This window comes from Trinickia sp., assembly GCF_036503415.1.
GTDB lineage: Bacteria > Pseudomonadota > Gammaproteobacteria > Burkholderiales > Burkholderiaceae > Trinickia.
Map to the genome: position 1 here is coordinate 1 of NZ_DASXWY010000124.1, position 51,883 is coordinate 51,883.

Below are 51,883 nucleotides of genomic sequence, written 5' to 3' on the forward strand. Positions count from 1 at the left end.
AAGCCCTTACTCCACACTCGCCCAAGCCATCTCCCGCAACCGCGCCCGCAACCGCGCCACTGCCTGGCTATGCAGCTGGCACACACGCGATTCGCTCACTTCCATCACCGCCCCGATCTCGCGCAGGTTCATCCCGCGCTCGTAATAAAGCGACATCAAAAGCTTCTCGCGCTCCGGCAGCTTGTCGATCGCCTCGACCAGCGCAGCACGCAGACTTTCATCGAGCAGCGCCGAAAGCGGGTCCGTGTGATCGACACAGTAACGATCGAGAAACGGCTCGTCATCGGCCGAACGATCGAAGTCTTCGTAATAGATCAGCTGCGAGCCATGCAGGTCCTGCAGCATCGACTGAAAACTATCGAGCGGCATCTTCAGATGATCGGCCACCTCGGTCTCGCTGGCCGAGCGGCCCAGCCGCTGTTCGACCTGATGCACGGCCGACTCCACCTCGCGCGACGTCTTGCGCAGCGAACGCGGCAACCAGTCGTTGTTGCGCAGCTCGTCGAGCATCGCGCCACGAATCCGCTGGCTCGCGTACGTTTCGAATTGCGCGCCCTGGTCTTCCTTATAGCGGCTCGCCGCATCGAGCAAACCGATCATGCCCGCCTGAATCAAATCGTCGAGATCGACGCTCGCCGGCATCTTTGCCACGAGCTGCAAACCCAGCCTGCGCACCAGCGGCGCATATTGCTCCAAGACTTCCGTCTGGGACATTTTCCCTTGAGCGTTGTACATCGAGGGCCCCCTTCTCCTTGTCCCTAACGTTTCAAGCATGTTGACGCGCGGTCGGTGCGTCGGCGAGCGCCGACGCCGGCATGGCCGTGCGTACCTTTGTTGTCGATGCGCACGACGAAAGCGCCGGGCGCATCGGCCAGTAAAGCATCTCGGCAGCGATGTGCCGGAAATCGCGCGCGGACGGCGCGGACGGAAACGCGTCGACGACGCATCGTCCAAGCTCGAGCGAACGCTCCATGAATGCGTCCTCCGCCACGCAGCCGGCGTCCGCAATCGAAACCGTCAGATAGCGCGCGGCCACCTCGGCGAGGTTCTCGAACGCCGTATGCGCATCGGAGTGGCTCGAAACGTGATTCACGAGCACGCGGAACTGCGCAATCGCGTGTTCGTAATGCAGCCGCTTCATGCCGGCATACGCCTCGGTAATCGCCTGCGCCGCCACACGCGTGACGATCATCACGTCATTCGCCTGCGAGGCCAGCGCCGAGAGCATGCCGCGGCGGTCGAGCCGCGCATCAATGAGCACCACGTCGGCCGGTCCGGCGAGGAGCGCGCCGAGTTGCTCGGCGCTACAACCCGCGCAGTTCTCACGCGAGGCGGCGAGCACCGAAAACCCGAGCGGATGGCGCCGCGCAGCCTCTTCGATGCCGATGTCGCCGGCGAGGAACGCCCGCAGATTGCCCGCGCCGCTCACGCCGCCCAACATCGCCGATACGGACTTCGCGCCGAGACATTCGTCGATGACGAGGACATCCTTGCCGAGCCCGGCCAGCGCCGCAGCCAGATTGACGACCGTCGACGTGCAGCCCACGCCCACGGGCCCACCCGTGATGGCTACCACGCGCGAGCCGCTCTTCGCGAGCAGCCTGCGCAGCCCTTCGGCTTGATCGGTGACGTGCTTATCCAAAGCGGACCTCGTGCAGCTCAGCGTTCGTACGGCTGGAGAGCGAAGACAGCAAAGCAGGGATATCGTCGTCGTGCGGCACGAACGGCGAGCGGTCGCGCGGAATGCAGAACGCGCTCTTGATCAGAAACTTCTTCGTCGCGACGTAAAGATTCTCGGGCACCTTCTGTCCCGTCGACACGTAGTGCACCGGCAGCTTGTAGCGGATCACCGTATCGAGCACGCCACCCAGATTCGTGGCTTCGTCGAGCTTCGTCAGAATGCAGCCGGCAAGCTCAGGCTGGCCTTCGGCGCTGCGATAAGCCTGCACGACTTCGTTGAGCGTATCGCCGTGGCTCGTCGCATTGAGCAGCAACAGGCGCTGCACCGGTAGCCCGGCTCCGCACAGCATCGCGATCTGGTCCGAGACCGTGCGATCGCGCTGGCTCATGCCGATCGTATCGATCAATACGATGTGCTTGTTGCGCAGCTCGGCGAGCGCCAGTTGCAAATCGGCGCCATCTTTCACGGCATGCACCGATACGCCGAGAATCTTGCCGAAGATGCGCAGTTGCTCGTGGCCGCCGATCCGGTAGCTGTCGGTGGACAGCAGCGCGACCTTGCTCGCGCCGAAGCGCATGACGCAGCGCGCCGCCAGCTTGGCCGTCGTCGTGGTCTTGCCGACGCCCGTCGGACCCATCAGCGCGAACACGCCGCCGCGCTCCATCAGTGCCTCTTCGTTCTCGAGCACGGGCAGGTTGGCGCCGAGCACCGACTGCACCCACTCCATGCCGGCATCGGCATTCTCGAGCTCGGGCATGCGCTCGACCATCATCCGCACGAGCTGAGCGGAAAACCCGGCCGCAAAAAGCTGCTTCGTGAGCGTGCTCTGCAGGGGGTTGCGGCGTTGGCGCTCGCCCCACAGCAGACCCGCGAACTGCTCTTCCATCATCCCGCGCATCGACGAAAGCTCGCTCATCACGGTCTGATTGACCACTTCCTCGATGCGCGCGCGAACCGCGTCGACCATGGCGGCCGTGTCTTCCGCACTGCTGCTCTTGGCTCCGACGCCGTCGAACGCAGGCGCAATGCGCGGCATGGCGCGGCGCGCGGCCACTTGCGCGGCCTCATGCGCCCAGTCGGGAAGTTCCCCGGCGACCAGCTCTTCCGGCGAAAGAATCTTGCCGGGCGTGCCGAGTCCCTTCGCGGCGGCAGCAGCGGGCGTCATTGCATGCGTGCGCGCCGTATGAGCGGCTTGAGCAGGCTCGGCGCCACGCTGCTGCGAGGCGATGCGCTGCGCATGATCGATGAGCCACGGGTTCGATTCGGCCAGCGTCGGCGATGTTTCGGCGACGGCGGGCTCAGCCGGGCGCGCGGTCCGTACCGGCCGGGCCGTCGAGGGCGCGGCGTGGGCCGCGTTTGCTTCGGCGCGCGGCTCGCGCGAGGCCATGCCTGCCGGATGGCCACCGGCCGCGCTGCTGCCGCCGCCGAGGGCGGTGGTGGCAGTGTTGAGCGGCATTGCAGCAGGCGCACCGCTCGTACCCAGACCGGCTTCCGGGCTCGCCCCGAAAACAGCCGAGAACACGTCCGGCATGCCGTTCGCGTACGGATTGATCGGCGCCATGCCGGGCGCGGCAGCGACGGGCGGCATCAAGGTCTGCGATGGCGCGGGCAGCGAAGCGGCCGGCGCGCGACGCGGCGAATGACTCATGCCTTGCGCCGCATCTTCGCCGGCGTTGGGTGCGATGGCCGCGAAATCCGTATCGGCAAGCGCCACGATTTCGACGGTGCCGTCGTCGTTCGTGCGGTTGGACAGGACGACTGCGTCGGCACCGAGAGCCTCGCGCACGAGACGCAAAGCGTCGCGACTCGTTGCACCAATGAATTTACGAATGTTCAAGCTAGACCCCCGATGAGGTTGACGACTTTGATCGTGCGTGACTCGGGCACTTCAGCGTACGAGAGCACTTTCAATTGCGGCAGGCTGCGGCGCAAAAACCGCGCGAGCATCGTGCGCAGCGCGTGCTGCACGAGCAGCACAGGCGGCAGCCCGGAGTTTTGTTGACGGGCGATCGCGCGTTGCGTCTCCGTCAGAAGCGAGTGAGCGAGACCCGGCTCGAGCCCGGGGTTGGCACCGGTCGAGAGCGCTTGCGAGAGCACGCGCTCCAGATTCGCGTCGAGCCCCATCACCTGCATTTCGCCCGCGCCCGGATACCACTGCTGCGTGATTGCGCGGCCCAGCGCGAGGCGGACGACGGCGGTCAGTTCGTGCGCGTCGCCGGTCTTGCCGGTCTGCTCGCACAGCGCTTCGAGGATCGTGCGCATATCGCGGATGGGCACGGCTTCCTCGAGCAGGTTTTGCAGGACCTTTTGCAGCGTCGAAAGCGAGAGCGTCTTCGGCACGAGGTCTTCGACGAGCGAGGGTGCATCCTTGCCGATACGCGTGATGAGGGCCTGCACTTCCTGCCGGCCGAGCAGCTCGGCGGCATGTTGAACGACGAGATGATTCAGATGCGTGGCGACGACGGTGCTCGCATCGACGACGGTGTAGCCATAGACCTGCGCCTGTTCGCGCAGGTTGGTATCGATCCAGACCGCGGGCAGACCGAAGGCCGGATCCTGGGTCGGCGTGCCCGGCAGGGCGGCCGAGACCTGCCCCGGATTGATGGCGAGCCATTGGCCCGGATACGCTTCGCCGACGCCCACTTCCACACCCTTCAAGGCGATGCGATAGCCGTTGGGACGCAGCTCGAGGTTGTCGCGAATATGAATGACGGGCGGCAGGAAGCCGATTTCCTGGGCGAACTTCTTGCGGATGCTCTTGATGCGCTTGAGCAGCTCGCCGTCGGTGTTCTTGTCGACGAGCGGAATGAGGCGGTAGCCGACTTCGAGCCCGAGCGTATCGATGAGCGTCACGTCGTCCCAGCTCGCTTCGTGCGCTTCGGCGGGGGCGGTGACGGCCGGTGCCGCATCGACGAGGATGGCGCTCGCCTTCGCCTGCTCGGCACGCTTTTTCAGCATGCGGCTCAACTGGATCGCGCCGCCGCCCAGCAGCACGAACGCGAAGTGCGGCATGCCGGGAATGAGGCCGAGCACCATGATGATCACGCCCGTGATCATCAGCACGCGCGGGTTTGTGAAGAGCTGGCCCGTGAGCTGGGTGCCGATGTCCTCATCGGTGGCCACGCGCGAAACGATCACGCCGGCCGCGGTCGAAATGATCAGCGACGGGATTTGCGCGACGAGTCCGTCACCGATCGTGAGCAGCGTGTAGGTCGTGCCGGCCGATTCGAAATCCATGCCGTGCTGAACCATGCCGACGATGAGTCCGCCGAACACGTTGACGACCATGATGATGAGGCCCGCGATGGCGTCGCCGCGCACGAACTTCGAGGCACCGTCCATGGCGCCGTAGAACTCGGCTTCCTGCGACACGGCCAGGCGACGCTTGCGGGCGCCTTCCTCGTTGATGAGGCCCGCGTTCAGATCGGCGTCGATGGCCATCTGTTTGCCCGGCATCGCATCGAGCGTGAAGCGTGCCGCCACTTCGGCGATACGGCCCGCGCCCTTCGTGATCACCATGAAGTTGATGACCATGAGGATCGCGAAGACGACGATACCCACCGCGAAGTTGCCGCCGACGAGGAAGTGACCGAACGATTCGATCACGCGCCCCGCCGCGGCCGGCCCCGTGTGGCCTTCGAGCAGCACGACGCGCGTCGAGGCGACGTTCAGCGAGAGCCGCAGCAGCGTGGAGAACAGCAGCACGCTCGGGAAGGCCGCGAAATCGAGCGGCTTCATCGTGTACATGCTGACGAGCAGCACCATCACCGAGAGCGCGATGTTGAACGTGAAGAGCAGATCCAGCAGGAACGGCGGCAACGGCAGGATCATCATGCCGAGGATCATGCAGATCAGAACCGGACCTGCGAGCGCCCTCAGATTCGTGGCCGCCAGTGCCGGCGGCCGCTTGCCGAAGAAGCTTCCGACGCGCGCGTTCATGCCGAAGCTCCGTTGTCCGTGCCGAGCACATCGTCTTCTTCTTCACGCACGTCGCTATCCGAAATCGGGCTCTTGTCCATGCCAGCCGGCACGTCCAACTCCGTCGGCGCCGCGGGTACATCGCCGCCTTCGTCGCGGAAACGCCGCAGCTGATAGACCCATGCGAGCACTTCGGCGACCGCGCTGTAGAGCGGGCCCGGGATTTCGCGGTTGAGTTCGACGTTGTGATAGAGCGCGCGAGCAAGCGGCGGCGCTTCGAGAAGCGGCACGTTGTGCTCGCTGGCAAGCTCGCGAATCCGGGCGGCCACGAGGTTGACGCCCTTGGCGACGACCTTCGGTGCACGCATTTCGCCGTCGGCGTACTGCAGCGCGACCGCATAGTGGGTCGGGTTCGTGACCACGACGTCGGCCTTCGGCACGGCGCTCATCATGCGGCGGCGGGCGATGGCGCGCTGCTGCTGGCGAATGCGCCCCTTCACGTGGGGATCGCCTTCGCTTTCGCGGTGCTCTCGCTTCACTTCTTCCTTCGTCATGCGCAGTTTCTTGTGGAATTGCCAGATCTGGTACGGGACATCGAGCGCGGCAATCACGAAGATGCCGCCCACTGTCGTGGCGCAGCACACGGCGATCAGCGAAAGTCCATGGCCGACGGCGGCCGTCAGCGATTCGTTGGCGAGCGCGAGCAGCTCGTCCTTGCGATGCCAGACTGCGGTGCCGCCGATGCCACCGACCACGAGGACCTTGGCGATCGACATGCCGACCTGGATCGGACCGTTGAGCGAGAAGATGCGGCCGAAGCCGGCAATGGGATTGACGCGCTCGGGTTTGAACTGGAAAACGTTGGGGGACAGGAGCCAGCCGCCGATCACCATCGGCGCCGCGAGCGCTGCGACACCGGTCAGCGCAAGCACAGGCAGCACGGCCAGCAGCCCTTCGCGGCCCGCCGCGCCGGCGCCGATCAGCATGCGGTGCGTATCGACGACGCTCGCGTGGTTGAACGTGAACGCGCCGCGCAGCATCGTTTGCAGATGCGCGCCGATCGAACCGGAAAGGCCCCAGACACCGAAGAAGCCCGCCGCGAGCAACGCGAACGACGCGAGCTCCCGCGAACGCGCAACCTGCCCCTCTTCGCGCGCCTTCTCCAGGCGCCGCGGGGTGGCTGATTCGGTCTTCTCGAGGTCGCTATCCTCTGCCACAGGGTTTCTCCGCTCCAGGCACGGCAACATGCCGCTTCTTCATGGAGAGCGATTATTCCTGTTGGCGTCTATCGACGATCGGCGGATAAGGACGGGGAAAGGGGTGTATTTCGACTGATCGGTTGCGCGGGCTTAATAAGGGAAAACCCTTGATTGCGTGGGTTATTGATGGCCCGTTGCCGACCGCCCGGTGACAAAATGACGCCACCGGTCTATACTGCGAGTGACCATTTCTATCCGGCAACGAGGCCGCTATGCTCGCTCACACCAGTAAACGGCTCACCACGAGAATCACCGACCACGTGCAGGAAAAGCTGCAAGCGGCGGCGGACCTCGTGGGCGCCACTCTGAATCAGTTCGTCGTGCAAGCTGCACTCGAAAAGGCGGACAAGGTCATTGAAAGCGAGTCGACGATTGTCCTGACACGCCGCGAATCTTTAAGGCTGTTGGAACTGATCGAAAATCCGCCACCGCGCAACGAGAAGTTCGTGCAAGCGCAAGCCCGCTATAAGAGGATAAAGAACGGTGCTGGTTCTACCGCTAAGTAACGAGCACGACAGGAAGGGATTTGATTGCGGAAACGCCGAACTCAACAGTTGGTTCGCTCAGGTAGCCAGGCAACACAAGGAAAAAGGTATTTCTTCGACGTTTGTCGTCGTCGAGGAGGAAGCCAGCACCGAAGTGCAGGGCTTCTACGCTATCAGCCTGGCCGAGTTGGTGAATGCGGAATTGCCATCGCAGTATCGTAAGCGCTTGCCTACCAAGGTGCCCGCCTTCCGGCTTGGCCGATTGGCCACAGCTAAACCCCACGCAGGCAAAGGCATCGGAGAGTTCATGCTTTTCGATGCAATCGATCGCGTGACGCGCATTGCGACCGAGATCGGGGGGATCTGCCTGGTGGTCAATGCGAAGCCATCGGCGGTCGATTTCTATACGCGATACGGGTTCGAACAGATGGCAGATCATCCGCACAACCTGTTCCTGCCGCTCTGACGAAGATACGTCGCGTCGTCCTATGCCGGCCAACGCGACGTTCAGTCATCCGCTAGAACGCCACGTAAGGCGTCTGCGTGCCCGCACCGCTTGCAGTCTGGTCATAGCCGAAAAAGACCGTGCGGCCGTAGAAGAACGGCATGCCGAAGTCGACCACGTTGGTGAAGCCCAGATCGCCACCCAGATTGTCGAATGCGAACCAACCGTTGTTCGTCGAGTTGGTGAAGATCGTATTCGCATTGGCGATCGCCATCGTCACGGACGTCGATGCCGTCGAGCCCGACGCGTTTGAGATAGGGACAGTGCGTGTCGTCGACGTCGCCGGGCAATAGAACGTTGAATTGGGGCTCGCGCATTTCGCGAGCGTCGAGTCGTTGAAGAAGAAGCCGTTCGACCCTGAATCGAAGAACGCAAAGCCCGCCGCGCCATTGACCGTGGCATTGACGTCGCCGGCCCCATCGGTGCCATAGGTGGTTGCGCCGGTGAGCGCATTGTTCGACTGCGTATTGATACCAAACGTTATCGTGCCGGTTGCCGTCGCCTGGCCGCCCGAACTGACGGGTGCCATCGTCAGCACGACACCGTTGTTGTCGCTCGCGAATTTGACGACCGGTGTAGTCACCTGCTGTGCGAGCGGCATTGTCGTCGCCGTACAATTCGCGCCGTTCGGGCACACATAATAAGGCGGCGTGCTCGGCGTGGACGATACGCACGCCGCGCCGCAGTCATACGGTGCCACACCGATGCCGAGAATTCCGTTCGCGCCAAGCGCCGACACGTCGTTTTCTGCGACCCCGGCGCTGGAACAGGCCGTCGGCACGGTCGACGCCCCCATGTCTCCTACAATTGCGATCGGCAGACTGCCAGCCGTCTTGCTGCCAATCGTCACATCGGCTTTGCGCACCGATCCCCATGTAAAGCCGTCGGCAAAGACCGTGCATTCGGCAATCTGATTGCCGCTGGCATCCGTCTCGATCGGCAGGCTGCCGAGCACCGTAGCCGCTGCCGTATTCACGATGCGCAAACCGTACGACATCGTATCGACCTGGATATTGTCGATCGTCTGGCAGGTCGCCGTGCCCGGTGCGCAGATCGTTACGCTGACTGTCGGGATGTTGACCGCCCCGCTCGTCCCCCGTGCCACCGTGATCGCCACCTGATTCGCCGCCACCGGGGTGGTGCCGCCGCCGCTACCGCCCGAACCGCTGTTACTGCTTGACCCGCCCCCTCCGCCGCAGCCCGCAACGACCAACGCCATCAACGCGGCTGTCAACGCGCCCAGTGCGCGCACGAGTTTGCCATTTGTTTGCAAGATCGTTCTCCTCGTGGCTGTCGGTTATCGAATATCGTCGGCGCTCACGCCCGACGGCAAAGCCGCAGGCAGATAGGCCTGTCCGAAGAACGCGCCCATATGGCCGAGCGAATGGACGACGAGCCCGGACTGCTCGACGGCAACCGGCCCCCGCCCCTTGCGCTGCGAGCGCTGTGCTTCGACTGCACTCTTGTATTGCGGGAAGTACGTGCCAAGCAGCGCGGACAAATCCGGCATGAACGGTCCGCGCCAAGTGATGCCGAACACGTTGCCGTCGGTCCCGACATACTCGCGAACGACGGTGCCGGACGAGGACGTCGTCTCCTTCACGGTGTAGTTCGCCGACGCGGGCACGCTCGAGGCGTTCGTCGATGAGGCGGCTCTCGCCACCGGCGAAACGGTTTTTGCGACCGCGCCGGATGGCGTCGCCATGGGGGCGCCCCCGAGCGCAGCACGGGCCGGTGGGGCAACCCCCAGCGTGGTGGCGACAGCGAGCGCTGCCGGCACGAGGGCTCGAATCAATCGGATCGACATGGGATGATTCCTCTTTTCGAAGTATTGTTACGCGCCCCTCGGCGCATCCTGCACGTCAAATGCCTGAACGACTGCCAGTCTTCAGAACAACGCCTTTCAAAAATCTAACGCACACCAGGACGACTGGCTACTGTCATCTTGCAATGTGCAATATTCGCGCCAGACCCGATTTTGGGAAAATGCCCCGAATAGGCCGACCGGAAAGCGCCGAAGGGCGGCACCGCTTGCGCGGGCCGCCCTTCGGGAGACAACAGGATTCAGGTCAGATGCGCCCGATCAGAACGCGATGAAAGCCGGTGACGAAACACCGATGCTGCCGTCGGCGGCCGGGTCGTAATTGACGTAGACGGTACGGCCGTAGAAGAACGGCATACCGAAATCGAAAGCCCCCCCCGACAGGGCGCCACCGATGTTGTCGTAGGCATAACCACCGTCGTTGAACAAGTCCTGCGCGTTGCCAATGCTCAGCGCGACGGACGTCGTCGTACCGTTGAAGCCGGTCACGGAAGGCGTACGCGACACTGTCGAGGCAGGGCAATAGAAACCGAAACTCGGTAAGCACCGAGTCAGCGAATCGGCGTAGAACAAGCCGTTCGATCCGGTATCGAAAAACGCAGCGCTCGTGGTCGTACCGCTCAACGATGCGCTTTGCATGTTGCCGTAATGGTCTGTCGTCATCTGCTTGATACCCGAACCCGGCAGCACATTGTTCGCCTGCGTGCCGATGCCGAAGGTCAGGAAACCCGAAGCACTCGTCGACCCCGCTGCCGTTACAGCCGGCATGTTGAGGATCACGCCGTTGTTGTCGGTGGCAAAGAGCCGCACAGGATTGGTCACCTGCTGCGCCTCCGGAACCGCCAGGTCTGTGCAAGTCGTCGTGCTGCCGCTCGTCGTGCATCCATAGTAGACGTTGTTCGCGGTCGTGCTCGCGCAGGCGGAGCCGCAGTCGAATGTTGCAGTCCCTATGCCGAGTATGCCGTGCGAGGCAATTGCGGAAGACGTATCGTTGAGCGTGCCGCTCGCACACCTGTTGCTCGCGCCGCCAGCCGCCGACTGCGGCAGATCGCCGAGTACGTGGATGGGCACGCTCGAAGCGGTTTCACCACCGATCGTCAGGTCCGCCGTACGCACCGTTCCCCACGTGTTGCCGTCGGCGAAGCCCGCGCAGTTGGCCACGGTTTGGCCGCTTACCGTCTCGGCCGTCAGCGCACTCTGCATCGTGCTGTTCAGCGCATCCTTCGTGAGCCGCAAGCCCCACGATCCGGTATCGATTTGAATGTTGTCGATCGTCTGGCAGGTGCTCGTACTCGGAACGCAAACCTTCACGCTGACCATCGGGATGTTTGCGGCACGGCTTACCGCGTTCGACGCCACGACGACAGCGACCTGGTTGCTCGCAAGCGTCGAGGGCGTGGTCGACACCGGAGCGCCGGCGGCCAACGTGGTCGTGCTGGAACTGCCCGTGCTGCTCGTGCTGCCGGTGCTGCTCGTGCTACTCGTGCTACCGGTCGTGCTCGTCGTCGTGCCGCTCGATCCGCCGCCACCGCCGCAACCCGCGACGAGCGCAACGGCTGCTGCCAAACCGAACGCGCCGAGCGCTCGGGCCAATTTGCTCTGGTTACGCAACATGGTTCTCCTCGCTCTCGTTCGTTATTGGATGTCGGCGGCGCTTACGCCGGCCGGCAGCGACTGCGGCAGATAAGCCTGCCCGGAGAAGCCGCCCATATGGCCACCCGAATGCACGACGAGGTCAGGCAAGTCCACGGCAATCGGACCGCGGCCCGGATGCGCCGCGCGCAACGCGACACGTGCACTATCGAACTGGGAGAAGTAGGTACCAAGAAGAACCGGCAGATTCGGCATGATCGGCCCATTCCAGGCGATGCCGAACACCGTTCCGGCCGTCGAGACGTACTCGCGCACGATCGTGCCGGCGGCGAACGTCGTCTGTGTCACCGTGTATGGCGCGGTGACGACCGCGCCCGATGCAGCATGGATCACAGGAGCCAGCGAACTCGAGACAGCCCCCGCCGGCGGCGGCGTGGGCGTGCCGCCGAGCGCGGCCAAAGCGGGCGCGGCCACGCCCAATACCCCGCACGTCAGCGCCGCGCAAACCGCGGCGCGCATGGTTGGATTCAACATCGGAAAAACCCTCTTTTGGTTGATTTCTTATTGCGCACTTCGGCGCTTGATGCCGGCATCACCTTTTGAACAACCATCGGCGCACAAACGGTCGCGCCGAGCGCGCGGGGGGTGAGCCAGCGCTACCCCGCTACACATGCCGAGGGCGGCGCCGCACAACGCGGGGCCGCACCTCGTAACCTGAAACAAAGGAGTTGCGTCAGAAACCCAGACTGGCGAGCAGATCGTCGACGTCGGATTGATCCTGGACGACGTCGGTCTTTCCCTCCGGATTGATCTGCGGGCCGTTGAGCAGATGCTCGGGGCTGCCCGTGGAGCCGGGCTCGGCAGCCAGCGCCGCCGCGGTTTGCGCGAACTGCTCGCGCCGCTCGGGCGCGATGTTCTCGACCAGCACGCCCAGCAGTTGCTGCTCGATCAGATAGACGACATCCATGATCTTCTTGATCACCTGACCCGTCAGATCCTGGAAATCCTGCGCCATCATGATCTCGAGCAATTGCGCGTTGGTCGCGCTCGTCGAGTCCGGCACACGCGAGAGGAACGTACGCGTATCGGTCATCAGCGCGCGCACCTCGTCACGCTCGATTGGAGCTGCGAACCACTGCGCCCAGCGTGCATCGAGCGTCGCCGCATCGGCCTGCAGCTGTTCCTGCATCGGCTTCGCGATATCGATCGCCGTCAGCACCCGCTCGGCCGCCTGCTCCGTCATCGCCGCGACATACTTGAGCCGGTCGCGCGCGTCGGGCACCGCCTCGGCCGCGTGCTCGACGTGCTTGTCGAGACCGAGCTCGCGCATCGAATCGCGCAACGTGCGCGTGAGTTGTCCGATCCTCGCGAGGATGCGGTCCGCGTTGATTTCGGTGCCGGCTTCGGCACCTGCGCTCGCGGCAGCGCCCATATCGGTCGACTGGTCCACTCGATCACCCCGTCTTTTGCATCTTCTCGAGGATCTTCGTGAGCTTTTCGTCGAGCGTTGCAGCGGTAAACGGCTTCACCACGTAGCCGCTCGCGCCGGCTTGCGCCGCCGCGATGATGTTTTCCTTTTTCGACTCCGCCGTCACCATCAGCACCGGCAGGTGCGAAAGCGCGGGATCCTTGCGGATTTCCTGGAGCATGGCCAGGCCGTCGAGGTTCGGCATGTTCCAGTCGGAAATCACGAAGTCGTAGCCGCCGCCGCGCAGACGCGAGAGCCCGGCGGCACCGTCTTCGGCTTCATCGACATTCGCATAGCCGAGTTCTTTCAACAGGTTGCGGACGATCCGGCGCATCGTCGGAAAGTCGTCCACCACCAGAATTTTCATGCTTTTATCCATCTCGATCCCTTTATCCCAATTTCGCGGCGAAGACGCTGCTCTCGGCCCCGGCTACACGCGCCCCACACGATCGCCCAGGCGCGTCATCACGCGTCGGCTCATCTCCGACAACGGCGCGACTTCGTCGGCCCCACCCAGCGCAATCGCCTCGCGCGGCATCCCGAAAACGATACAGCTCGCCTCGTCCTGCGCGAGAGTGTATGCGCCCGCATTTCTCATGTCTAACAAACCCGCCGCACCGTCACGCCCCATGCCGGTCAAGATCACGCCCACGGCGTTCTTGCCCGCGTGCTGGGCCGCCGAGCGGAACAGCACATCGACCGATGGCCGATGCCGATTGACGGGTGGATCGTCCGACAGGTGGGCGATGTAGTTGGCCCCGCTGCGCGCCAGCAACAAATGTGCGTGCCCGGGCGCGATATAGGCATGGCCCGGAAGCACACGCTCCCCGTGCTCAGCCTCTTTAACGGTAATTCGGCACAAACCATTTAGGCGTTGCGCGAACGATTTTGTAAAACCGGGCGGCATATGCTGCGCGATCATCACGGCCGGCGAGTCGGGCGGCAGCGGCACGAGCAGCTCGCGAATGGCCTCGGTGCCGCCCGTGGAGGCGCCGACGATGATCAGTTTCTCGCTACTGATGAGCGGGTTGTTGAGCATCGGCGCATGGCTCGCCGCGGGCGCTGCGGCGGCGGCATGCGCGGGCTGCGCCTGCGTGGCACGCACACGGGCGCGCGACGCCGCGCGGATTTTGTCGGCGAGTTTCTCCGCATATTCGAGCATGCCGTCGCGAATGCCGACCTTCGGCTTCGTGACGAAATCCACGGCCCCGAGTTCGAGCGCGCGCAGCGTGATCTCCGAGCCGCGCTCCGTCAGCGACGAGACCATGACGACCGGCATCGGCCGCAGCCGCATCAGCTTTTCGAGGAAATCGAGCCCGTCCATGCGAGGCATTTCCACATCGAGCGTCAGCACATCCGGATTGTGCTGCTTGATGAGCTCGCGCGCGACGAGCGGATCCGGCGCCGTTGCACAGACCGACATGTCGGGCTGGCTGTTGATGATCTCGGTCATCAGACTGCGGATCAGCGCCGAATCGTCGACACACAATACTTTGATTTTCTGCACAGCGATCATGCCTCCTTCACGGTCTTGGCGCTGTCGTTCATGCTGATGCCGGCACCGAAAACCTCCGTGCGCGGGGCAGGCCGCGCACCGAACAACTCGATGCGAGGCTTGGCTGCGCCCGCCGCGGCGGGCGATGTGAACAGTTCGGCGTGTTCCTTCGTTCGCGCGCGCGCATGACGCGCCGCGCGCGCTTCCGCGACCTGCCTGGCCAGCGCCTGCTCGCGCTCGGCGACATTCGGCTCTTGCTGCAGGCGCAATTTCTTGACCATCGCCTGGCCCGTGGCCGGCATGAACGCGACCTTGCGCGGATGCTGACCCTGCAGGTCCTCGGCGACGATCCGGATGTTCTCTAGCGCCAGATAGCGGCGCACGAACTCGGCGTTGCGGTCCCCGATGTTGATCGTCGTCATCCCGGCCAGCACCGCCGCGCCGCCGAACACCTTGGCCTCGAAGCGCTCGCGCCGTCCGCCCATCTTGATCAGTTCGTTGATGAGAACTTCCATCGCGAACGCGCCGTAGCGCATGGAGTCGGACGCCGCGGCGGCCGGATTGTCGCCATCGTCGGGCAACATGAAGTGGTTCATGCCGCCGATGCCGAGCGTGCGGTCGTGAATGCAGGCCGCCACGCACGAGCCGAGCACGGTGACGAGCACCATGTCTTCGCCGGTCGTATAGAACTCGTTCGGCAACAGCTTCACACCGCGCCGCTCGAAGTGGTTGTCGAAATACAGATTGGTCGCGATGGGCAGTCCGCTCATGCTTCAGCCTCCTCGCCTGTGCGCGCGGTGGTGCGAGCAGGCGCGCGGGGACGCGTGCCGGGCGCCACATCGCGCGTGAGCTCATAGACCGTCTGGCCGCGCAGCCGGAACGACTGCGTCACGTAGGTGAAGTTCTCCGAGTGCCCCGCGAACAGCAATCCGCCCGGCTTCGTGAGCGGATCGAAACGCGAAAGCACCTGCGATTGCGTCGGCTTGTCGAAATAGATCATCACGTTGCGGCAAAAGATCGCGTCGAACTGCGTACGCAAGCCGTAGTCCGCATCCGTGAGATTGAGCTGCTGAAAGCGGATCATCGCGCGCAGCTCCGGGCGCACCTTGACGAGCCCCGCGTGCGGCCCGGTACCCTTCAGAAAAAAACGCTTCAGGCGCTCCTGCGAGAGCGCCTTGACCTGCTCGAGCGAATAGATGCCGGCCTCGCCTTTTGCGAGGACTTGCGTATCGAGATCGGTGGCGAGAATCGTCGCCTGGCGCGCGGCCGCATCGCCGAGCGCCTCGACGAGCGTCATGGCGATCGAGTACGGCTCCTCGCCCGTCGAGGCGGCAGAACACCAGATCGACACCGGTTGCTGGCGGCGCTTCACGAACTCGGCCAGGATCGGGAAGTGATGCGATTCACGAAAAAATGCCGTCAGATTCGTCGTCAACGCATTCGTGAACGCCTCCCACTCGGCCGGATCGTTTTCCGATTCGAGCAACTCGAGATATTGACGAAAGGTCTCGAGGTTGCGGGCTCGCAAGCGCCGCGCGAGCCGGCTGTACGCCATGTCGCGCTTGTGATCGGACAACGAAATGCCCGCGCGCCGGTGGATCAGCTCGCGAATGCGTGCGAAATCCGCCGACGTGAATTCGAAATCGCGATCGGCGAACGCGGTACGCTCGGCCGGACCTGTGCCGGCTGGCTCGGCCCGCTCGGGCCGTTGGGGTGCGCGCGCTGTCATGATGTTGCTCGGTTACCTGCACTACCCGTCGCGCGTTGCCGCGCGGCGGTGTTAGAACGTTTCCCAGTCGTCGTCCGACTTGCCCGACGCAGCCGTCACGGCCGGCGCCGGCTTGGCGGGCGGCGCAGGCTTGATGGCCGGCGCCGCGCTTGCCTTTTGTGCAACGCTTGCCTTCGGTGCAACGCTTGCCTTCGGCGCCGTGGTAACGGCCGGTGCGGCGGCGCGCTTCTCGCCCGTCGCGGCGATCCGGCTCGGCGCGGCAGCTTCATGTGCCACCGGCGCGGCGGCGCGAACGGCCTTCGGAGCCGACGCGGCGGGGGCCTTGGCGACCGGTTTGGCGCTCGATCGATCCATCGAGCGGGCCGCCGGCGCGCTGGCCCGTTTGCTCGCCGCAACGGCGGCCGGCTTCGCCGCGGCAGCCGACACATGAGAGCCCTGAACCTGCCAACGCCCAACCACCGTCTTCAGTTGCCGCGTCTGCTCTTCGAGCGATGCGGCCGCGGCCGCAGCCTCTTCGACGAGCGCCGCGTTTTGCTGCGTCACGTCGTCCATTTGAGCCAGCGCGCGATTGACGCCTTCGATACCGGTCGATTGCTCTTCCGACGCGGCACTGATTTCACCCATGATGTCGGTCACGCGCCGCACGGCCTGCACGATCTCGTCCATCGTCGTGCCGGCACGTCCCACGAGCGCGGAGCCGCTAGCCACCTTGTCGGCCGAATCGCCGATCAACGCCTTGATTTCCTTGGCTGCCGCCGCGCTGCGCTGCGCAAGGCTGCGCACTTCGCCCGCCACCACGGCGAAGCCGCGTCCCTGCTCGCCGGCACGGGCCGCTTCCACGGCCGCGTTCAGCGCGAGGATGTTGGTCTGGAATGCGATGCCTTCGATGACGCCGATGATGTCGACAACCTTGTTCGAGCTCGTCGCGATGTCCTGCATCGTCGTCACGACCTCGCTCACGACTTCGCCGCCGCGCATCGCGATATCCGACGCATTGACCGCGAGCTGGCTGGCCTGGCGCGCGTTCTCGGTGTTCTGGCGAACGGTGCCCGTCAACTGCTCCATGCTGGACGCCGTCTGCTGCAGCGACGACGCCTGCTCTTCGGTGCGCTGCGACAGATCGGTGTTGCCCATCGCAATTTCGCGCGCACCGACATCGATCGATTCCGTGCCGCCGTGAATCGCCTTGACCATCGTCACCATGCTGCCCTGCATCTGCCGCACGCCGTCGAAGAGCCGGCCGATTTCGTTTTTCCCTTTCGCCTCGATCGTGCGCGTGAGGTCGCCGTCGGCAATGCGGCCGAAGTGCGAAATCGCATCGTCGAGCGGCTGAACGATCAAACCACGCAGCACGAAGCGGATCGCCACCATCAGCACGACGGAGAGCACGAGCGCCCCGACGATCAGCACGTTCATCATCGAAATATTCGACGCCGACTGCACGCGCTGCTCTTCGGCGCGATCCCGCAACGCCTTCAGCATGTGATCGGCCGCATCGCCGAACGCGACGAACATCGGGCTGATCTTCGTATCGGCGAGCGCGTGGTAGCCGGCCATGTCGCCCGCACGAACGGCCGCGAATTCGGGCTCGACGCCGTCATGCAACAGCGTCGCGTAGCGTGCGGTGATCTCGGTGACGAGTGCGGCATCGACGCCTTGCTTCGGCTCGCTCTGGAAGGTCTGCCAGGCTTCGTTCGCCTTGTTGAGCAGCACTTGCGAACGATCGAGTACCTTCTTCGCCTCGTCGAGATTGTTCGACTCGGTCAGCGCGCGATAGCGGTCGAGCGAAATGCGCGTGCGCAGCAGGTACGAGCCCGCGTCGTCGAGCGCGTGAATCGCCGGCAAATCGTCGCCCGCGAGCGTATCCACGACCCGGCCGGCGCTCGATAGCGCCGTGAGCCCCAGCGCACCGACCGCGAGTGTCAGCGCGACGAACACGGCCCCCATGGCCGTGAGCGTGGTGCGAATCGACCAGTTCTGCAGCATCTTTCAAATCTCCGTTCTGGACCGCGTGCGGCACGGCGCGCCGGCATCGCGCGCCTGCGTCCGCCCCGCACCGCTCGTCCGAATTACTGCCCCGAGAAAGACTCGATCAGCGCCATTTCCTTGCTGACCATCAACTTCTCGATGTCCATCAAGATCAGCATCCGGCCATCGACGGTGCCGAGGCCCGTCAGATACTCGGCCGTCAGCGTCGCGCCGAACTCGGGCGCGGGCATGATCTGATCGGGGGTGAGCGTCAACACGTCTGACACGCCGTCCACCACCATGCCGACGACGCGATGCGCGACGTTCAGAATGATCACGACGGTCTGGTGGTCGTACTCCACGCGGCCGAGGTGAAACTTGATGCGCATGTCGACGATCGGCACGATGATGCCGCGCAGATTGACCACGCCCTTGATGAACTCGGGCGCATTCGCGATGCGCGTCACGCTGTCGTAGCCGCGGATTTCCTGCACCTTGAGGATGTCGATGCCGTACTCTTCCGCGCCGAGCGTGAAGACCAGGAACTCCTGGCCGGCCGCATCGGCTTGCTGCGCATCGCGGCGCCCACCTGCGACGAGCGCGGTGTTCGAATGAGTGGTTTGGACTTCTGCCACGTTAGCCCCCAAACGGTTGGGTATTACGAAAAGTTCAGAGCACCGTGCAGGGCACGGGACTCACGGTTCAGTGCTGCCACGTCGACGATCAGTGCGACGCTGCCGTCGCCGAGAATCGTCGCCGCCGAGATCCCGCGCACTTTGCGGTAATTGGTCTCGAGATTCTTCACGACCACCTGCTGCTGCCCGACGAGCTCGTCGATCAACATCGCAAAGCGGCGGCCTTCCGTTTGCATGATCGTGACGATGCCCTGCGTCGGTTCGGTGCGCGCACCTTCCACCGAGAACACTTCGTGCAGCGCGACGAGCGGCAAATATTCGCCGCGCACGCGCACGACACGTTCGCCGTTCGCGACGGTGTAGATGTCCTCGGCTCTCGGTTGCAGCGACTCCATGACGAAGTTCAGCGGCAGGATGAAGATTTCGCTGCCGACCTTCACGGACATCCCGTCGAGAATCGCCAGCGTCAGCGGCAGGACGATGCGCGTGGTCGTGCCCTTGCCCGCGTGCGAGGTGATCTCGACATGGCCGCCCATCGCCTGAATGTTGCGTTTGACGACGTCCATGCCGACGCCGCGGCCCGATACGTCGGTCACCTGCTCCGCCGTCGAGAAGCCCGGCATGAAGATCAGGTTCCAGACCTCTTCGTCGGTCATCGATTCGCTGACCTGCATGCCCTGCTTCATCGCTTTGGCGAGAATCTTGTCGCGGCGCAGCCCCGCGCCGTCGTCGCTCACCTCGATGACGATGTTGCCGCCGTGGTGCGCCGCCGAGAGAATCAGTTGGCCCGTGCCGTCCTTGCCCGCCGCGCGTCGCGCTTCGACGGTTTCGATGCCGTGATCGAGGCTGTTGCGCACGAGGTGCGTCAGCGGATCGATGATGCGTTCGATGAGGCTCTTGTCGAGCTCGGTGGCTTGCCCGAACGTGACGAGCTCGACTTCCTTGCCCAGCTTCGCCGCCAGGTCGCGCACGAGACGCGGGAAGCGCGAGAACACGTAGTCCATCGGCATCATGCGGATCGACATCACGGCCTCTTGCAGATCGCGCGCGTTGCGCTCGAGCTGCGCCATGCCGTTGAAGAGCCGGTCGTGCAACGCCGGATCGAACGTACTCGTCGTCTCCGCCAGCATCGCCTGCGTGATGACCAGCTCGCCGACGAGGTTGATCAGCTGATCGACCTTCTCCACGCCGACGCGGATGGAGCTGCCCTCGCCCGCCGCGGCCGCGGCGGCCGGACGCGCTTTCTTTTCTTCCGCGGCATTCGATGCGGCGGCGGCCGATGCCGCGGCGGCCGGTTCCGGCACATTCGCGGCCGGAGCCGGCGATTCGTTCTTCGGTTCCGCTGTCGGCTCGCTCGCGGGCTGCGTCTGTGCGGCGGGCGCAGACACCGCGGGCGCGCTCGCCCGCGGAACCTGCACTGCGACGTCCGCCGGCGCGGGAGTACTGGCTTGCGTACCCTCGTCCGGCGCCGTCCCACGCGCGATCGTGATCTGGCTTTCGTCGATGACGAAGCAGCACACGGCCGTGATGTCGTCGGACGGGACATCCGTTTGAAGATAGACAACGAGATCGTTGTCCGTCTTCACCCGCCCGACGATGTTACCCAGGTTACCCAACTCTTCGGTCAGCAGCCCCTGGTCCTTCTCCCCCACCCCCCGTAGCGTAATTTTCAGGTGAGGTCCTGCATCCGTTGCGGCGTCCGGCGTACCGGCCGCGCCGCCATGCGTCGCTTCGACGGCTTGCGAGACGACATGCTCGGGCGCACCGCCCGCATTCGCGTTCACGTCGGCGCTCGCCTCGACGACCGGGGCTGCCGCCGGTGCCGCCTCATCGCCGCCTTTCAAGCGCTCGAGCTTCGCGCAGATCGTTGCCGCTGCCGCCGCGTCGGGCTCCTCGCTGGCGCGGTAGGCCGCAAGCTGATCGGCGAGCACGTCCTTCGTCTCGAGGAACGTATCGATCATGTCCTTGCGCAACGTCAATTCGTTGTTGCGCGCGCGATCGAGCAGCGATTCGAGAATGTGCGTCGTTTCGGTGAGCGCCGTGAACCCGAACGTCGCCGCGCCGCCTTTGATCGAATGGGCCGCGCGGAAGATGGCCGCCAGGTCCTCGGGATCCGGCGTGCCGACGTCGAGGTTCAACAGCAACTGCTCCATCTGTGCGAGCAGCTCATCGGCCTCGTCGAAGAACGTCTGATAAAACTGTGTGATGTCGAGTGTCATGCTGAGTCACCGCAAAGAATCTGTGCCTGCTTATCCGCGAGCTACGCCTGTATCCGTTCGTGCCCTATCCGCCGCTCGCGTCACGCGTGCAGCGCCGCGATCAGCTCGGTCAACGTGTCGAGATCGAGCGGCTTGGCAATCCAGCCCGTCGCCCCCGCCGCGCGCGCCGCATCCTTGAACGCATCGCCATCCTCCGTCGTCAACACGAAGATCGGCGTCGCCTCGTAGCTTCGTTCCTGACGCAGCGCCGCGATGACATCGAGACCGCTGCGCTTGGGCATGTACTGGTCCGTCAAGACGAGATCGAACGGCTGCGCGAGCGCGCTCGCGAGGCCTTCGTCGCCATCGGATGCGACCGTGACTCGATAGCCCGCCGCTCGCAGCGTCGCGGCGAGAATCTCGCGCATCGCGGCCGAATCGTCGATCGCCAGAATGTCCTTGATCATGAATGCCTCATTGCCCTTCGTCACCGCGCCGAACCGCATCGGCGAATCGTGCGCCTGCCGCTTTCATTGCTTGCTGCCCGAGCCGGCCGCCGGCGCAATGGCCGGCCCCGGCGCAATTTTGTCCGCGAGCGGGTTCGCGCCCGCGGCGTCGTTCGACAACGTCGTCGACGTCGAATCGTCGCGCGTCATCGCCTCCTCCGATTTCCGGTTGAGCACGATGATGCTGATGCGGCGATTCTCCGGATTCAATGGATCCGCCTTGTCGAGGTTTTGCGTCGAAGCAAGGCCGAGCACGCGCAACACCTTGCCCTCGTCCATGCCGCCCGCGATCAGCTCGCGGCGCGATGCGTTCGCGCGGTCCGCCGACAACTCCCAATTGCTATAGCCCGTGCCGTTGCCGGCGTACGGCACGGCGTCGGTATGTCCCTGCACGACGATCCGATTCGGCACGTCGTTCAGCGTTTTGCCGATCGCGCGCAGGATGTCGCGCATGTACGGCTCGACGTCATCGCTCGCCGTCGCGAACATCGGCCGCTTTTGGGTATCGACGATCTCGATGCGCAAGCCCTGCAGCGTCGAATCGATACGGATCTGCTGGCGGAACTGACGCAGCACCGGATTCGCCTCGATGGCCGCCATCAGCTTGACCTGCAGGTCGTGCAAGCGGGCCTGCTCGCGTCGCTCGAGCGCGCCGGACAGCGCATCGAGCGCGTCCTCCGCGGCCCTGGACGTATGCGCCCCCTTCTGGCTCGCGCCGTCGGTCTGCCGCGTGACGCCGGCCATATCCGTCGAAATGTCGCGTCCGCCGCCCTTGAGGATGCTCGAAGCGTCGGCACTGCGATCGCCGCCGAACAGCGCCGCCTTCAGCGGCTGGCTGAAATACTCGGCAATGCCCTTCAACTGGACGGGCGTCACAGCGCTCAGGAGCCACATCAGCAGGAAGAAAGCCATCATCGCGGTCATGAAGTCCGCATAGGCGAGCTTCCACGCGCCGCCGTGGTGCCCCTTCTTTGCGGGCGCCACGCGCTTGACGACGATTGCCTTGTCCTTAGGCTTGCTCATTGCGCATTCATCCTCGCTTCATCCGGCCCGTTCACTTCGCCTTCACGCGGCGCACGTGTTCCTCGAGCTCCGTGAACGACGGACGCTCGGTCGAGAACAACACCTTGCGGCCGAATTCGACGGCAATCGCCGGCGCGTAGCCGTTCAGGCTCGCGAGAATCGTGACCTTGATGCACTGGAACATCTTGGTGGACTCGGCCACGCGCTGTTCGGCGAGGCTGGAAAGCGGACCGATCAATCCGTACGAAAGCAAAATGCCGAGGAACGTACCCACGAGGGCCTTCGCGATCATCGCGCCGAGCACCGCGGGCGGCTGGTCGGCCGAGGCCATCGTATGAACGACGCCCATCACGGCCGCGACGATGCCGAAAGCCGGCATCGCATCGCCCACACGCATGAGCGCGTGCGCGGGACCCTCGCCTTCGGCGTGGTGCGTCTCGATCTCCTCGTCCATGAGACTTTCGATCTCGAACGCGTTCATGTTGCCGCCGACCATGAGCCGCAGATAGTCCGTCAGGAACTCGACGATGTGCTTGTCGGCGAGAATCCTCGGGTATTGGGTAAAGATCGGGCTTTTTTCGGGATCGTCGATGTCGGCCTCGAGCGTCAGCGTCCCTTCCTTACGCGCCTTTGCAAGCAAAACGTAAAGCAGGGCCATCAGCTCCATGTAGACCTCTTTCGTATACTTCGAGCCTTTGAAGAGCGTCGGCAAAAGCCGGAAAGTCGCCTTGATCGTCTTCAATCCGTTGCCCAGGATGAACGCGCCCAAGCCCGCGCCGGCGATCATCAGGATCTCGACAGGCTGCACGAGCGCGCCCAGATGGCCGCCCGCCAACGCGTAGCCGCCGAAAACGGACAGCACGGTCACGAGTGTTCCAACGAAAATCAGCACTGCCGGGTCCTCATAGTGGTCAGCGGACAGACCGCCGTTAGTCAGGTTTACGGCAGGCAAACCGAAACTTTGAGGACGAGAGCAAACGGTTACGTGCCGTGCAAACCCGGAGAGGGAGGGTTGCCGCCCCGTTTGCGCCGGTGGCAGGGCGCGAACAGGCGTTTCAGCGGCGTTTCAGGGGCGCTTCGGGGGCGAGGGCGCGCCCAGTTCGATCAGCTCGATGGCCAGCGTGATTTCCTTCACTTCGAGCACGACGCTCTTGATCGCCATAACGGCTAGCCGATCGTCTCGGCCGGCTGGCCCGCCATCAGGATCGCCGCATGGGTATGGCCGAGCTCCCCCGCGCGGCCCTTGTCCGCCAGCGACGAGAGCAGTGCGTGGTCGTCGAAGCGAAAGCGGCAGAGCAGTTGGTTCGACGCCGCGAGCTTGATGGTCTGAGCAAATGAAAGGTTCGCGAGCACATCGGCAAGCTGGCCCGTGATGCCCATGCGGAACATCCCCATCGCCCGGTCCTCGCGAAGCAGACGTTGGGCAAGCAACAGATACGACAGGTTGATCTCCTTGATCTCGCTGAGCATTTCGCTGGTGGCGCTCATCATTTCCCCCGAGTCGTTCAAATGGTCTTTCGTGCGGAAACGTTTGCCCGGCGATGCACAATCCGCCCGGCGTAAACAGGTCGTTCTGGTCTTTGGCCGAATTGTGTCGAAATGTAAAAGCAGTGGAAATCGGAAGAAGCCCGGCTAGTGCCGTCGGAAATGTCTATTAAGCGTGTCGGAATTCTTCCTACAGAGCGCATCGACTGCGTTCTTGCGGCTTGGTGCGAAGGTCGGGGGAGGGATGCGTGGTCGAAAACCGCGGCGGAAATGGGCGGATGTCTTTAGGCCGATGGCGCAGGGATTATAGGAAGAATAGCTATCGAGCCGCAACAAATGCCGGTAGCAGAAACGGAATGCGCTGACTTTACCGAATATTTACCGAATCCGCATTTTGACGGAGCCTCTTGCTGTTTCGGGCTGTAACAAGGCTTAAAGGTTTGAAAATACGCTAATAAGGGGCGCGGCGTCTCCCGATAATGGCTACCAAGGCACTCATGCGGCGCGGCAACACTGTCGCGCCGACTTTTTGACGAAGGAGGTTGACGCATGCGTATCGCCCAAATCGCCCCGCTTTACGAGGCCGTCCCGCCGAAGTTCTATGGTGGTACCGAGCGCGTCGTGTCGTATCTGACGGAAGCCCTCGTCGAACTCGGCCATGATGTGACGTTGTTCGCAAGCGGGGACTCGGTCACGTCCGCCACGCTCGAAGCGGCTTGGCCACGGGCGCTGCGGCTCGACCCGTCGATCCGCGATCCGTTCGCGCCGCATGTGTTGCTGCTCGAGCAGGTGCGCCGCGTGGCGACCGATTTCGACGTGCTGCACTTTCACCTCGACTATCTGCCGTTCTCGCTCTTCGCGGACGCCGAAACGCCGTCGGTCACGACGTTGCACGGGCGACTCGATCTGCCCGAGCTGCAACCGGTCTTCAATACGTTCACCGATTCACCCGTCATTTCGATCTCGGAGTCGCAGCGCATTCCGCTGCCGCAGGCGCGGTGGCTCGGCAACGTCTATCACGGCCTGCCCGAAAAGCTGTTGACGCCTCAGCCCCATTGCGAACCGGAGTATCTGGCGTTCCTCGGGCGGATCTGCCCTGAAAAGCGCGTCGATACAGCTATCCGGATCGCGGCCATGAGCGGCCTGCCGCTGAAGATCGCTGCAAAAGTCGACAAGGCCGACCAGGACTATTTCAAGAGCGAGATCGAACCGCTGCTAAGCCACGCGAATGTGGAATTCATCGGCGAGATCGATGAAACGCGCAAGCCCGAGTTCCTGTCGCGCGCGAAGGCGCTGCTGTTCCCGATCGATTGGTGCGAGCCGTTCGGCCTCGTGATGATCGAAGCGATGGCGTGCGGCACGCCCGTGATCGCATTCAATCGCGGCTCGGTGCCCGAAGTCATCGACCATGCAGTCACGGGTTATATCGTCGAAGACGTTCAAGGCGCAGTCGCGGCGCTGCAGCGGCTCGACGAACTGTCGCGCGAGGAAATCCGTGCTCAATTCGAAAGACGGTTCACCGCTCAGGCCATGGCGCGCGAATATGTCGAGCGCTATACCGCATTGATCGAGCAGCGCGCGCGTCGTCCAATACTGCGCAGCGTGGTGGCAGGATAAACGGCGGACGATGGTAAGGCAGGCGTCGGGCGAATGCGCGCAGCTTCACAGCGAATTCGAATGCCCCGGGGCCTGCCATCGATGCGCTCTTGTAAGAACCTGTAATGGAAGTTCTGAACGACCATTGCGGCAACCCGGTGGGACTTCGACGCACCGGGTATTTTTATCGTCTGCAGCAGCGCATTCAACGCATGTCGCCGGAATCGGACGCACACCGCATAAACGCCGAGTGGCGTTGTATCGCGTCCGCCATAACGGCAGCGTTTCGAATCGTTTATTGATCGAGAACGAAGCGGTCGCGATTTTTGCCGGCGATCCATTTCGGCGGTTTGCCACGCCCGCTCCAGGTGGCGCCGGACTTCGGGTCGCGGTACTTCGGCGGCAAGGGAGTCTTCTTCGGCGGACGGCCGCGGCGCGCACCTTGCGGGAAGCCGAGGTCGGTCGCCGATAACCCGAACTCCGCAATCTTTTGCCGAATGTCCGCGATTACAGTGGCGAGTTCAGCACGCCTCGCCTCGTCCGCCTGTGCCTGCAGCTTCGCAATCTGCGCCTTCAGTTCCGCGTATTGGGACATCGTGGTCTCCCTTAAAAATTCATTTGTTCCGAGGTTAGACGGAAGTCACTGAGCTGGCAATGCTCCATTCACCTGGGTATACCAGGTAATCGTATGATAATTCTTAAATCCGGTTACACCGTCGGTAAAGCCACATTGGCGGTCAAATAGTCGCGCATAGCGCACGTCAAACAGTCAATTCCCCACCAATCGGAAAAAGTTTGCACAAATGGCGTGCGACGCCCGCTTCGAAGTTGTTGCCGATACGCGGGACGTGAGGAAGGCGGGCCATGAGAGCGGGGTTTGCATTATTCATCATGAACGGGTAACCGGCCGTCTCCAGCAAATCGATGTCATTCATGTTGTCGCCGAATGCGACGCACGCTGACGCCTGTGCGCCGAGACGCTCGAGCGCATGCAGCAGCCCGCGGCCTTTCGAAACGGAAGGCGCCATGACTTCGAGGCAATCCGGCAGGGAATACGTCACATATAGCGATGCACCGAATTCACGCTCGAGGTTGGCCGCCACTTCCGCGAGATCGCTGGGCTCGCCAATGTAGAGCACTTTGGCGATTTCGCTGCCGTCATGTTCGCGGACATCGATGATTTCATATCGGAAGCCGGAATCCTGATGTAAAGCGAGCAAATGCGGGGCATCGCGGTCGATGAGCCATGCCTCGTCGGCGAACAGATTGACGATGACGCGGCCGTGCTTACCCACGATATCGGGCAGCACGAGCCTGCGCACGATATCGCCGGGGAGATTCCGGGCATGAATGACAGTATCGTCCGGTGCATGCACGCGTGCACCGTTCGACGTCACTAGAAAAGGTTTGATGCCGAGCACTTCGCGAATGCCCGCAACGTCGCAATAATGCCGGCCCGTGGCAATCACGAAATGCACGCCGCTTTCGGACAACCGACGCACCGTGGCGATCGTAAACGGATCGAGCTGATGCTCGCTATTGAGCAATGTGCCGTCGAGATCGGTGGCGATGACTTGGTACATGATGGGATGAGAGCGGCAGACAGAGCCAACGGCCGTCATTCTAGCGCTGCTCGGCCTGCCGTGCGGCGCGCTGCGCAAGCTGTACGGCGCCATGCGCGGAATCGGCGGCCGGCGGCGCGAGTCTCGCGCGGTGCGCTGCCGGTACATAGTCGGCCAGCGAAGCGCCGAGGCCGCCGCAGAGCGCGACGGGCAAACGCCCGACGGCATCGAGTGCGTCGATGAGCTGCGCGATGTCCGCGCCGGCCTGCCGCAGCAATCTCGCGGCAATGGGATGCGATCGATGCGCGAGGACCGTGGGCGCGAGCGCCGCATAAGCGGGTTGAGTGGCCCCGCAACACCAGATGACGAGGCTCGCCCGGTCGGTTGCTCCCGTCCGAGCGAGCAATTCCTCCGAAAACGCATCGGGCACGACGCGGCCGTCGAGCGCCTGCTGGGCATGGGCGATCGCGCGCAGGCCGAGCCAGGCACCGCTCGCTTCATCGCCCGACGGAAAACCGTAGCCTCCCGCAGTCCGGCAATGGCCGTTCTCGTCGAGAGCAGCCGCGATACTGCCCGTGCCCAGCGCCACGATGACGCCCGGCGAGCCGCCGTGCGCGCCCAGCAGTGTCGTGTACGCATCGCTTTGCACCGCCAGCGCCGCCAACCCGGGCGCCTTCGCCACGAACGCGGCGAGCCATTCGGGGTTATTGGCCCCGGCGAGCCCGCACCCGAGCGCGCACTCGCGCCAGTCGAGCGTAAGCGCGACACTAGCGAAGGCTTGCGCCACGGCAGCCTCGATGGCCTGCCAGGCCGGCTCGATACCCAGCCCGAGACCCGACGCCGCGCCCGCGCCCTGCGCGAGCTCGACGCCCTGCGCATCGGCCACCACGACACGCGTGCCGGTACCGCCGCCATCGATGCCGACGCAATACCGCACTGTTTTCGATCGATCCGTCATATTTGCCTTTTGCTCAGTCGCGCGTAACGATTCGTTCGAGAGAGTATCCGCAACCGGGCGCCACGCCAATTGGCCGGATGGCCGAGTGTTCAACGCTCGGAGAGCCGTTCACGATTGTCGTCGTTCCGCTATGCTTCGTACGCGAACGAAAGCGTGTGCGTCGCGCGTCATCTTCGAGGGCAAGAAATCAATGGATCAGCGCTGCAACTGGGTCAAAACGCCGGCAGACGAGCACTATCACGACACCGAATGGGGCGTGCCGTCGCGCGACGATCGCCATCTCTTCGAAATGCTCGTGCTGGAGGGCGCGCAAGCCGGACTCTCGTGGTCGACGATTCTCAACAAGCGTGACGGATATCGTCGCGCGTTTGCCGATTTCGATGCCGAAGCCGTCGCGCGCTTCACGCCGCAAAAGATCGAAGCGTTGCTGACGGACACAAGCATTGTGCGCAATCGCGCCAAGATCGAAGCCGCCGTGGTCAATGCGCAAGCCGTGCTGAAGATCCGCGAAGAGCACGGCTCGCTCGCGAACTTCGTCTGGTCGTTCGTGAACGGGGAGCCCGTACAGAACGACTGGGCCACCTACAAAGAACATGCGCCGGCCTCGACTCCCGCGTCCGATGCGCTGAGCCGCGCCTTGAAGGGCTACGGATGCAAATTCGTCGGCTCGACCATCTGCTACGCGTTCATGCAGGCGGTTGGCATGGTCAACGATCATCAATCGAATTGCGCGTGGCGCGAGCGATGTGCGGCGCTCGCCAAGCCCAAGCGAGCGAAGGCACGGCGGGCATGACGCGGTTCGCACGCCAGCAGGGACTACCCCGAATTGGCTCCAGTTCGCGTCGATGCGGCCGTTATCCGTATTGAACAGACCCACGCACCGCCTGAACGAAGCGGGCCCTCGAACGATGAAAAACCTGCATTTCCTGACGCACCAGGACCTTTTCGATCGCGCTGTCGATCATCTTTTCGATCAAGGCCATGCCGCATTGTTACCGCGTGGCGGCGGCGCTTACCGCGGCTATCGCGGCGGCTGCCCAGTCGGCAGTCTGATCGCGCCGCGCGATTACCTGACGGCGATGGAGGGGGTGCCGGTGCGGTATATCGGCTTTCCGCCGAACCGGGTGCCGGCCTATATGGATGCCGGCGTTGCCGCACTCAAGCGCGCGCTGCTGCGCTCACGCGTCAACGTCTTCGATCCCGGCACCGTCGATCTGCTGAGCTGCCTACAAAACGTTCACGATGCGTTCGGCACATGGGAATGGCGCGAACGGCTCGGATCGATTGCCCGCCAATTCCGGTTATCGACCGCGCGGCTCGAAAAATACGCCGCTTGAGGAAGGCGGCGCGGCGCCCACGGCAACGCCGCGAAGGCGGCTCCTGAACACCAAACGCAAACGGCGGCGTGCTTCGAAAGCACCGCCGCCGTTCGGCGCGACCTGTCCGGCCGTGCCCTACGCGTCAAGCTCCTGCCCACTCCAACTCGCCGCACGCCCTGGCGGCAGCGAGGCCCGATCTAATCCGGTACTCAGTGGAGCTTCTTCGGCAACATCTGGCTGCGCAGGCGCTTGTGCAAGCGCTTCACTGCGGCAGCCTTCTTGCGCTTGCGAACCGCCGTCGGCTTTTCGTAGCACTGACGCTCGCGCAGCTCGGCAATCAGGCCATTCTTTTCGATCGCGCGACGAAAGCGTCGGATCGCTACTTCGAACGGCTCGTTTTCCTTCAGAACAATGGTGGTCATGTCACTTCCAAGGTTACGGTCAAATGCGTGGCGGCAGGGGCTCACGCGCGGCTCGCCCCTCATTGGAGGCCAGCGGCGATGTTATTTGGACCGGCGATGATAACAGGTAAACGTCCAGCTGCCTAGTTTTTGCGACGGCCGCGCTCGCTGTTTCACTCCGTCGGGCGCACGCAACCGGCGCTGAGCACGCCCGAAAACCTCGGCACGGAGTCGCAAAACCACGCCTTCGCCGGCTGCCTGCGCAAACGTTGCACGAGCCGTCGAGCCCCGCCGCACGGGGCTCCGAGACAAACCGCGCCGCATTCGTCGGTGAATTTCCCAATCGCTCCCTAAAGTTTCGCTCGCGCCTCGCCGACAACCAGGACAGGCGGGCAGCGCCATTCGCGAAAGCGCGACGCCGAACCCCGTACGGCCTAGTTCCTGGACGTTTTCCACACGAGGAAAGAAATGCTCAACATCAACACCAACATCCTGTCGCTCTCGACGCAATCGAACCTGTCGGGTTCGCAAAGCGCGCTGTCGACGGCTATCAACCGCCTGTCCTCGGGCAAGCGGATCAACACCGCTGCCGATGACGCCGCGGGTCTTGCCATCGCCACGACGCAAACCGCAACGATCAACGCGCTGAACCAAGGCGTGATGAACGCGAACAACGGTATCTCGATGGTGCAAACCGCTTCGGGCGCCATCTCGTCGACCGTTGCCAACCTGCAGCGTATCCGCCAGCTCGCAGTCGAATCGGGCGACGGCTCGCTCGGCACGGCCGCCCAAGCGAACCTGCAAACCGAAGTCTCCACGCGTTTGACTGAAATCAACCGCGTCGAAACGCAAACGACGTTCAACGGCCAAAGCGTGCTCGGCGGCCTGGGCAGCGTGAACTTCCAAGTCGGCGCCAGCGCCAACCAGACGATCACGGCGAACTTCGGCACGACGACCTGGAACACCACGGGTCTCGGCGTGTCGGCTGTCGACATCTCGTCGACCTCGGGCGCGCAAAACGCGATCACGGCAATCGACGCTGCTCTGGCGCAAGTGAACAACTTCCAAGCAACGCTCGGTGCAACGCAGAACACGTTCCAGGCTGCAGTCTCGAACTCGCAAACGACGTCGACGAACATGTCGGCCGCCCGTTCGCAAATCGAAGACGCCGACTTCGCGCAAGAAACGGCCAACCTGTCGAAGGCGCAAGTGCTGCAGCAAGCCGGTATCTCGGTGCTCGCACAAGCGAACTCGCTGCCGCAGCAAGTGCTCAAGCTCCTCCAGTAAGACTCGCATCTCGCATGACGGACGGCACGTCGTCTGTCATGCAGCCGGTCTGCGGTACGCGAAAGATATATTGCGCACCGCAGACCGGCCGGCAACATCGCAGTACAAGCGAAGCGTACGCGGGAGGCATGCCTCCCGTTGCGCATTGCTGATCGACCGGAATAACGACCGCAACGAGCGGCACAGCGACGCGGACTGTCACGGCAGCGCCGCACGGAGCCTGGAATGACGACAGCATCTTCGACGACCTCTTCGACCAACAGTCTGCTACAGCAGGCCGCACAGTCCATTCTGAGCGGCGCGACGAAATCGACACTCGACGTCAACTCGCTCGTCTCCGCGCTCGTCACCGCCAAGACAGCGGGCCAAGCCGCTGCGATCAGCACTGCGCAAAGCACCGACAACACGACGCTGTCGGCGCTGGGCACGATGAAGTCCTCGCTCTCCGCACTGCAATCGGCGCTCGCCGGCCTGTCCGACGGCACCGCATTCACTGCCCTCACCGCGACGATGAGCGGCACGGGTATTACAGCGAGCACGGCGACGGGCGCCGTCGCGGGCAGCTATTCGATCAACGTGCAGCAGCTTGCACAGGCCAATCAGATTTCGTCGGCGGCCTATGCGAGCAATGCGACGCTCGGCACCGGTACGGTGACGGTCGGCGTGGGCGCGAAGTCGATGTCGATCACGCTCGATTCGACGAACAATACGCTGTCCGGTCTCGCTTCGGCGATCAACAGCGCCTCCACCAATCCGGGCGTGACCGCTTCGGTCGTCACCGCAGCCGACGGCCAGCACCTCGTACTGACGTCGACGACTACGGGCGCGGCCAATACGGTAACGATCAGCGGCGGCGCCGGCGTGGACGCCGGCCTCCAAACGGCAAGCTTCACGCAGGTCACGGCCGCGCAGGACGCGAAGCTGACCATCAGCGGCAGCACCGTCACGAGCGCGACCAATACCGTGACGGGTGCGCTCACGGGCGTCACGCTGCAGCTCGCGTCCACCGCGGTCGGTACCACGCAGACGCTCAGCGTGGCGACGAACAACAACACGATCCAGCAGACCATCACGAACTTCGCGGCGGCGTATAACTCGTGGATCACGAACGAACAGTCGCTGTCTTCGTTCAACACGAGCACGTCGACGGCGGGGCCGCTGCTGGGTGACGCCATGCTCAATTCGGTCGTCAACGGCCTGGCCTCGATCGTCAGCAACGGTGTCACGTCCAACGGTACGACCTACAGCCTTGCGCAGATTGGCCTCGATCTACAGGACAACGGGACGATCGTCGTCAACAGCGCCACGCTGTCGTCGGCGCTCGCCTCGAGCCCCGCTTCCGTCCAGGCGCTCTTTAACGGAACCAACGGCATCGGCCAGCAGCTCAATTCGTTCGTCAACGCGTACACCGAGTCGACTACCGGCCAGATCGATCAACGCACCGCGACGATCACTTCCGATCTGACCAGCCTGACCGATCAGCAAACGGCGCTGACCGACTATCAAAACACGCTGGCCGCGCAGTACAACGCGCAGTTCACCGCGCTCAACACGCTGATGACGCAGATGGCGAACAACACGTCGTACCTTAACCAGCTGTTCGGCGGCAACGGCAGTGCCGGCACGCTGAACAAGTCGTCCTGATGCAGTCCCATCCGAGCAGGAGTGAGCAAGCATGTCGAATGAAACCTTGACGCGCGCCTATGAGTTGACGCGCACGCTCGTCGCCGCGCTCGATGCCGGTGACTATTGCGGCGCCGCGGACCTTGCCGACGAACGCTCGCCGCTTCTGATGTCGCTGGGGCGCGAGCAGTCGGACACGGGGCTCGCCATGATCCGCGAGATCCTGGCGATGAACGCGGCCATCATGGACAAGGCGGCCGCCGCCCGCAATGCGATCTCGTCGCGGTACAACGATGCGCAACGGCGCGTCGCGGCCGCGGGTCAATACCTCGCCACCGAACAGTTGCGCTGATGCGCGTTGGCCGCCTGCAGCGCGGCAATATCGAACGAAGAAGAACAACCGCGTGAAACTGGCGCGGTGCGTCACTCTCGAAGCCGCGGCAACGCGGCTTTTTTATTTCTCCATCGCCTCAGTCCGGTATACGGCAATTCGCTGAAGAAGCGTTACAGGGTTTCGCTCTGCGATCGCAAGCCCTATCCGAGCCACCGCTTCCTCGCTCCGCGACGGACGGTCGGCCCTCATCCGATTTGAGCAAGGAGTCGTTATGCCGAATATTCGCCAATATGGCGATATTCACTGCACAGCGAATATCGCCGAAGGGCGTAGTGATGATAGTGGTCCATCGTCGATCCCCCCCAAATTCAACTGCAGCCCGCCAGCGGGGCCGGCATCCGGTTTTGGTTTTGGCTTCACCGTCTCGTGCGCGTTTCATCAGGACGAATTGAAGCTGAATCTCCGCTCATTTCCGCCAATCGAGCGAAACCACGTGCCGCTTAAAATATCGTCTGGGTCCCGCAAGCGTGAAGGCTGCGCGGCTCGCTAGCGGCAAACCCTGAACCGGAACCGAGGCCATGATCGAATCGCCGTCTACTGCACGCGGCGCCCGGTCTGTCGAAATCCGACAGATCTACTATTCCGAGCAAACGCGGCTGCAGCTCGACCCGGGCTTCATTGCCCTCGACAACTGCGGGCACCGCCCCGACTGGCGCGAGTATTGGCCCATGCGGACCTACCTGCTCGGGCATTCGCTCGACGAAGGCACGCTTTACGGCTTTTTCTCGCCGAAGTTCCGGCAGAAGACGACGCTCGACTCCGCCACTGTCAGCGCATTCATCGCAGCCGCGCCCGCCGACGTCGACGTCATTGGCTTTTCACCGTTCTTCGACCAGGGTGCCGCTCATCTGAACGTCTTCGAGCAGGCCGCGACGAACCACCCCGGTATCTGGCCGATCTTCGAGGCTGCCATGAAGGTCGTCGCGCCCGGAATCGATCCGCACACGTTGCCGATGGACTCGCGCCACAGCATCTTCTGCAATTATTTCGTCGCGAAGCCGGCGTTCTGGCGCATGTGGCTCGGTGTCACCGAGCCTCTGTTCGCCATCGCCGAAGCAGGCACGAGCGAGCTTGCGCAACTATTGAATGCGCCGATCGCCTACGGCCCGGGCGCCGCGCCGTCGAAAGTGTTCATCATCGAGCGCATCGTCGCACTCGTGCTCGCCGCCGATCCGCGCTGGCGGGTCCACCACTTCGACCCGCTGCGCCTGCCGATGTCTCCCTCGATCGTGCGAGGCTATCCAGCCGATCTGCTCGTGCTCGATGCCCTCAAGACCGCGGCCATCGAAACGCGCCGCACGCATTACCTCGACGTGTTCCATCAGATCCGTGCGACGCTCTTGCAAAACGCGCGCAAAGCCGCGGGCATGCAAGCATAAGCAGGCTCGTCCGGCCGCCCGCCCTCCCCGCTCGTCCGCAGTCCACTAAGACAGTTGCGTCACCGCGCTTGCAGGTGCGCTTGCCACATCGCGGCGAACGCGCTTTCCAGCGAACGAGCAAAGCGTTTTGCATCGCAAAGCGACGAGCCCAGCATCCGCTCGCGCAATCCCGCGGCAAGCGCGCTCAACGATGCGCGCTCGCGCATGAACGCAACGGCCTTTTCGACATATTGCGCGTCGTCCGACGCAATCCAATCGCCCAGCTCGACGCTCTGCAGGACGCTTTCGCAGAGATGGCCGAGGAAGCGATCGGCGCGGCGGCACAGCACGGGGACGCCCATCCAGAGGCTTTCGGCGGTCGTCGTGCCGCCCGGATAGGGGAAAGGACTCAGCGTGATGTCGACGCGGCCATAGGCCGCGAGATAGTGCGCGCGCGGCGAAGCGCCTTCCATGACCAGTCGCGAGCGCTCGATGCCGAGCGCGGATAAGCGCGCGGACAACCGTTCGCGCTGCACTTCGTCGCCAAGCTGCTGCGCCTTCACGAAAAGCCTGGCCTCGGGTACCGAGCGAAGAATCCGCGCCCACACCGAGAGCACTTGATCGTTCAATTTGACGAGGTCGCCGAAATAACCGAAGGTCGGCGCGCGCTCGGTAGCCGGCGCGCTCGCTTGTCGCTCCGCGTGCAAGGCCGCGTCGGCTTCGGCCGTCGCATCGGGCGGCGTAAAGCATAGATATCCGTGCGGCAACCGCCATGCGCGTTCGACGAAGTGATCGGCCTCGTCGGGCGGCAGCACCCATCGATCGCCGAGAACATAATCGATGGCGTCCAGCCCGGTCGACGCGAAGTAGGCGATCCAGCTCATTTGCACCGGCGCCGGTTTCCACGCGAAAACCGGCAGCCGGTTGCAGTCGGTATGGCCCGACAAATCGACGAGCACATGAATGCCGTCATCGCGAATCGTTCGGGCAGCCGATTCGTCATCGAGATCCACGATGCTGCGCCATGCCGCGAAACGCGGCTTGATCCGCGCGCTCAGCGTATCTTCATGGGGCCGCGTGACATACGCATAGAGCTGCACACGCTGCGGGTCCAGATGCGCCACGACGTTCTCGATGAAGAATCCGACCGGATGGACGCGCAAATCAGCCGAAACGAAGCCAATGCGCAACGGCGCGCCGTCCGTCGCATCGGCACGCCAATCGGTATAGGGCGACACTTGCGCGCGCATGAGTTCGCCATAGCGGCGCGCCTCGTCGAGATAGGCCGCCACGCTCACGCCTTGCGCGAAGCTCAGCGTGAAAAGCAGGTTGCTCCAGGCTTCGTGCCACGTGGGCCGCAACGTCAACGCTTGCCGGAAACAAGCGACGGCTTCTTGGTGCCGGCCCGCCTCCCGGCACACGATGCCGAGGTTGAGCGGTACCTGCGCTTCGTGCGGCATCAGCCGTGCCGCAGCGCGATAGGATTGTGCGGCCTCATCGAGCTTGCCCTGCGTCTTCAGCGCATTGCCGAGATTGTTGTGGGCCTCGCCGAACGACGGATTGAGCGCAATCGCCTGTCGGCAATGTTCGGCCGCGAGCGTCGCCTCGCCGAGTTCGCGCAGCACGTTGCCGAGATTGCAATGCGCCTCGGCAAACGAGGGGTTCAGCGCGACGGCGGCGCGAAAACTGGCCGCGGCGGCAGCCGGCAGCCGCATCCGATGCAATACGTTGCCCAGATTGTTGTGCGCCCGAAAGCTCGACGCATCGAGCGCGATGGCCTGTCGATGGCATTCGGCCGCCGCGGCGAGCTTGCCCCATCCGAATAGCGCACAACCGAGATTGTCGAAGAACGAGGCTTGCGGACTGATCTCGATGGCGCGTCCGATCAGATCGAAGGCATCGGCAAACCGCTGCTGCTGCATGGCGACGACGCCCGACAGATGCAGCGCGTCCGCGTGACGCGGCACGAGCGCCAGCGCGCGCTGATAGGCGGCGCACGCGGCATCGAGATGGCCCGCGCGATGCAGGGCCAGCCCTTCGTCGATGAGCTGCGCCACAGCCAGCGCCGGCTGGGCCACCGTTGCGGTCGTCATTGCGTCAGCTCCAGGGGGCGACTCACGCGTGCCTGCCACATCTGCTCGAAGGCCGTCGCGAGATGGCCTGCGAAACGCTCGGCGTCCGCGAGCGGCGAACGTTCGACACGCTCGCGCAAGCTCGCGCGCAATCGATCGAGCGCCGGCAAGTCGCGGGCGAAGGCGATCGCGCGCGCCAGGTAGTCTTCATCGTCGGCGGCAATCCATTCGTCGAGTCCCACCGTGCGCACCACCATTTCACCGAGGTGCGCGAGAAAGCGATCGCCGCGCCGGGCCAGCACCGGCACGCCCATCCAGAGTCCTTCGACACTCGTCGTGCCGCCCGGATAAGGAAACGGATCGAGCGCGATATCGACGTGACGATAGGCATCGAAATAAGCCTCGCGCGATGACGGCCCTTCGAGCACCAGCCGATCGGCCGGGACGCCGTGAGCCGCAAAGCGCGCGATCGTCTCGCTGCGGATGACGGCCTCGCTCAGTTGGTGATTCTTCAGCATCAGGCGCGCGTCGGGTATCGCGCGCAGCAGTCGCGACCACAGTGCAACAACGCCGTCGTTCAGCTTCTTGTGGTTGTTGAAGCAACCGAAGGTGATGTAGCCGTTGGTCAGCGCGGGCAGCGGCGCGACCGGCACACGTAGGTCGGGCAACGTGAAGCAGAGATAGCAATCGGGCAACCGCCAGATTTGCTCGACATATTGCGAGGCCTCGTCGGGGGGCACCACGTGGGGATCGGCCAGCACGTAGTCGATTTCAGCGAGACCCGTCGTCGCGAAGTAACCGAGCCAGCTCACCTGCAAGGGTGCCGGCCGCCATGCGAACATCGGCAGCCGGTTGCGGCCGGTATGGCCCGACAGATCGACGAGGATATCGATGCCTTCCTCGTGAATCGCCCGCGCGAGCGCCGCGTCGCTCGTGTCGGCAACGTGGTGCCAGGCCGCGAAACGCGGCTTGATGCGTGCCGTGAGTTCGTCGTTTTGCAGACCGTTCGAATAGGCGATCGGCTCGATACGCGAGCGATCGAGACGGCTCAGCACGCACTCGAAAAAGTAGCCGACCGGATGTTTTCTGAAATCGGCCGACACGAATCCGACTCTCAGCGCTCGCGCGCTGCCGTGTGCCGCGTCGAGCACGGGCCAATGCCGGTAGGGTTTGGCCCGCGCCGCCATCCGCTCGCCGAAGTATCGCGCATCGGCCAGGTGAGTGTCGGCCGACCATTCGGTGACGTACGATTGCCCGAACAGCACGCAGGTGTGCGATTCGCCGAAATCGGGATCGAGTGCGCGCGCCGCGCGATAGCACTCGAGCGCCGCGTCGAACTGGCTCATATCGGCCAGGATCGCGCCGAGATTGTTGTGGAACGAGGGGGTATCGCCGCGCAGCTCGATCGCACGCCGGGCGCAGACGACGGCTCGCGTCGGGATGCCCTGACGCCGCAATGCATTGGCGAGGTTGTGCCAGGCATCCGGGAAGTCGGGATCGAGCACGATGGCCTGCTCGTAGACGGGAATGGCTTCGCCAACGCGGCCGGCCGCGTTGAGCGTGTTGCCCAGCGTATTGCACGCGTGCGCCGATTGCGGCTCGAGCGCGACGACGCACCGATAGTGTTCGATCGCCGCGTCCACCTCGCCGCGAAAAAACGCCAGCCCGCCGAGGCCGTCGTGCGCCGCGGCCATTTGCGGGGCCAGCGCGACCGCGCTGCGGTAGCTCGCCGCCGCGGCATCGAGATCGCCTTGCGCCTTGCGCACGTGCCCCAGGTTCAGATGGGCTTCGACGAAGCCCGGGTTGGCGGCGATCGCCTTGCCGTAGCTGAGAGCCGCCGCTTCGAGCTCGCCCAGATCTTTCAATGCATTGGCGAGGTTGTTATAGGCCTGCGCATAGCCCGGATGCAGTTCGAGCGCACGGGCGCACTGCTCGAGCGCGGCCTTCGCGTCGCCGCTTTCGCGCAATACGTTCCCGAGGTTGCTGTACGCCTCCGCATAATCCGCCTTGAGCGCGATCGCGCTGCGGTAGGCATGAACGGCCTCGTCGCGAGCCCCCGATTCCCGCAGCATGTTGCCGAGGTTGTTGTAATAGATCGCATTCGGATGAAGGGCGATCGATTCGCGGATCAATGCGAGCCCGGGCTCATGCTGCTTGATCTGACACGCAAGCAGGCCCATGAAATGCAATGCATCGGCATGCCGCGGATCAACCGCGAGAATGCGCGAATAGAGCGTCTGGGCTTCGCCGAGCCTGCCAGCCTGATGATGGGCGAGCGCCTCGTTCAACAAGGCGCCGAGCGTCGGCAGCTCGCTTGTGCGGTGCGGCAACGTTGCCTGGCGTTTCTTCATCGCATGGACCCGGAATGCTTCTCGATGTCGGCGACGCGCTCGCGCCACATGCCCTCGAGCGCCGCTTCGAGATGCCGGGCGAAACGCGAAGCGTCCACGAGCGGCGACGCGATGAGCGCATCGCGCAAACCGTCGCGCAGCATCGCAAGGCGCAGCGGCTCGTTCGCGAATGCCACGGCTTTTTCGACGTAGTCATCGTCGTCGTCGGCAATCCAGTCTTCGAGGCCGGCCGAGTGCAGCATGCTCGCGCAAATGCTCGAGAGGAACCGATCGCCTCGGCGACACAACACCGGCACGCCCATCCACAGTCCTTCGACACTGGTCGTTCCGCCGGGATACGGGAACGGACTCAACGCGATGTCGACGTTGCGGTACGCGGCGAAGTACTCGGCGCGCGGTGACCGGCCTTCGAGAATCAGGCGACGTGCATCGATGCCGCGCGCAGCGAAGCGGGCAAACGTCGCCTCGCGCGTTTCGCGCACATCGAGTTGCTTGGCCTTCAGAAAAAGGCGCGAGCCCGGGACCGCGTGAAGGATGCGCGCCCATACGTCGACCACGCCATCGTTCATCTTCATCAGATGGTTGAAGCAGCCGAAGGTGACGTGCCGGCGCGTGAGCATCGGCAATGCGCCGACTTCCACGTCTTCGGCCGGCGGCGTGAAGCACAAATAACTGTCGGGCAGCCGCCAGAGGCGTTCGACGTACTGATCCTCGGCGCCGGCCGGAAGCACGTGCGGGTCGCCGAGCAGATAGTCGACGGCCGCCACGCCGGTACTCGCGAAATAGCCGAGCCAGCTGACCTGGCAGGGCGCCGGTCGCCAGGCGAACAGCGAGAGGCGGTTGAAATTCATATGCCCCGACATATCGACGAGGATGTCGATGCGGTCGTTTCGGATACGCTCCGCGGCGGCTTCGTCCGTCATTCCCGCGATCGGCGTCCACTGCGCGAAACGCGGCTTGATGCGCGCGCTGAGTGCGTCTTCGAACCGGCGCGTCGGGTAGGCGATGAGCTCGATGCGCCGCGAATCGATATGCGCGAGCAGGCTCTCGAGAAAGTGCCCCGTCGGGTGCACCTTGAGATCGCCCGAGATAAAGCCGACGCGCAGCGGTCCACTGCGCCCGGGACTGAGCGAGACAGGCCAATCGCGCCACGGCTGGGCCCGCTCGGCCGCCACACGGCCGAATTCGCGCGCCTCGCGCATGTACTCGCCCGCATCGAAACGCTCGCGATAACTGAGGATAAACAACAGATTGCTGCGTGCCTCGAGCAACTCGGGCTGCAGGCGAATCGCGATGCGGTAGTGTTCGATCGCCGCTTCGAGCTCGCCCATATCGACGAGCACGTTCGCAAGGTTGTTATGGGCTTCGGCGTAATCGGGCTTCAGCGCAATGAGCGTCTCGAAGCACTGCGCGGATTCCGCCAGCTTGCCCTGATCGCGCAGCAGATTGCCGAGGTTGTTGTGTGCCGGCACATAGTCCGGGCGCAGCGCGATGGCATGGCGAAAGCTTTCGATGGCGGCTGCGTGCATGCCACGCGCCGTCAACGCATTGCCGAGGTTGCCGTAATAGATCTCGCTCTCGCGATGGCTGAGCGCAGCCATGATGAGTTCGGTCGACGCGGTGTAATCGCCCTGATGATAGGCGACGAGACCCAGCAGATGGAGTGCGTCGGCATGCCTGGGGTCGACGGCGAGTATCTGGCGGTACACGGCTGCCGCCTCGGCTAGCCGCCCGGCTTGCTGAAGTGCAAGCCCCGTTTCGATCGGCGGCGCGGATAAAGCTTCGGTCGCCATCGTCTCACTCGCCGTATTTGCGCAAATAGCGCTCGTACGCCTCGCGCCAGGCGGGCTTGCCATAGGCGCCGCCGCTTTCATGCACCACGCTGATCGGCCAAGTGCCCATCGTCATGCCTTTGAGCTCGGCCTGACGGCAAAAATCGAGGTCGTAGAAATGAAAATCGAACTGCTCGTCGAAACGCAGCCCGCTCGCGACGAGCCGCTCGCTGTCCGCGGCGAGCAGAAGCCCGTCGAGCAGCTTGCAGGCCTGGCCCGACGGGCCGAACTGCGAAACGATATCGCAGGGGAAACCTTTGCCGTGCCCAACCGTGCCGCTCAGGAACTCCGGCTTGTCCCACTTGAGATCGGGCGAGAACGCCCACGACGGCTGTCGCGGCATGCGCCGCGTGTTGCCCGCCAGACCGACGATATCGAAGCGTTCGAGCGCTTCCCGTATGCGCTCGGCCCAGAAGAAGTCGCACAGCGATATGTCGTCGTGAATGAACACGAGCACGGCCGGATGCTCTTTCGCGTGCTCGATCGCGCGGTTGTAGATCGTCGAAAGACCCGTCGTGTTGTTGTCGAACAGCAGCAACTGCTGCACGGGGGGATGATCGTAGAGCTTGAGCGACCGGGCGAGCGCCGTGTTTTCGACGAACTGCGCTTCGGAGTATCGGGTGCCACATACAAGGCGGATCGGCTTCATCGGAATCGAGAGAGTGTCGGTTAAGGCCATACGGCGTGTTTACGCCGCTTCGAGCGTCAGATTGCTGCGCAGCGCAGCGGCGACGCGCTTGGGCGCATTCCAGAGCAGGACGTCGACGATCGACAGATGCGGTTCGTAGCGAAACGGCGCGGGATCGTAGGCGAATTCGGCCACGTCGGCGAATTCGAGCGCGACGCCGATGCGCGCAAACGCGGCAGGCTCGAAAAGCGCGCGGCCGCCGGCCGGATTGACATAGCCGGTCGCACCGAGCGCGTTGCAAACGAACGGGGCCCAGTCGCCCGCGTCCATCTGGTCGGGGAACTCGAGGTCGAGTTGCGAGCAGATCCGATACGAAAACGGAATGCCGAGATAGTCGCAAACGGTGCGCAAGCTGCTCACGTTGAGCGCGCAAAGCGAATCGTCGGCCGCGCCGGCAAACGCCGCGCGCACGAGCTCGCTCACGCGCGCATGGAACGGCGCATGCCGGCGAAACGCGGTGAGTTTGCCGAGGATGCTCGCCTGCGCGCCGGCCGGATCGAGCACGCGCGCCTCATGCGTGCGAATCGAGATCGAGCTGTTCGCGAGCGGCACGTTCAGGTATTGCCACCCTTGCTTCGGATGCAAGATGCGATTGCGGTTCATCCACGTCTTCGGCGTGTACTGCGTCACGTCGAAGACGATCCATTCGTCCACGGCCGCGATCAACGCGAAATGACCGAAGTACGGAAAGAAGTACGGTTGCATGATGCCGAGCTTCACGCGGCCACTCCTTCATGCGTCGCACCGGCGGCGAGTGCTGCGCCGATTGCCTCGCACACGCGGCCCACGGCAGCGATATCGACATGCGCGCCAATCGGCAGCCGCAACCACGACGACGCAATGCCGCGCGCCTCGATATCGTGGCTTGCGAGTACCGCGATCAACGCGTCGCGCGAGAAGCCCGCCGCGTCCTCGTCGAACGCGCAGACCACCGTTTGATGATTCGATGCGTCGACGCCGGACGGTACGACGAGGCGGATGCCGGCCAGACCGCTGAGGCCGGCGCGGTAGGCCTCGAAGCTGGCGCGGTTGCGCTCGCGATTGGCGTCGAAATCGTCGAGCGACATCAGGCCGAGCGCGGCCTGCGCTTCGGACATGCGCCCGTTGGATGTCTTGACCACCGATACGGGGCGGCCCGCGCCGTAGCTGCTGCGAATGTTGCGCAGGCGTGCGGCGAGCTCGTCGTCGTCCGTGGCCACGCAGGCGCCGCCGCCGGCATTCACGATATCGGCGGCATCGAACGAAAACACTTCGAGGGCACCGCCTTGACCGGCCCGCCGACCCGCCACCGTGATGCCGAACCCTTCCGACGAATCGAACATCAGCGGGAGATCGTGCGCACGCGCAAGCGAGGCAAGTGCCGCGGCATCGCACGCGCCTCCCCACAAGTTCGCGCCCACGATCGCGCCGACGCCTCCCACACGGCCCACCCGCTTGGCACAGGCGTTCACATCGAGCTGACCGCTCGCGGCGTCGGGCTCGACACTGAGCGTCGATAGGCCGCACCAGTTCAACGCATGCGTCAACGCGCTCGTGCAAACGCGCGGGACCAGCACGGGCGAAGCCATGCCGAGCGCCTCGCCGGCCATCATGAGCCCGATCGTGACGTTGGTCACGCATACGACGTGACGCGCGGCGAGCCGCGACTGCAAGCGCTCTTCGAAAGCGCGTGCGAGCGGTCCCTGGTTCGTGTAATAGCGCCGCTCGAAGATGTCGCGCATGGCCGCTTCGAAGCGGTCCCGGGACGGCATGTTGTGCTGGCCGAGCCGCAGCGGTGCCGCGAACGCGGGCGTCGCGGAGCCTTTGTTGTCCAACGCGCTGTTCATCGCATGGCCCTTCGCGCGGCATCCGCGCCGAGAATGGGCTGCGCGTGCGCCCGCATGAAAGCGAGCAAATCGACTACGGCATCGATGTCGTCGAGCGTGACGAACTCCCCGCACGGCAGGAGCATGAACCGCTCGGCGAGTCGATCCGTCACCGGCAGCACGGCCGGCACATACGGATAGGCCATCGGCTTGCTGTGCAGCGGCGGGGCATAGTAGGCGCGCGCAAGCACGTTCTCCGCATTGAGGATCTCGATCGTCAGCGCACGCGGGAGCGGCCAGTCATCGAGCAGCTCGACGACGATGTTCTTGTAGCTCGTCGGCTGCGATTCGTCGAAGGCGACGAGCCGGATGCCAGCCACGCCCGAGAGCGCGCGCCGATACCGCGCATAGCGGCTGCGATTGCGCTCGACCTGAGCGTCGAGCTCGTCGAGGTTGGCAAGCGCCATCGCGGCATGGACGTCGCTCAAGCGCGCATCGAGCGCGCCAGGCGCGACGAGGCCGCCGTCGCGCAGCGCCACGAGCCGATCGGCGAGCGCCTCGTTATCGGTCGTGACGTATCCGCCTTCGAAGCCGTTGACGAGCTTGCTCGCGTGAAGCGAAAAGCATTCCGCGTCGCCGAATGCGCCGACCTTGCGCGAGACGCCTCGCCCGTCGGTACAACGCTCGTAGACCGACTCGACGCCGTCGAACAGCAACGGCAGGCCGCTGTCCGCCGCCAGCTCGACGAGTCCGCTCGCATCGCAGCAGTTGACGATCGGATGAACGGCGAGCAGCAGTGCCGTGTCGGTGCCGATGCACGCGGCCGCCGTCTCGGCACTGATCGCGAGCGTGGCCGGATCGACCTCGCAAAAGCGCGGTACGAGCCGCGTCCAGGCCACGACATCGGCCATCCGCCGATAGGTCAGCGAAGGCATCACGACTTCGCGCCGCCCGGGGCGCGCGAGTTCGGCGATCGACGTGGCCAACGCCCAAAAACCGCTGCAGAACGTGACGCAGCGCGCGACTTCATGAAACTGGGCAAGGCGCGTTTCGAGACGGGCGGCGACGACGCCCGTGCCACCGGACGCATTGCCGGGCGCATCGAACATCGGCCGCGCATAGTCGAGAAAACGCTCGATCGACGGCTGAACGAGATTCGACGTCGACTTCGGCACGGCAAAGCGTTTGCGCCCACCGAAGAGCGCGAGATCGACGAGCCCGGATTGCTCGTGGCGTGCGTTCATCTCGCCTTCCCTGCCGCACCGTTCGCGGTCGCGCCACGGCGGCGCAGCAACACGTCGTAGCGATAGTGAACCGAGAAGAATCCGCCCGGCATCGTCGAGAAGCTTGCCTCCCAACCGGCGGCGGCCGCCATGTCGGCGAACGCTTCGCGGGTGCGCCAGAGTCCGATTTGCGCCTGATGATCGTCGAGTTCGCCCGGTAGCGGCTCACGCGGTGCATAGAAGGCGGCGGCGCGGGCGCGATCGGGCAGGTTGCCGATGAAGACCGATTCGACGTTGACGAAGCGCGTGTTCAGCAGCGCGAGCGTCGCGCGCGCATCCTCGTCGGAAAAGTAGGCGAAGCTGCCGTAGCAGAGCACCTTCGTGAAGCGTTCCGGTGTGGCTTCGGCGCGCAGATATTGCGCGGCGCCATCGGCGAAAAAGCTCACGCGCGGCGCTTGCGCGAAGTGCTGGTTGGCGATTTCGATCAGATACGGCGAAAGATCGACGCCTACGAGCGCGGCACAACCCTCGACGAGCCGATGCGACAGCGCACCGTTGCCGCACGCGAGATCGAGCACGACGTCGGCCGGCGTCAGCGACAGTTGCTGCTTGATCTCCTCGACGATCAGATCGATCTGCTCGTCCGGTACAGGCTTGCCGTGCACCGTTCGTTTGACCTGTGCCCAGAAAGCGTCGGGCGGGCAGGTGCGCGCATGCGCATCGTAATCGACGGTGGGATAGTCGCGCTCGGTGGCGTTGGCGTTTGACATGATCGATGTGGCGTATAAAGGGTTCGCTCGCCGTTTCAATTCGAACGGCCGCGCGCCGCGCAGGAAAGGACGACGTCGACGATGCGCTGTTGATCGTCGCTATCGAGATCCGGGTAAAGCGGCAGGCACAGTACTTCGCGCGACACTTCGTTCGCGACCGGCAAGTTGCGCGAATCGGACGACGGCAATCCGCGATAGGTCGGGAACTCGCTGATGAGCGGAAAGAAGTAGCGACGCGCCGCGATCTGATGCTCGCGCAGCGTCTGATAAAGGCCGTCGCGGCTCAGCGCGAAATCACGTGTGATCCGTACCGGGAAGTAGGCATAGTTGCGCGTGCAATGGGCGGCAGTCTCGTGCAGCACGATGCCCGGCACGCCCGCGAACGCTTCGCGATAGCGCCGATCGATTCGCGCGCGCGCTGCGATCACGTGATCCATATGCTCGAGCTGCAGCAGGCCGAACGCCGCCTGGACTTCGTTCATCTTCCCGTTGATGCCGGGCGCGACGACGGTCGTCTCGTCGATGAAGCCGAAGTTCTTGAGGTTGTCGATGCGGCGTTTCATCTTGGCGTCGCGGCAGACGATCGCGCCGCCTTCGAACGTGTTGAACACCTTCGTGCCATGAAAGCTCAACACGGAAAGATCGCCATACTCGAGCACCGAGCGCTCGCGCACGCGCACGCCGAACGCATGAGCTGCGTCATAGATCACGCGCAGTCCGTAGGTGTCGGCGAGCGCATCGATGCGCTCCACGTCGCAGGGATTACCGTAGACATGCACAGGCATGATCGCCGTGGTAAGCGGCGTGATGGCCGCTTCGATTCTGGCCGGATCGAGATTCATGCTGACCGGATCGATATCGGCGAACACGGGCCGAATGCCGTTCCAATGCAGCGCGTGCGTGGTCGCGACGAAACTGAACGGCGTCGTGATGACTTCGCCCGTGATCTTCAGCGCCTGCAGCGCCGTGATCAGCGCGAGCGTGCCGTTGGCGAAAAGCGATAAGTGCTCGACGCCGAGATAGTCGCACAGGGCCGCTTCGAGCCGCTGGTGAAACACGCCATTGTTGGTGACCCACTTGCGCTGCCAGATCTCCTCGAGATAGGGCGTGAACTCGGCGAGCGGCGGCAGATAGGGCTGCGTCACCGGCACGAAGCCCTGCTTCGGATCCGCGAGCGTCGATACACGCGTATTGATCGGGTGCTCGCCCTCGCCGGCTTGCCCGGCTTTGCCGGCTTGGCCGCTTTGTGCAGCCTCGTCGACACCGACCGGCTGCGGCGCGCTCGCCGACGCGTGCATCGCAGACCGATCGTCGAGGGGAACGGCGCTCGGCAATTCGTTAGGCTTCATCGGGAAAGCAGTCCTCATCAATCGTCAGCCGAACCGGATGCATGCGCATCAACCCGCGAATTCCGGCGCGCGCCCCTTGGAAAACAGGAAAAACGGTTCGCGTCCATTGCAGCCGAACGTCTTGGGATCGACCTCGGCGAGCACCTCCGTATGCGAGTAGAGATCGCCCGAGAGACCGGCCGCGCGGAACCGGTCGACGATATCGGCCCCGAAGAGCCGCACGTGATCGCTCTGTCCGAAGTAGTGCGTCGCGAATGGGCCGCTCACCGGCTTGTTGAGCTCGAAGGTATTGCGCAGCACCGGGGAAAAGGGCGTCTGGGCAATCAGATGGCCGTTCGACGCGAGGCAGCGGGTCAGCTCGGCCATTGCGCGGTCCGGATTGGCGACGTGCTCGAGCACGTGATTGCAGATGACCACATCGAAATAGCCATCCGGGAAGTCTAGCCGTTCCACGTTGAGTTGACGGTGATGGTGGACACGCGGGTGCAGATCGCCGACGACATATTCGAGCGGCGCGAGCGCGCGAATCCGCGGCTCGATACGCGCTTCCGGCGCGATGTGAAGGATCCGCTTTTGCGGAGCGTCTTCGAGCACGCGCGAAAAAGCGAGATAAAGCCACAGGTGCCGGTCGCGATCATTGCAGCCGCAGTTGGGGCACTGATAGTGTTCGAGCGTCGAACCCACCGATTCCACCTGCTGCATGAAGCTGCGATCGAGCCTGCCCGCTTCAGGATGAGGCAACCAGCCGGACACAGACTGCTCGCAGACCACGCAAAACGGTTGCTGCTGAGCCGGTTCAGCGGTTGCGGCGGTTGCGGCCGGTGCGCTCGCCACCGCCCCCGCGGCCTGCGCGCGCTTGTTGCGAGCGCCCACACGCTCGGCCACCGCCGCGCGCGCATGCGCGAGATCGGCGACAAAGCGCTCCGACGTATAAAGTTGATGAGGCGCAAGCTCGGTGAGTTCGCCGAGATTGGCCAGCAGACGCGCGATTTCCGGCAAAGCCGGCGCCCAGCGGCCGTAGAGCCCGCGAAGCGCGCGTTGCGCCCCTTCGAGCGTGGCCCCTCGCAAGTTCCCGGCAGCCGCTTCCCCACGCACCATCAGTTCCCACTCGTAGAGGCCCGCGCTGTAGTTCGCGCCCGCGGCCGCCGACGCTTGCGACGAATGCTGACGGAATGCGCTCAGATAGCCTCCGACGGCGAGCAGCGGGGCCTCCGCGGCACAGTTCAGATAGAGCGCCACGTCACCGAGGAAATCGAGTACCCACGTCCGGTAATCGAAAGCGCGCGAAATATCGACGCGGTCGCGCACGAGCATGACGTTGCTCGGCTCGCCGATGAAGTTGTTGATCCTGCCGATCATGTTCTCGACGAGCGACGCTCGGTCGATGAGCGCGGCCTGCCCGGACGGCAGCAGCGACGGCGGCGTCGCGATGATCGCATCGTTCTCGTCGATTATGACCCGTGCATGAAAAGCAAGCGCGACGCCGGGATTCACGCGCAGTGCGTTCACGAGCGTCTCGACCGACTCGGGCATCAGCATGTCGTCGTCGAAGAGCCACTTGACGTATTGGCCGCTCGCCTTGTCCCACAGTGCGCGCGAATTGCGTGTGCCTTTTTGGAAACCGTGATGGAAATACCGCACGCGTGGATCGTCGAACCGCTCGACGATTTCCCGCAGCACGCCCTGGGGCGTGTCGTCGCCGACGAGGATTTCGGTGTCCTCGAACGTCTGGTTGAGCGCGCTCAGGATCGCGCGTCCCAGAAACTCGGCCTTGTAGGCGGGAATGAGAATGCTGACTGTTGGCATTGAAGCGGTCCTTCGGTGATTGAGCCGGCGCGGCGACCGGGGCGCGGCGTCAGCGGTAACGAAGCTGCGGCGCCGAGCGGTTTTTGCGATGCTGGAAGATTAGCGGCGGCGATCGTGCTTCAATCGGCCAAACAGACGCCGATTTGGCCGCTATATTGGCGCTTGAGCCCGTGGAGCGGGGCTCGGAGGCTGGTACGGATGGACGATGATGCGCCAGGAAACGGCGGCCGGGCGGCTGAGCCGCCGCCCAGGAAGGATGCTTGTCGGCGCTCGGGCCCGCCTTGGGGCCCGAGGCGCGGTCAGGAACGCGCCGCGCTTTGCGGAGGCCGCGCCGCCAAGGGCCGGATGGCTTGTCGAACCGTATCGCCGGCCGGCTGCGATTCGTCGATCGAGGTACGGCCGCCGTCACGGAAAAACGCCTGTTCGGCCGCCTTATTCATGACGAGAACGCTGATGCGGCGGTTCGTCGGCTCGGCCGCGCCGTTGCCCGCGAGCGGCAACACGTCGGCAAGACCGCGCACCTGCAGCACCTTCTCGTCGTGCAGGCCGCCCGCGACGAGCGCCCGACGCGCCGCATTGGCCCGTTCGGCGGAAAGCTCCCAGTTCGTGTAGCCGACGGGGCCGCCCGCGTAGCGGACGTCGTCCGTGTGACCGGCGATCGAGATATGGTTGTCCACATCGTTGAGCGTTGCGCCGATCTGCTGAAGGATATTTACCGCGTAGGTTTCGAGCCTGACGCTGCCCAGCGCGAACATCGGCCGCTTTTGCGAATCGACGATCTCGATGCGCAGGCCTTCCGCCGTGATCGAGATGCGGATCTGATCGCGATAGGCGTTGAGCGCCGGCGTATGTTCGATCAGCGCCGTGAGTTTGGCCTTCAGCTGCTGCAAACGCTGCATGTCGGCCTGCTCCGGCGAGGGCGCCATTTTGGCGCTCGCCGGCTCGGTCTGGGTCTGTGCGCCCACGCCGGGCCGCGTATCGATGATGTTCTGCCCGCCACCTTGCACGATGCTGGGCCGCACCGCGTCGGCGCTTTCCTTGCCGTCGAGCATCGTCGAGAGCGGCGTGTTGAAATAGTCCGCGATGCCTTGCTTGTCGTACTTCGACGTCGAACCGAGCAACCACATGAGCAGGAAGAACGCCATCATCGCCGTCACGAAGTCGGCATAAGCGATCTTCCAGGCACCGCCATGGTGGCCACCGTGTTCCTCGCCCTTTTTGCGTCGTATGACAACGCTCATCGGCCGCTTTTCTGCGGCGTCGCGTGAAAGCCTGTCACCCATGCCGCGCCCCTTAGGCCTGCGCCTTCGCGGCGCCCTTCGTGGCGCGCACGGCGTCGTCGAGTTCCTGGAACGTCGGCCGATCGGACGTGAAGAGCACCTTGCGACCGAACTCCGCCGCGATCGAGGGCGCGTAGCCGCTCAGCGAGGCGAGCAGCACCGCCTTCACGCAGTGATAGGGCTTGGCGGCAGCACGTCCCTTGGCGTTGAGCAGATCGGCGAGCGGGCCGACGAATCCGTAGGAAAGCAGGATGCCGAGGAACGTGCCCACGAGTGCGCCCGCGATCATCTTGCCGAGCACGGCCGGCGCTTCGCCGACGGAGCCCATCGTATGCACCACACCCATGACGGCTGCGACGATGCCGAACGCCGGCAGACCGTCGGCCATTTTTTGAATCGCGTTGGCGACGATCGATTCTTCCGCGTGGTGCGTGACGAGTTCTTCATCCATCAGGTCCTGCATTTCGAGCACGTTGATGTTGCCCGTCGACATCATGCGCAGATAGTCGAGGATGAAATCGAGCAGATGGTGATCGGCGACGATGTGCGGATACTTCTGGAAGAGCGGGCTTTGTTCGGGCGCATCGACATCCGACTCCAGCGCCATCATTCCTTCCTTGCGGGCCTTTTGCAGCAGTTCGTAGAGCAGCGCAATGAGCTCGAGGTACTTCGCCTTGTCATAGCCGCGGCCATGAAACACGGTAGGCAGGCTTTTGATCGTCTTCTTGAGCGTCGTGATGGGGTTGCTGACAACGAACGCACCGAACGCGGCACCGAAGATACAAAGAAGTTCGAACGGCTGCAGGAGCGCCGGCAAATGCCCGCCTACACCAATGAAACTTCCGATCACCGAACCGAGTACGACGATCCATCCAATTGCGACAAACATGTTCTCTCCCTATAGCCGCGAGTGCATTCACTCGCGAGCCTTGCCGCGCGATGAGGTCGATGAGGGCGCCTTGCATCCGCTTAGCGCAATGCGAATGCGCATGCGCATGCCCGCGCTATGCCGAGCCGAGCGAGCGGCATGGGGCTCATGACCGATTCGATAGCCGCGGCGGCAAGGCTTCGTTTCCTTCTGACTTGCTAACGGCTCGGCAGAGGCCGGTCTGAAGACCGGGTTCATACGAAATTGCTCGCCGGTTGAGCCCCAATTACGCGGCTCGGTATGAATGACCGGCCCGCTGAATCGTCACGTTCATTTTTATTCGACGTTGGCTCGCGCCCTCATTCGGTCCGGTTTCCCAACGAAGCCCGGATCAATGCGCGTGGCCGCAACATCATCGAGGGCCATTCCACCCTGCCCGCGCCGCTCTGACGGTTCGGGTCAGAAGAGGCCACCCATGAAATCGATACGTTTTGCCAGTACGCGCCGATATCCGGCGCTCACCGCCGCAGTCGTGCTCGTTGCGCTGCTCTCTCCAGCGGCGGCGTCTGCCGCGCCGACCCTTTCCGCACCGCGCACCCAATTGTCCGACGGCGTGATCGAAGGGGTCGGTATCGACACGGGACAGACGCGGGTACATGCGTTTACCGGTGTCCCGTATGCCGCGCCGCCGGTCGGCCCATTTCGGTGGCGCGCTCCCCAACCCGTGGCGCGATGGGCCGGCGTGCGGCGCGCAACCGAATTCGGGCCGCGCTGCATGCAGTCGGACGGATTCGCAAAGACCTCCCGCTCCACGCGAATGAGCGAGGACTGTCTTTACCTGAATATCTGGGCGCCGCCCGATCCGCAGCGTGCCAAGCTGCCGGTCCTCGTTTATTTCCACACCGGGGATTTCGAAGGCGGTGACGGATCCGACGCACGCATTGACGGCGCGAATCTCGCGGCGAAAGGCATGATCGTCGTCACGGTGAACTATCGCCTGGATGTGTTCGGCTTTTTCGCGCATCCCGATGCCGCGCAGGAGTCCGGGTATGGCGCGGCCGGAAACTATGGTCTACTCGACCAGCTCGCTGCGCTCAGATGGGTGCGCGAGAACATCGCGCAGTTCGGCGGCGATCGCGAACAGGTCACCATCGGGGGCCAAGGCGCGGGTGCGGTGTCAGTCAGCGCGCACATGGCCTCGCCGCTCTCGCGGGGACTCTTTGCGCGAGCCATTGGACAAAGCGCCGGCGCGTTCACGCCAATCAACTTCTGGACGAAGGAATACGCCGAAGACGTCTCGAAAGCATTTGCGAACCGGCTCGGGGCGTCCACCCTCGAAGCGCTTCGCTCCCGCCCGGCCGAGGGGCTGCTCGATGTGCAAGACCCTGAGGACGAAACGCCCTTCGGATTCTGGCCTACCGTCGACGGTTATTTTCTGACCGAGCGGCCCGGGGCCGTCTTCGCTGCCGGCGGGCAAGCGCGCGTGCCGCTGTTGGTCGGATCCAACTCTCAGGAGGCGCACTTCAGTCGCGTCTTGGAAGGTCGTGCACCCACACCCGAAAACTGGCGGC

At 64.0% G+C, this 51,883-nt stretch carries 48 protein-coding genes and 1 pseudogene; 11 read left to right on the forward strand and 38 right to left on the reverse strand.

All coding sequences use genetic code 11. The features are described 5' to 3' along the window. Positions 1–6: 6 nt before the first annotated feature. The 5 genes from VGL01_RS15740 to flhB are packed head-to-tail and all read right to left on the reverse strand — an operon-like array spanning position 7 to position 6,816. Positions 7–735, reverse strand: a complete 729-nt coding sequence (locus VGL01_RS15740) for an RNA polymerase sigma factor FliA (protein ID WP_331570885.1) — start codon at positions 733–735, stop codon at positions 7–9. A gap of 31 nt (positions 736–766) precedes the next feature. After that, the gene (locus VGL01_RS15745) at positions 767–1,642 is read right to left on the reverse strand and encodes a MinD/ParA family protein (protein ID WP_331570887.1); all 876 of its coding nucleotides are present in this window, start codon (positions 1,640–1,642) and stop codon (positions 767–769) included. Then, positions 1,635–3,518 carry a flagellar biosynthesis protein FlhF gene (flhF, locus tag VGL01_RS15750; protein WP_331570889.1) on the reverse strand — a complete coding sequence of 628 codons (1,884 nt, stop codon included), beginning with the start codon at positions 3,516–3,518 and terminating at the stop codon, positions 1,635–1,637. Before flhF ends, VGL01_RS15745 begins: the two co-directional genes overlap by 8 nt. Next, on the reverse strand, positions 3,515–5,620 hold the full coding sequence (flhA, locus tag VGL01_RS15755) for a flagellar biosynthesis protein FlhA (RefSeq protein ID WP_331570891.1): 2,106 nt from the start codon (positions 5,618–5,620) through the stop codon (positions 3,515–3,517). The genes flhF and flhA overlap by 4 nt, the downstream gene beginning before the upstream one ends. Continuing rightward, complete coding sequence (gene flhB, locus VGL01_RS15760; RefSeq protein WP_331570892.1) at positions 5,617–6,816, reverse strand: flagellar biosynthesis protein FlhB; 1,200 nt, start codon at positions 6,814–6,816, stop codon at positions 5,617–5,619. The genes flhA and flhB overlap by 4 nt, the downstream gene beginning before the upstream one ends. Before the next feature lie 254 nt (positions 6,817–7,070). Here flhB and VGL01_RS15765 point away from each other — a divergent pair, with 254 nt between their 5' ends. Next, positions 7,071–7,364, forward strand: a complete 294-nt coding sequence (locus tag VGL01_RS15765; protein WP_331570893.1) for a DUF1778 domain-containing protein — start codon at positions 7,071–7,073, stop codon at positions 7,362–7,364. Continuing rightward, positions 7,342–7,809, forward strand: coding sequence for a GNAT family N-acetyltransferase (locus VGL01_RS15770; protein ID WP_331570895.1), 468 nt, complete (start codon positions 7,342–7,344; stop codon positions 7,807–7,809). Before VGL01_RS15765 ends, VGL01_RS15770 begins: the two co-directional genes overlap by 23 nt. A 52-nt stretch (positions 7,810–7,861) precedes the next feature. Here VGL01_RS15770 and VGL01_RS15775 read toward each other — a convergent pair whose 3' ends face one another. The 3 genes from VGL01_RS15775 to VGL01_RS15785 form a co-directional block, all read right to left on the reverse strand. Further along, positions 7,862–9,121 carry a DUF3443 domain-containing protein gene (locus VGL01_RS15775; protein WP_331570897.1) on the reverse strand — a complete coding sequence of 420 codons (1,260 nt, stop codon included), beginning with the start codon at positions 9,119–9,121 and terminating at the stop codon, positions 7,862–7,864. 24 nt (positions 9,122–9,145) lie between these two features. Next, positions 9,146–9,655: a DUF2844 domain-containing protein gene (locus tag VGL01_RS15780; protein ID WP_331570899.1), complete on the reverse strand. Its 510-nt coding sequence runs from the start codon at positions 9,653–9,655 to the stop codon at positions 9,146–9,148. A gap of 276 nt (positions 9,656–9,931) precedes the next feature. Continuing rightward, complete coding sequence (locus tag VGL01_RS15785; protein WP_331570958.1) at positions 9,932–11,029, reverse strand: DUF3443 family protein; 1,098 nt, start codon at positions 11,027–11,029, stop codon at positions 9,932–9,934. Here VGL01_RS15785 and VGL01_RS15790 point away from each other — a divergent pair. After that, on the forward strand, positions 10,932–11,357 hold the full coding sequence (locus tag VGL01_RS15790; protein ID WP_331570966.1) for a hypothetical protein: 426 nt from the start codon (positions 10,932–10,934) through the stop codon (positions 11,355–11,357). The genes VGL01_RS15785 and VGL01_RS15790 overlap by 98 nt on opposite strands. Here the strand turns inward: VGL01_RS15790 and VGL01_RS15795 are convergent. From VGL01_RS15795 to flhD, 14 genes and pseudogenes are all read right to left on the reverse strand, one after another. Further along, positions 11,306–11,797 carry a DUF2844 domain-containing protein gene (locus tag VGL01_RS15795; protein WP_331570901.1) on the reverse strand — a complete coding sequence of 164 codons (492 nt, stop codon included), beginning with the start codon at positions 11,795–11,797 and terminating at the stop codon, positions 11,306–11,308. The genes VGL01_RS15790 and VGL01_RS15795 overlap by 52 nt on opposite strands. Before the next feature lie 199 nt (positions 11,798–11,996). Next, the gene (gene cheZ, locus VGL01_RS15800) at positions 11,997–12,695 is read right to left on the reverse strand and encodes a protein phosphatase CheZ (RefSeq protein WP_331570960.1); all 699 of its coding nucleotides are present in this window, start codon (positions 12,693–12,695) and stop codon (positions 11,997–11,999) included. 22 nt (positions 12,696–12,717) lie between these two features. After that, positions 12,718–13,110: a chemotaxis response regulator CheY gene (gene cheY, locus VGL01_RS15805; RefSeq protein ID WP_173255935.1), complete on the reverse strand. Its 393-nt coding sequence runs from the start codon at positions 13,108–13,110 to the stop codon at positions 12,718–12,720. A gap of 51 nt (positions 13,111–13,161) precedes the next feature. After that, positions 13,162–14,247 (reverse strand): chemotaxis response regulator protein-glutamate methylesterase, encoded by a 1,086-nt coding sequence (locus VGL01_RS15810; protein WP_331570903.1) that lies wholly within the window; start codon positions 14,245–14,247, stop codon positions 13,162–13,164. Next, positions 14,244–14,996 carry a chemoreceptor glutamine deamidase CheD gene (cheD, locus tag VGL01_RS15815; RefSeq protein ID WP_325325686.1) on the reverse strand — a complete coding sequence of 251 codons (753 nt, stop codon included), beginning with the start codon at positions 14,994–14,996 and terminating at the stop codon, positions 14,244–14,246. The genes VGL01_RS15810 and cheD overlap by 4 nt, the downstream gene beginning before the upstream one ends. Then, positions 14,993–15,958, reverse strand: coding sequence for a CheR family methyltransferase (locus tag VGL01_RS15820; protein WP_331570962.1), 966 nt, complete (start codon positions 15,956–15,958; stop codon positions 14,993–14,995). Before VGL01_RS15820 ends, cheD begins: the two co-directional genes overlap by 4 nt. Before the next feature lie 48 nt (positions 15,959–16,006). Then, on the reverse strand, positions 16,007–17,941 hold the full coding sequence (locus VGL01_RS15825) for a methyl-accepting chemotaxis protein (protein WP_331570905.1): 1,935 nt from the start codon (positions 17,939–17,941) through the stop codon (positions 16,007–16,009). A gap of 83 nt (positions 17,942–18,024) precedes the next feature. After that, positions 18,025–18,558 carry a chemotaxis protein CheW gene (locus VGL01_RS15830; protein ID WP_331570907.1) on the reverse strand — a complete coding sequence of 178 codons (534 nt, stop codon included), beginning with the start codon at positions 18,556–18,558 and terminating at the stop codon, positions 18,025–18,027. Positions 18,559–18,581: 23 nt separating this feature from the next. Further along, a complete protein-coding gene (gene cheA, locus VGL01_RS15835; protein ID WP_331570909.1) occupies positions 18,582–20,777 on the reverse strand; it encodes a chemotaxis protein CheA in 2,196 nt (731 codons plus the stop codon). Between the two features lie 80 nt (positions 20,778–20,857). Continuing rightward, positions 20,858–21,223, reverse strand: coding sequence for a response regulator (locus VGL01_RS15840; RefSeq protein WP_331570911.1), 366 nt, complete (start codon positions 21,221–21,223; stop codon positions 20,858–20,860). Positions 21,224–21,286: 63 nt separating this feature from the next. Continuing rightward, positions 21,287–22,285, reverse strand: a complete 999-nt coding sequence (gene motB, locus VGL01_RS15845; RefSeq protein WP_331570913.1) for a flagellar motor protein MotB — start codon at positions 22,283–22,285, stop codon at positions 21,287–21,289. A 31-nt stretch (positions 22,286–22,316) separates the two neighbouring features. Further along, positions 22,317–23,177 carry a flagellar motor stator protein MotA gene (gene motA / locus VGL01_RS15850; protein ID WP_173256020.1) on the reverse strand — a complete coding sequence of 287 codons (861 nt, stop codon included), beginning with the start codon at positions 23,175–23,177 and terminating at the stop codon, positions 22,317–22,319. 198 nt (positions 23,178–23,375) lie between these two features. After that, a pseudogene (locus VGL01_RS15855) lies at positions 23,376–23,447 on the reverse strand (flagellar transcriptional regulator FlhC); the annotation flags it as partial. Between the two features lie 5 nt (positions 23,448–23,452). Next, a complete protein-coding gene (gene flhD / locus VGL01_RS15860; RefSeq protein ID WP_331570964.1) occupies positions 23,453–23,773 on the reverse strand; it encodes a flagellar transcriptional regulator FlhD in 321 nt (106 codons plus the stop codon). Positions 23,774–24,319: 546 nt separating this feature from the next. On the opposite strand from flhD, the gene VGL01_RS15865 reads away from it, so the two are divergent. Continuing rightward, the gene (locus VGL01_RS15865) at positions 24,320–25,387 is read left to right on the forward strand and encodes a glycosyltransferase family 4 protein (RefSeq protein ID WP_331570914.1); all 1,068 of its coding nucleotides are present in this window, start codon (positions 24,320–24,322) and stop codon (positions 25,385–25,387) included. A 274-nt stretch (positions 25,388–25,661) separates the two neighbouring features. On the opposite strand, the gene VGL01_RS15870 is transcribed toward VGL01_RS15865, so the two are convergent. From VGL01_RS15870 to VGL01_RS15880, 3 genes are all read right to left on the reverse strand, one after another. Further along, the gene (locus VGL01_RS15870) at positions 25,662–25,961 is read right to left on the reverse strand and encodes an H-NS histone family protein (protein WP_331570916.1); all 300 of its coding nucleotides are present in this window, start codon (positions 25,959–25,961) and stop codon (positions 25,662–25,664) included. Positions 25,962–26,127: 166 nt separating this feature from the next. Then, positions 26,128–26,949, reverse strand: coding sequence for a Cof-type HAD-IIB family hydrolase (locus VGL01_RS15875; protein ID WP_331570918.1), 822 nt, complete (start codon positions 26,947–26,949; stop codon positions 26,128–26,130). A gap of 40 nt (positions 26,950–26,989) precedes the next feature. After that, positions 26,990–27,886 carry a BadF/BadG/BcrA/BcrD ATPase family protein gene (locus tag VGL01_RS15880; protein ID WP_331570920.1) on the reverse strand — a complete coding sequence of 299 codons (897 nt, stop codon included), beginning with the start codon at positions 27,884–27,886 and terminating at the stop codon, positions 26,990–26,992. Between the two features lie 190 nt (positions 27,887–28,076). On the opposite strand from VGL01_RS15880, the gene VGL01_RS15885 reads away from it, so the two are divergent. Next, positions 28,077–28,679: a DNA-3-methyladenine glycosylase I gene (locus VGL01_RS15885; RefSeq protein ID WP_331570922.1), complete on the forward strand. Its 603-nt coding sequence runs from the start codon at positions 28,077–28,079 to the stop codon at positions 28,677–28,679. A 115-nt stretch (positions 28,680–28,794) separates the two neighbouring features. Then, the gene (locus VGL01_RS15890; protein WP_331570923.1) at positions 28,795–29,223 is read left to right on the forward strand and encodes a hypothetical protein; all 429 of its coding nucleotides are present in this window, start codon (positions 28,795–28,797) and stop codon (positions 29,221–29,223) included. A gap of 191 nt (positions 29,224–29,414) precedes the next feature. Here VGL01_RS15890 and rpsU read toward each other — a convergent pair whose 3' ends face one another. Further along, positions 29,415–29,627 (reverse strand): 30S ribosomal protein S21, encoded by a 213-nt coding sequence (gene rpsU / locus VGL01_RS15895; protein WP_173256018.1) that lies wholly within the window; start codon positions 29,625–29,627, stop codon positions 29,415–29,417. Between the two features lie 447 nt (positions 29,628–30,074). Between rpsU and VGL01_RS15900 the strand changes: the two genes are divergently transcribed. The 4 genes from VGL01_RS15900 (at position 30,075) to VGL01_RS15915 (ending at position 34,289) form a co-directional block, all read left to right on the forward strand. Further along, positions 30,075–30,893: a flagellin domain-containing protein gene (locus tag VGL01_RS15900; RefSeq protein ID WP_331570924.1), complete on the forward strand. Its 819-nt coding sequence runs from the start codon at positions 30,075–30,077 to the stop codon at positions 30,891–30,893. Between the two features lie 225 nt (positions 30,894–31,118). After that, positions 31,119–32,537, forward strand: coding sequence for a flagellar filament capping protein FliD (fliD, locus tag VGL01_RS15905; RefSeq protein ID WP_331570926.1), 1,419 nt, complete (start codon positions 31,119–31,121; stop codon positions 32,535–32,537). Positions 32,538–32,568: 31 nt separating this feature from the next. Beyond that, the gene (locus tag VGL01_RS15910; RefSeq protein WP_331570928.1) at positions 32,569–32,868 is read left to right on the forward strand and encodes a flagellar protein FliT; all 300 of its coding nucleotides are present in this window, start codon (positions 32,569–32,571) and stop codon (positions 32,866–32,868) included. A gap of 560 nt (positions 32,869–33,428) precedes the next feature. Continuing rightward, a complete protein-coding gene (locus tag VGL01_RS15915; protein WP_331570930.1) occupies positions 33,429–34,289 on the forward strand; it encodes a hypothetical protein in 861 nt (286 codons plus the stop codon). Between the two features lie 59 nt (positions 34,290–34,348). Here VGL01_RS15915 and VGL01_RS15920 read toward each other — a convergent pair whose 3' ends face one another. The 12 genes from VGL01_RS15920 to motA (VGL01_RS15975) all read right to left on the reverse strand — a co-directional run bounded on the left by VGL01_RS15920 (position 34,349) and on the right by motA (VGL01_RS15975) (position 50,333). Continuing rightward, positions 34,349–36,361, reverse strand: coding sequence for a tetratricopeptide repeat protein (locus tag VGL01_RS15920; RefSeq protein WP_331570932.1), 2,013 nt, complete (start codon positions 36,359–36,361; stop codon positions 34,349–34,351). After that, on the reverse strand, positions 36,358–38,691 hold the full coding sequence (locus tag VGL01_RS15925) for a tetratricopeptide repeat protein (RefSeq protein ID WP_331570934.1): 2,334 nt from the start codon (positions 38,689–38,691) through the stop codon (positions 36,358–36,360). Before VGL01_RS15925 ends, VGL01_RS15920 begins: the two co-directional genes overlap by 4 nt. Further along, entirely contained in the window at positions 38,688–40,484 is a 1,797-nt protein-coding gene (locus tag VGL01_RS15930) for a tetratricopeptide repeat protein (protein ID WP_331570936.1), read from the reverse strand. Before VGL01_RS15930 ends, VGL01_RS15925 begins: the two co-directional genes overlap by 4 nt. A gap of 4 nt (positions 40,485–40,488) precedes the next feature. After that, a complete protein-coding gene (locus VGL01_RS15935) occupies positions 40,489–41,172 on the reverse strand; it encodes a glycosyltransferase family 2 protein (protein ID WP_331570938.1) in 684 nt (227 codons plus the stop codon). Between the two features lie 39 nt (positions 41,173–41,211). After that, positions 41,212–41,931 carry a WbqC family protein gene (locus VGL01_RS15940; protein ID WP_331570940.1) on the reverse strand — a complete coding sequence of 240 codons (720 nt, stop codon included), beginning with the start codon at positions 41,929–41,931 and terminating at the stop codon, positions 41,212–41,214. Next, on the reverse strand, positions 41,928–43,037 hold the full coding sequence (locus VGL01_RS15945) for a DegT/DnrJ/EryC1/StrS family aminotransferase (protein WP_331570942.1): 1,110 nt from the start codon (positions 43,035–43,037) through the stop codon (positions 41,928–41,930). Before VGL01_RS15945 ends, VGL01_RS15940 begins: the two co-directional genes overlap by 4 nt. Continuing rightward, entirely contained in the window at positions 43,034–44,260 is a 1,227-nt protein-coding gene (locus tag VGL01_RS15950; RefSeq protein WP_331570944.1) for an aminotransferase class I/II-fold pyridoxal phosphate-dependent enzyme, read from the reverse strand. Before VGL01_RS15950 ends, VGL01_RS15945 begins: the two co-directional genes overlap by 4 nt. Then, a complete protein-coding gene (locus VGL01_RS15955; RefSeq protein ID WP_331570946.1) occupies positions 44,257–45,009 on the reverse strand; it encodes a class I SAM-dependent methyltransferase in 753 nt (250 codons plus the stop codon). Before VGL01_RS15955 ends, VGL01_RS15950 begins: the two co-directional genes overlap by 4 nt. Before the next feature lie 35 nt (positions 45,010–45,044). Then, positions 45,045–46,358 carry a DegT/DnrJ/EryC1/StrS family aminotransferase gene (locus VGL01_RS15960; protein WP_331570948.1) on the reverse strand — a complete coding sequence of 438 codons (1,314 nt, stop codon included), beginning with the start codon at positions 46,356–46,358 and terminating at the stop codon, positions 45,045–45,047. A gap of 48 nt (positions 46,359–46,406) precedes the next feature. Beyond that, the gene (locus VGL01_RS15965) at positions 46,407–48,164 is read right to left on the reverse strand and encodes a glycosyltransferase (protein WP_331570950.1); all 1,758 of its coding nucleotides are present in this window, start codon (positions 48,162–48,164) and stop codon (positions 46,407–46,409) included. 299 nt (positions 48,165–48,463) lie between these two features. Continuing rightward, on the reverse strand, positions 48,464–49,447 hold the full coding sequence (gene motB / locus VGL01_RS15970) for a flagellar motor protein MotB (protein ID WP_331570952.1): 984 nt from the start codon (positions 49,445–49,447) through the stop codon (positions 48,464–48,466). A 10-nt stretch (positions 49,448–49,457) separates the two neighbouring features. Continuing rightward, complete coding sequence (gene motA, locus VGL01_RS15975; RefSeq protein ID WP_331570954.1) at positions 49,458–50,333, reverse strand: flagellar motor stator protein MotA; 876 nt, start codon at positions 50,331–50,333, stop codon at positions 49,458–49,460. Between the two features lie 454 nt (positions 50,334–50,787). Between motA (VGL01_RS15975) and VGL01_RS15980 the strand changes: the two genes are divergently transcribed. Further along, the coding region (locus VGL01_RS15980; protein ID WP_331570956.1) for a carboxylesterase/lipase family protein at positions 50,788–51,883 on the forward strand (1,096 nt) is incomplete at its 3' end.

What these genes read in the sequence shown, in the direction of transcription:
- VGL01_RS15740 (WP_331570885.1), bottom strand. Translation starts at nt 735, where the DNA reads ATGTACAACGCTCAAGGGAAAATGTCCCAGACGGAAGTCTTGGAGCAA.
- flhA (WP_331570891.1), bottom strand. Translation starts at nt 5,620, where the DNA reads ATGAACGCGCGCGTCGGAAGCTTCTTCGGCAAGCGGCCGCCGGCACTG.
- VGL01_RS15765 (WP_331570893.1), top strand. Translation starts at nt 7,071, where the DNA reads ATGCTCGCTCACACCAGTAAACGGCTCACCACGAGAATCACCGACCAC.
- VGL01_RS15780 (WP_331570899.1), bottom strand. Translation starts at nt 9,655, where the DNA reads ATGTCGATCCGATTGATTCGAGCCCTCGTGCCGGCAGCGCTCGCTGTC.
- VGL01_RS15790 (WP_331570966.1), top strand. Translation starts at nt 10,932, where the DNA reads ATGTTGTCGATCGTCTGGCAGGTGCTCGTACTCGGAACGCAAACCTTC.
- VGL01_RS15795 (WP_331570901.1), bottom strand. Translation starts at nt 11,797, where the DNA reads ATGTTGAATCCAACCATGCGCGCCGCGGTTTGCGCGGCGCTGACGTGC.
- cheZ (WP_331570960.1), bottom strand. Translation starts at nt 12,695, where the DNA reads ATGGGCGCTGCCGCGAGCGCAGGTGCCGAAGCCGGCACCGAAATCAAC.
- cheY (WP_173255935.1), bottom strand. Translation starts at nt 13,110, where the DNA reads ATGGATAAAAGCATGAAAATTCTGGTGGTGGACGACTTTCCGACGATG.
- VGL01_RS15810 (WP_331570903.1), bottom strand. Translation starts at nt 14,247, where the DNA reads ATGATCGCTGTGCAGAAAATCAAAGTATTGTGTGTCGACGATTCGGCG.
- cheD (WP_325325686.1), bottom strand. Translation starts at nt 14,996, where the DNA reads ATGAGCGGACTGCCCATCGCGACCAATCTGTATTTCGACAACCACTTC.
- VGL01_RS15825 (WP_331570905.1), bottom strand. Translation starts at nt 17,941, where the DNA reads ATGCTGCAGAACTGGTCGATTCGCACCACGCTCACGGCCATGGGGGCC.
- cheA (WP_331570909.1), bottom strand. Translation starts at nt 20,777, where the DNA reads ATGACACTCGACATCACACAGTTTTATCAGACGTTCTTCGACGAGGCC.
- VGL01_RS15840 (WP_331570911.1), bottom strand. Translation starts at nt 21,223, where the DNA reads ATGATCAAGGACATTCTGGCGATCGACGATTCGGCCGCGATGCGCGAG.
- motB (WP_331570913.1), bottom strand. Translation starts at nt 22,285, where the DNA reads ATGAGCAAGCCTAAGGACAAGGCAATCGTCGTCAAGCGCGTGGCGCCC.
- flhD (WP_331570964.1), bottom strand. Translation starts at nt 23,773, where the DNA reads ATGAGCGCCACCAGCGAAATGCTCAGCGAGATCAAGGAGATCAACCTG.
- VGL01_RS15865 (WP_331570914.1), top strand. Translation starts at nt 24,320, where the DNA reads ATGCGTATCGCCCAAATCGCCCCGCTTTACGAGGCCGTCCCGCCGAAG.
- VGL01_RS15870 (WP_331570916.1), bottom strand. Translation starts at nt 25,961, where the DNA reads ATGTCCCAATACGCGGAACTGAAGGCGCAGATTGCGAAGCTGCAGGCA.
- VGL01_RS15875 (WP_331570918.1), bottom strand. Translation starts at nt 26,949, where the DNA reads ATGTACCAAGTCATCGCCACCGATCTCGACGGCACATTGCTCAATAGC.
- VGL01_RS15880 (WP_331570920.1), bottom strand. Translation starts at nt 27,886, where the DNA reads ATGACGGATCGATCGAAAACAGTGCGGTATTGCGTCGGCATCGATGGC.
- VGL01_RS15885 (WP_331570922.1), top strand. Translation starts at nt 28,077, where the DNA reads ATGGATCAGCGCTGCAACTGGGTCAAAACGCCGGCAGACGAGCACTAT.
- VGL01_RS15890 (WP_331570923.1), top strand. Translation starts at nt 28,795, where the DNA reads ATGAAAAACCTGCATTTCCTGACGCACCAGGACCTTTTCGATCGCGCT.
- rpsU (WP_173256018.1), bottom strand. Translation starts at nt 29,627, where the DNA reads ATGACCACCATTGTTCTGAAGGAAAACGAGCCGTTCGAAGTAGCGATC.
- VGL01_RS15900 (WP_331570924.1), top strand. Translation starts at nt 30,075, where the DNA reads ATGCTCAACATCAACACCAACATCCTGTCGCTCTCGACGCAATCGAAC.
- fliD (WP_331570926.1), top strand. Translation starts at nt 31,119, where the DNA reads ATGACGACAGCATCTTCGACGACCTCTTCGACCAACAGTCTGCTACAG.
- VGL01_RS15910 (WP_331570928.1), top strand. Translation starts at nt 32,569, where the DNA reads ATGTCGAATGAAACCTTGACGCGCGCCTATGAGTTGACGCGCACGCTC.
- VGL01_RS15915 (WP_331570930.1), top strand. Translation starts at nt 33,429, where the DNA reads ATGATCGAATCGCCGTCTACTGCACGCGGCGCCCGGTCTGTCGAAATC.
- VGL01_RS15920 (WP_331570932.1), bottom strand. Translation starts at nt 36,361, where the DNA reads ATGACGACCGCAACGGTGGCCCAGCCGGCGCTGGCTGTGGCGCAGCTC.
- VGL01_RS15925 (WP_331570934.1), bottom strand. Translation starts at nt 38,691, where the DNA reads ATGAAGAAACGCCAGGCAACGTTGCCGCACCGCACAAGCGAGCTGCCG.
- VGL01_RS15930 (WP_331570936.1), bottom strand. Translation starts at nt 40,484, where the DNA reads ATGGCGACCGAAGCTTTATCCGCGCCGCCGATCGAAACGGGGCTTGCA.
- VGL01_RS15935 (WP_331570938.1), bottom strand. Translation starts at nt 41,172, where the DNA reads ATGAAGCCGATCCGCCTTGTATGTGGCACCCGATACTCCGAAGCGCAG.
- VGL01_RS15945 (WP_331570942.1), bottom strand. Translation starts at nt 43,037, where the DNA reads ATGAACAGCGCGTTGGACAACAAAGGCTCCGCGACGCCCGCGTTCGCG.
- VGL01_RS15950 (WP_331570944.1), bottom strand. Translation starts at nt 44,260, where the DNA reads ATGAACGCACGCCACGAGCAATCCGGGCTCGTCGATCTCGCGCTCTTC.
- VGL01_RS15955 (WP_331570946.1), bottom strand. Translation starts at nt 45,009, where the DNA reads ATGTCAAACGCCAACGCCACCGAGCGCGACTATCCCACCGTCGATTAC.
- VGL01_RS15960 (WP_331570948.1), bottom strand. Translation starts at nt 46,358, where the DNA reads ATGAAGCCTAACGAATTGCCGAGCGCCGTTCCCCTCGACGATCGGTCT.
- VGL01_RS15965 (WP_331570950.1), bottom strand. Translation starts at nt 48,164, where the DNA reads ATGCCAACAGTCAGCATTCTCATTCCCGCCTACAAGGCCGAGTTTCTG.
- motB (WP_331570952.1), bottom strand. Translation starts at nt 49,447, where the DNA reads ATGGGTGACAGGCTTTCACGCGACGCCGCAGAAAAGCGGCCGATGAGC.
- motA (WP_331570954.1), bottom strand. Translation starts at nt 50,333, where the DNA reads ATGTTTGTCGCAATTGGATGGATCGTCGTACTCGGTTCGGTGATCGGA.